General features: G+C 57.2%; 58 protein-coding genes (2 of these 58 running past the window's edge). 24 read left to right on the top strand and 34 right to left on the bottom strand.

Annotated features, from left to right (window positions below; translation table 11 throughout):
* Window positions 1-61: the 3' portion of a selenium-binding protein SBP56-related protein gene (locus Z946_RS0103990; RefSeq protein ID WP_025054446.1), read on the top strand. Its footprint begins 1,340 nt before the window's first position; only the last 61 of its 1,401 coding nucleotides appear in the window; the start codon falls outside the window, past its left edge; it ends in the stop codon at window positions 59-61.
* Between the two features lie 30 nt (window positions 62-91).
* Window positions 92-754: a hypothetical protein gene (locus tag Z946_RS0103995; protein ID WP_037969066.1), complete on the top strand. Its 663-nt coding sequence runs from the start codon at window positions 92-94 to the stop codon at window positions 752-754.
* Window positions 755-762: 8 nt separating this feature from the next.
* Here the strand turns inward: Z946_RS0103995 and Z946_RS21655 are convergent, their stop codons facing one another.
* The 4 genes from Z946_RS21655 to Z946_RS0104015 form a co-directional block, all read right to left on the bottom strand.
* Entirely contained in the window at window positions 763-939 is a 177-nt protein-coding gene (locus Z946_RS21655) for a hypothetical protein (protein ID WP_025054448.1), read from the bottom strand.
* A 215-nt stretch (window positions 940-1,154) separates the two neighbouring features.
* Window positions 1,155-1,805, bottom strand: a complete 651-nt coding sequence (locus tag Z946_RS0104005; protein WP_160170267.1) for a Hint domain-containing protein — start codon at window positions 1,803-1,805, stop codon at window positions 1,155-1,157.
* A 202-nt stretch (window positions 1,806-2,007) separates the two neighbouring features.
* Complete coding sequence (locus Z946_RS0104010) at window positions 2,008-2,655, bottom strand: sulfotransferase family 2 domain-containing protein (protein WP_025054450.1); 648 nt, start codon at window positions 2,653-2,655, stop codon at window positions 2,008-2,010.
* The gene (locus Z946_RS0104015; RefSeq protein ID WP_025054451.1) at window positions 2,652-3,581 is read right to left on the bottom strand and encodes a DMT family transporter; all 930 of its coding nucleotides are present in this window, start codon (window positions 3,579-3,581) and stop codon (window positions 2,652-2,654) included. The genes Z946_RS0104010 and Z946_RS0104015 overlap by 4 nt, the downstream gene beginning before the upstream one ends.
* Before the next feature lie 92 nt (window positions 3,582-3,673).
* On the opposite strand from Z946_RS0104015, the gene Z946_RS0104020 reads away from it, so the two are divergent.
* Window positions 3,674-5,296, top strand: coding sequence for a long-chain-fatty-acid--CoA ligase (locus tag Z946_RS0104020; protein WP_025054452.1), 1,623 nt, complete (start codon window positions 3,674-3,676; stop codon window positions 5,294-5,296).
* Here Z946_RS0104020 and Z946_RS0104025 read toward each other — a convergent pair whose 3' ends face one another.
* A complete protein-coding gene (locus Z946_RS0104025) occupies window positions 5,297-5,761 on the bottom strand; it encodes a GNAT family N-acetyltransferase (protein ID WP_025054453.1) in 465 nt (154 codons plus the stop codon).
* A gap of 84 nt (window positions 5,762-5,845) precedes the next feature.
* On the opposite strand from Z946_RS0104025, the gene Z946_RS0104030 reads away from it, so the two are divergent.
* Window positions 5,846-6,859 (top strand): hypothetical protein, encoded by a 1,014-nt coding sequence (locus Z946_RS0104030; RefSeq protein ID WP_025054454.1) that lies wholly within the window; start codon window positions 5,846-5,848, stop codon window positions 6,857-6,859.
* Between the two features lie 6 nt (window positions 6,860-6,865).
* Window positions 6,866-7,591 carry an SGNH/GDSL hydrolase family protein gene (locus Z946_RS0104035; protein ID WP_025054455.1) on the top strand — a complete coding sequence of 242 codons (726 nt, stop codon included), beginning with the start codon at window positions 6,866-6,868 and terminating at the stop codon, window positions 7,589-7,591.
* On the opposite strand, the gene Z946_RS0104040 is transcribed toward Z946_RS0104035, so the two are convergent.
* The 5 genes from Z946_RS0104040 to Z946_RS0104060 all read right to left on the bottom strand — a co-directional run bounded on the left by Z946_RS0104040 (window position 7,592) and on the right by Z946_RS0104060 (window position 12,706).
* Window positions 7,592-8,995 (bottom strand): SPOR domain-containing protein, encoded by a 1,404-nt coding sequence (locus Z946_RS0104040; protein ID WP_081780773.1) that lies wholly within the window; start codon window positions 8,993-8,995, stop codon window positions 7,592-7,594. It abuts the gene before it with no gap.
* Between the two features lie 90 nt (window positions 8,996-9,085).
* Window positions 9,086-9,727, bottom strand: coding sequence for a uracil phosphoribosyltransferase (upp, locus tag Z946_RS0104045; protein WP_025054457.1), 642 nt, complete (start codon window positions 9,725-9,727; stop codon window positions 9,086-9,088).
* Between the two features lie 85 nt (window positions 9,728-9,812).
* Window positions 9,813-11,003 (bottom strand): phosphopentomutase, encoded by a 1,191-nt coding sequence (locus Z946_RS0104050; RefSeq protein WP_025054458.1) that lies wholly within the window; start codon window positions 11,001-11,003, stop codon window positions 9,813-9,815.
* The gene (locus Z946_RS0104055; RefSeq protein WP_025054459.1) at window positions 11,003-12,307 is read right to left on the bottom strand and encodes a thymidine phosphorylase; all 1,305 of its coding nucleotides are present in this window, start codon (window positions 12,305-12,307) and stop codon (window positions 11,003-11,005) included. Before Z946_RS0104055 ends, Z946_RS0104050 begins: the two co-directional genes overlap by 1 nt.
* Window positions 12,308-12,310: 3 nt before the next feature.
* A complete protein-coding gene (locus Z946_RS0104060; RefSeq protein WP_025054460.1) occupies window positions 12,311-12,706 on the bottom strand; it encodes a cytidine deaminase in 396 nt (131 codons plus the stop codon).
* A gap of 206 nt (window positions 12,707-12,912) precedes the next feature.
* On the opposite strand from Z946_RS0104060, the gene Z946_RS0104065 reads away from it, so the two are divergent.
* Window positions 12,913-15,186, top strand: a complete 2,274-nt coding sequence (locus tag Z946_RS0104065; RefSeq protein WP_025054461.1) for an NADP-dependent malic enzyme — start codon at window positions 12,913-12,915, stop codon at window positions 15,184-15,186.
* 20 nt (window positions 15,187-15,206) lie between these two features.
* On the opposite strand, the gene Z946_RS0104070 is transcribed toward Z946_RS0104065, so the two are convergent.
* On the bottom strand, window positions 15,207-16,022 hold the full coding sequence (locus tag Z946_RS0104070; RefSeq protein WP_081780774.1) for a MipA/OmpV family protein: 816 nt from the start codon (window positions 16,020-16,022) through the stop codon (window positions 15,207-15,209).
* Between the two features lie 229 nt (window positions 16,023-16,251).
* Between Z946_RS0104070 and Z946_RS0104075 the strand changes: the two genes are divergently transcribed.
* Together Z946_RS0104075 and Z946_RS0104080 are read left to right on the top strand one after the other, a co-directional pair.
* Window positions 16,252-18,147, top strand: coding sequence for an AMP-binding protein (locus Z946_RS0104075; protein ID WP_025054463.1), 1,896 nt, complete (start codon window positions 16,252-16,254; stop codon window positions 18,145-18,147).
* Window positions 18,148-18,171: 24 nt separating this feature from the next.
* Entirely contained in the window at window positions 18,172-19,407 is a 1,236-nt protein-coding gene (locus tag Z946_RS0104080) for an adenylate/guanylate cyclase domain-containing protein (protein WP_025054464.1), read from the top strand.
* A gap of 64 nt (window positions 19,408-19,471) precedes the next feature.
* On the opposite strand, the gene Z946_RS0104085 is transcribed toward Z946_RS0104080, so the two are convergent.
* Window positions 19,472-19,669 (bottom strand): CsbD family protein, encoded by a 198-nt coding sequence (locus Z946_RS0104085; protein ID WP_025054465.1) that lies wholly within the window; start codon window positions 19,667-19,669, stop codon window positions 19,472-19,474.
* Between the two features lie 254 nt (window positions 19,670-19,923).
* The gene (locus Z946_RS0104090) at window positions 19,924-20,685 is read right to left on the bottom strand and encodes an NAD kinase (RefSeq protein ID WP_025054466.1); all 762 of its coding nucleotides are present in this window, start codon (window positions 20,683-20,685) and stop codon (window positions 19,924-19,926) included.
* Window positions 20,686-20,846: 161 nt separating this feature from the next.
* On the opposite strand from Z946_RS0104090, the gene glyA reads away from it, so the two are divergent.
* The gene (glyA, locus tag Z946_RS0104095) at window positions 20,847-22,124 is read left to right on the top strand and encodes a serine hydroxymethyltransferase (RefSeq protein WP_025054467.1); all 1,278 of its coding nucleotides are present in this window, start codon (window positions 20,847-20,849) and stop codon (window positions 22,122-22,124) included.
* A gap of 74 nt (window positions 22,125-22,198) precedes the next feature.
* On the opposite strand, the gene Z946_RS0104100 is transcribed toward glyA, so the two are convergent.
* From Z946_RS0104100 to glpD, 9 genes are all read right to left on the bottom strand, one after another.
* Entirely contained in the window at window positions 22,199-23,329 is a 1,131-nt protein-coding gene (locus tag Z946_RS0104100) for an iron-containing alcohol dehydrogenase (protein ID WP_025054468.1), read from the bottom strand.
* Complete coding sequence (gene glpK / locus Z946_RS0104105) at window positions 23,330-24,817, bottom strand: glycerol kinase GlpK (RefSeq protein ID WP_025054469.1); 1,488 nt, start codon at window positions 24,815-24,817, stop codon at window positions 23,330-23,332.
* Between the two features lie 83 nt (window positions 24,818-24,900).
* Window positions 24,901-26,622, bottom strand: a complete 1,722-nt coding sequence (locus Z946_RS0104110) for an ABC transporter substrate-binding protein (protein WP_025054470.1) — start codon at window positions 26,620-26,622, stop codon at window positions 24,901-24,903.
* 70 nt (window positions 26,623-26,692) lie between these two features.
* On the bottom strand, window positions 26,693-26,965 hold the full coding sequence (locus Z946_RS0104115) for a DUF2160 domain-containing protein (protein WP_025054471.1): 273 nt from the start codon (window positions 26,963-26,965) through the stop codon (window positions 26,693-26,695).
* A gap of 15 nt (window positions 26,966-26,980) precedes the next feature.
* Window positions 26,981-27,817: a carbohydrate ABC transporter permease gene (locus Z946_RS0104120; protein ID WP_025054472.1), complete on the bottom strand. Its 837-nt coding sequence runs from the start codon at window positions 27,815-27,817 to the stop codon at window positions 26,981-26,983.
* Window positions 27,817-28,689 (bottom strand): carbohydrate ABC transporter permease, encoded by an 873-nt coding sequence (locus Z946_RS0104125; protein WP_025054473.1) that lies wholly within the window; start codon window positions 28,687-28,689, stop codon window positions 27,817-27,819. Before Z946_RS0104125 ends, Z946_RS0104120 begins: the two co-directional genes overlap by 1 nt.
* A complete protein-coding gene (locus Z946_RS0104130; protein ID WP_025054474.1) occupies window positions 28,686-29,771 on the bottom strand; it encodes an ABC transporter ATP-binding protein in 1,086 nt (361 codons plus the stop codon). The genes Z946_RS0104125 and Z946_RS0104130 overlap by 4 nt, the downstream gene beginning before the upstream one ends.
* A 12-nt stretch (window positions 29,772-29,783) precedes the next feature.
* The gene (locus Z946_RS0104135; protein WP_025054475.1) at window positions 29,784-30,872 is read right to left on the bottom strand and encodes an ABC transporter ATP-binding protein; all 1,089 of its coding nucleotides are present in this window, start codon (window positions 30,870-30,872) and stop codon (window positions 29,784-29,786) included.
* Window positions 30,873-30,893: 21 nt separating this feature from the next.
* Window positions 30,894-32,495 carry a glycerol-3-phosphate dehydrogenase gene (glpD, locus tag Z946_RS0104140; RefSeq protein WP_025054476.1) on the bottom strand — a complete coding sequence of 534 codons (1,602 nt, stop codon included), beginning with the start codon at window positions 32,493-32,495 and terminating at the stop codon, window positions 30,894-30,896.
* A gap of 249 nt (window positions 32,496-32,744) precedes the next feature.
* On the opposite strand from glpD, the gene Z946_RS0104150 reads away from it, so the two are divergent.
* The 3 genes from Z946_RS0104150 to Z946_RS0104160 are packed head-to-tail and all read left to right on the top strand — an operon-like array spanning window position 32,745 to window position 35,191.
* On the top strand, window positions 32,745-33,503 hold the full coding sequence (locus Z946_RS0104150; RefSeq protein WP_025054477.1) for a DeoR/GlpR family DNA-binding transcription regulator: 759 nt from the start codon (window positions 32,745-32,747) through the stop codon (window positions 33,501-33,503).
* An 18-nt stretch (window positions 33,504-33,521) separates the two neighbouring features.
* The gene (locus Z946_RS0104155; RefSeq protein WP_025054478.1) at window positions 33,522-34,397 is read left to right on the top strand and encodes a carbohydrate ABC transporter permease; all 876 of its coding nucleotides are present in this window, start codon (window positions 33,522-33,524) and stop codon (window positions 34,395-34,397) included.
* Window positions 34,394-35,191: a carbohydrate ABC transporter permease gene (locus tag Z946_RS0104160; protein WP_025054479.1), complete on the top strand. Its 798-nt coding sequence runs from the start codon at window positions 34,394-34,396 to the stop codon at window positions 35,189-35,191. The genes Z946_RS0104155 and Z946_RS0104160 overlap by 4 nt, the downstream gene beginning before the upstream one ends.
* 4 nt (window positions 35,192-35,195) lie before the next feature.
* On the opposite strand, the gene Z946_RS0104165 is transcribed toward Z946_RS0104160, so the two are convergent.
* Complete coding sequence (locus Z946_RS0104165) at window positions 35,196-35,972, bottom strand: SDR family NAD(P)-dependent oxidoreductase (RefSeq protein WP_025054480.1); 777 nt, start codon at window positions 35,970-35,972, stop codon at window positions 35,196-35,198.
* Between the two features lie 69 nt (window positions 35,973-36,041).
* On the opposite strand from Z946_RS0104165, the gene Z946_RS0104170 reads away from it, so the two are divergent.
* Complete coding sequence (locus tag Z946_RS0104170; RefSeq protein ID WP_025054481.1) at window positions 36,042-36,440, top strand: (R)-mandelonitrile lyase; 399 nt, start codon at window positions 36,042-36,044, stop codon at window positions 36,438-36,440.
* 22 nt (window positions 36,441-36,462) lie between these two features.
* Here the strand turns inward: Z946_RS0104170 and Z946_RS0104175 are convergent, their stop codons facing one another.
* Together Z946_RS0104175 and Z946_RS0104180 are read right to left on the bottom strand one after the other, a co-directional pair.
* Complete coding sequence (locus Z946_RS0104175; RefSeq protein WP_025054482.1) at window positions 36,463-36,816, bottom strand: VOC family protein; 354 nt, start codon at window positions 36,814-36,816, stop codon at window positions 36,463-36,465.
* A gap of 12 nt (window positions 36,817-36,828) precedes the next feature.
* Entirely contained in the window at window positions 36,829-37,203 is a 375-nt protein-coding gene (locus Z946_RS0104180; RefSeq protein ID WP_025054483.1) for a hypothetical protein, read from the bottom strand.
* 53 nt (window positions 37,204-37,256) lie between these two features.
* Here Z946_RS0104180 and Z946_RS0104185 point away from each other — a divergent pair, with 53 nt between their 5' ends.
* Together Z946_RS0104185 and carB are read left to right on the top strand one after the other, a co-directional pair.
* Window positions 37,257-38,021, top strand: coding sequence for an alpha/beta fold hydrolase (locus Z946_RS0104185; protein ID WP_025054484.1), 765 nt, complete (start codon window positions 37,257-37,259; stop codon window positions 38,019-38,021).
* A gap of 171 nt (window positions 38,022-38,192) precedes the next feature.
* Window positions 38,193-41,525 (top strand): carbamoyl-phosphate synthase large subunit, encoded by a 3,333-nt coding sequence (gene carB, locus Z946_RS0104190; protein WP_025054485.1) that lies wholly within the window; start codon window positions 38,193-38,195, stop codon window positions 41,523-41,525.
* A gap of 108 nt (window positions 41,526-41,633) precedes the next feature.
* On the opposite strand, the gene Z946_RS0104195 is transcribed toward carB, so the two are convergent.
* Window positions 41,634-42,533, bottom strand: a complete 900-nt coding sequence (locus Z946_RS0104195; RefSeq protein ID WP_025054486.1) for a LysR family transcriptional regulator — start codon at window positions 42,531-42,533, stop codon at window positions 41,634-41,636.
* Window positions 42,534-42,664: 131 nt separating this feature from the next.
* On the opposite strand from Z946_RS0104195, the gene Z946_RS21330 reads away from it, so the two are divergent.
* The 4 genes from Z946_RS21330 (at window position 42,665) to Z946_RS0104210 (ending at window position 45,251) form a co-directional block, all read left to right on the top strand.
* A complete protein-coding gene (locus Z946_RS21330) occupies window positions 42,665-42,889 on the top strand; it encodes a DUF1127 domain-containing protein (RefSeq protein WP_081780776.1) in 225 nt (74 codons plus the stop codon).
* Window positions 42,879-43,145, top strand: coding sequence for a DUF1127 domain-containing protein (locus Z946_RS0104200; protein WP_025054487.1), 267 nt, complete (start codon window positions 42,879-42,881; stop codon window positions 43,143-43,145). The genes Z946_RS21330 and Z946_RS0104200 overlap by 11 nt, the downstream gene beginning before the upstream one ends.
* A gap of 112 nt (window positions 43,146-43,257) precedes the next feature.
* Window positions 43,258-43,839: a GNAT family N-acetyltransferase gene (locus Z946_RS0104205; protein WP_025054488.1), complete on the top strand. Its 582-nt coding sequence runs from the start codon at window positions 43,258-43,260 to the stop codon at window positions 43,837-43,839.
* A gap of 287 nt (window positions 43,840-44,126) precedes the next feature.
* Entirely contained in the window at window positions 44,127-45,251 is a 1,125-nt protein-coding gene (locus tag Z946_RS0104210; RefSeq protein WP_025054489.1) for a beta-ketoacyl-ACP synthase III, read from the top strand.
* 5 nt (window positions 45,252-45,256) lie between these two features.
* On the opposite strand, the gene arsH is transcribed toward Z946_RS0104210, so the two are convergent.
* Both arsH and Z946_RS0104220 read right to left on the bottom strand, forming a co-directional pair.
* Window positions 45,257-45,973 (bottom strand): arsenical resistance protein ArsH, encoded by a 717-nt coding sequence (arsH, locus tag Z946_RS0104215; protein ID WP_025054490.1) that lies wholly within the window; start codon window positions 45,971-45,973, stop codon window positions 45,257-45,259.
* Window positions 45,966-46,424 (bottom strand): hypothetical protein, encoded by a 459-nt coding sequence (locus Z946_RS0104220; RefSeq protein ID WP_025054491.1) that lies wholly within the window; start codon window positions 46,422-46,424, stop codon window positions 45,966-45,968. Before Z946_RS0104220 ends, arsH begins: the two co-directional genes overlap by 8 nt.
* 294 nt (window positions 46,425-46,718) lie before the next feature.
* Between Z946_RS0104220 and Z946_RS0104225 the strand changes: the two genes are divergently transcribed.
* On the top strand, window positions 46,719-47,300 hold the full coding sequence (locus tag Z946_RS0104225; protein ID WP_025054492.1) for a thymidine kinase: 582 nt from the start codon (window positions 46,719-46,721) through the stop codon (window positions 47,298-47,300).
* A 34-nt stretch (window positions 47,301-47,334) separates the two neighbouring features.
* Here Z946_RS0104225 and Z946_RS0104230 read toward each other — a convergent pair whose 3' ends face one another.
* From Z946_RS0104230 to Z946_RS0104255, 6 genes are all read right to left on the bottom strand, one after another.
* Window positions 47,335-47,673 carry a tRNA-binding protein gene (locus Z946_RS0104230; protein WP_025054493.1) on the bottom strand — a complete coding sequence of 113 codons (339 nt, stop codon included), beginning with the start codon at window positions 47,671-47,673 and terminating at the stop codon, window positions 47,335-47,337.
* Window positions 47,666-48,481 (bottom strand): pyrroline-5-carboxylate reductase, encoded by an 816-nt coding sequence (proC, locus tag Z946_RS0104235; RefSeq protein ID WP_025054494.1) that lies wholly within the window; start codon window positions 48,479-48,481, stop codon window positions 47,666-47,668. The genes Z946_RS0104230 and proC overlap by 8 nt, the downstream gene beginning before the upstream one ends.
* A gap of 29 nt (window positions 48,482-48,510) precedes the next feature.
* Complete coding sequence (locus Z946_RS0104240) at window positions 48,511-49,011, bottom strand: type III secretion system chaperone family protein (RefSeq protein ID WP_025054495.1); 501 nt, start codon at window positions 49,009-49,011, stop codon at window positions 48,511-48,513.
* Between the two features lie 258 nt (window positions 49,012-49,269).
* Complete coding sequence (locus Z946_RS0104245; RefSeq protein ID WP_025054496.1) at window positions 49,270-49,701, bottom strand: hypothetical protein; 432 nt, start codon at window positions 49,699-49,701, stop codon at window positions 49,270-49,272.
* 93 nt (window positions 49,702-49,794) lie between these two features.
* Window positions 49,795-51,927 carry a coiled-coil domain-containing protein gene (locus Z946_RS0104250; RefSeq protein ID WP_152540552.1) on the bottom strand — a complete coding sequence of 711 codons (2,133 nt, stop codon included), beginning with the start codon at window positions 51,925-51,927 and terminating at the stop codon, window positions 49,795-49,797.
* A gap of 242 nt (window positions 51,928-52,169) precedes the next feature.
* Window positions 52,170-52,409 (bottom strand): accessory factor UbiK family protein, encoded by a 240-nt coding sequence (locus Z946_RS0104255; RefSeq protein WP_025054498.1) that lies wholly within the window; start codon window positions 52,407-52,409, stop codon window positions 52,170-52,172.
* Between the two features lie 93 nt (window positions 52,410-52,502).
* Between Z946_RS0104255 and lgt the strand changes: the two genes are divergently transcribed.
* From lgt to Z946_RS21660, 4 genes are all read left to right on the top strand, one after another.
* Complete coding sequence (gene lgt / locus Z946_RS0104260) at window positions 52,503-53,387, top strand: prolipoprotein diacylglyceryl transferase (RefSeq protein WP_025054499.1); 885 nt, start codon at window positions 52,503-52,505, stop codon at window positions 53,385-53,387.
* Window positions 53,384-54,442 (top strand): class I SAM-dependent methyltransferase, encoded by a 1,059-nt coding sequence (locus tag Z946_RS0104265; protein WP_025054500.1) that lies wholly within the window; start codon window positions 53,384-53,386, stop codon window positions 54,440-54,442. The genes lgt and Z946_RS0104265 overlap by 4 nt, the downstream gene beginning before the upstream one ends.
* Window positions 54,439-55,194, top strand: a complete 756-nt coding sequence (gene pgeF, locus Z946_RS0104270) for a peptidoglycan editing factor PgeF (protein ID WP_025054501.1) — start codon at window positions 54,439-54,441, stop codon at window positions 55,192-55,194. The genes Z946_RS0104265 and pgeF overlap by 4 nt, the downstream gene beginning before the upstream one ends.
* A gap of 289 nt (window positions 55,195-55,483) precedes the next feature.
* Window positions 55,484-55,538 carry the 5' end (the start) of a hypothetical protein gene (locus Z946_RS21660; RefSeq protein WP_169736905.1) on the top strand. It continues 89 nt past the right edge of the window, so the window shows 55 of its 144 coding nt (coding positions 1-55); the start codon lies at window positions 55,484-55,486; the stop codon falls past the right edge of the window.

The raw sequence follows: 55,538 nt of genomic DNA on the forward strand, positions 1-55,538 counted from the left end.
TCAAATCCGGCTTGAGGGCGGCGATTGCTCGACCGACAGCTTCTGCTATCCGAACGTCTAGGTATTTGACGTCTTATAGAAAGCCCGCAGCATGATTGCGGAAACCCTATCAGTGACGGCCCTGTGGTGGGCCGTCATTGTTTCGGGCCTCTACCACGGTCTGAACCCCGGAATGGGCTGGCCCCTGGCTGTGTCGGCGGCGTTGATGGAGCGGAAAACCAAAGCGCTTTTCGTCACGCTTGCCATGCTTGCCTTTGGCCATATGGTTGCGATGACGGCCATCCTGCTGCCATTCTCGCTGATGGTTTCGCTCGCGACTTGGGAACAGGAAATACGCACTGGTGCTGCGCTTGTTGTCATCGCGATGGGCGTCTACCTGTTAATCAACCGTCGCCATCCCCGCTTTCTTGCGCGGGTTCATCCAGGCCGTTTGGCCCTTTGGTCTTTTCTAGCGGCGATGGCCCACGGTGCCGGGCTCATGCTGGTGCCGATCTTTCTGGCTATCTGTGCGCCATCAGAACCCGGATCGGGGCATGATGCTGCGGGGCAATTGATGGCCGGCAATGTCGGTACAGCCTTCGTCGTCGCTGCCGTACATACACTCGCCATGACACTGGCAGGTGCGGCACTGGCCACGCTGATGTATTTTTGGCTGGGTCTGAAATTTCTGTCGCAGACATGGTTCAACCTTGACCTGCTATGGGCCTGTAGCCTGATCCTAGTCGGCGTCGTGGCGTTGCTCACGATCTACTGACCGCAGCCTCACTTTTTATCGCGGGCTGCTTTCTCTTCTTTGGTCAGCTTGTTGTTCCACTGATTGTTGCTCAGTCCCAACTCGGCTTTCGGCGGCTTGGTCTTGCCCACACTCACCTTGCCCCCTTTGTTCAGGAACTCCTGGATCAAAGCATCATCGGTGGTTTCTTTTGGCACATGTTTCATGCGCATAGGGTAGCGCCGATGCTTTCATTACGCAACGCTTGGGTGCACAGACTTTCAAAAGGTTCTGCAGCGCAACGGGCTACTCATAGAAACAAAAAAGGGCCGCGCCGGAACGCGACCCCTTTGCACCATGGGGAATGTAGTATGTGCAACCCTCGCCCAAGGGCTGCTGTTGTCAAATCAGCAGCGCACCGCTGCTTTACCGTAAGTCGGGCTCAGGCCGCCCCCATCCGGTCTTCGACAACAATACACTCCGCAACATATGCCGCTTCCCGCGGGGATAGTACGGCATAAGTGGTCGCATCAGCGTTCAGGAACGCATCCAGCGCCACAGTGTTCCGGGGGCAGTGGATCAATGCGCCGCCTTCGGCATAGACCACCTGCTCATTCTCAAAATACACCGCAATCAGTTCGATCTTCTGGGCAGGTGCCGCCCGCATGATGCCGCGCACACCCTCCAAAGCCTGCGCAGCTACGATCGAAAACGGATCACCAAAAGCATCTGCCGCACCGTCGCTTTCAACGACGACACCCTGATCCGGCAGCAGAACCAACTCGGTCCGGTTGTCCAATGCGCCGACAGGCACATAAACCGGCCAGCTTGCAGCGTCTGAATCGGGTGCATCCACCCAGAAAGTGTGGCGACGGATTTCGACAATAGGCTGCATCCCATTGTCAAATGTCAGAACGCTGTCTCCGACGGCAAGCGCTTCAATCGCACGCCAGCCAAGATTTGATGCGACAACTGTACCGGCCATCAGACCGTGTGTCTGAACGTTCAACCCGCCATCATAGGCGCCTGAGGTTTCAACAGAGCGCTTTGGCATTCCGCTCGCTTTGTTCTTCCAGTTAAACATATCATCCATCCCCATGGTGATGCGCCTGGCAGGGCGCTGTTGCAGTTACTGGAACCACTTGGAGTGATTCTCATGACGGGGAGTGGTCCTGAAAGAGGCGCAAATGGGGCATTGGTGCGGGATTGAGCAACAATTCTGCGGGTTTCGTGAGAATTAGATGGCAAAATAGAGGCAATCCACGACCAGAGCGGAAATCACCTCCAAGGGAATACTACCTAAATTTGTATCCGAATCGCGCGATGTCTTCCGAACAGCAGTCTGCTACGATCTCGCGCATCCCTTCAGAATAGTATGAACGGTAATCGGCTTCGCGGTTCGAACGGTTCTGCCGTGGCAGTGTCAGATCGAAGCCGAGATGTTCGATCAGAGGGCCCGCGTCCTCAGCAAAATGTTCCAGTCGGATATAGCTGGTGCACCGTTCTGCACCGTTTACGTCAGTCATGTAACGTGCGGCGGGCCATTGGCGCTGACCTGCTTGTGTCGCGGGATTTTTCAGAAAGCCCTCGAACGTTTCTGACTGGGCCAGTTTCACGGACGGATGATCAAAGCTTTGATCTTGCAGCCAGTGGTAGTAGCTCACCATCCTGTCCCACGGATTGCGCACCAGCGTGAAGGTAAACATCTGTGCAATTTCTTCGGGGCTGACCAAACCGTCGATGTCGGACAGGCCCGCATGTTTCCACATCCGTCCCGACGTCTTGATATCCTTCAACCGCTTGCGCCGCTTGAGCGCCTTGGGGGTATCGCCCATCATGATGTCGTCTTTCATCGCGCGGTCCTCAAGCGCAAGCGCCAATGATGTGCCGCCTGTCTTGGGGATATGCACAAAGATGTAGGACCGGCCGCGACTGATGATCATTGCTGCGGTTCCGGCACGCGACCGGGCGAGACGACTTCGGTGCTGCGCAACGCTATGATCGCCCCCGCGACTGCAATCAAAACCATTCCGGCCAATGCCAGTGGTGCGACGGTCTGCCCCCACATCACCCACGCCCAGAAGCTGGCAAAAACCAGAAGCGAATATTCGAACACGGCGACATGGCTTGCCTCGCCCAACAGATAGCCGCGAAAGATGAGGGCAATGCCAATCAGCGATCCTATCGCCTGCACCGCAAACCAGAACAGCATAGGCCCGTCCAGCACGCCCCAAGATCGCAGCGCGAAACCTGCATGTCCTTCGGGGGCGTCACCGCGAACCACGAAAATGCCAATCAATCCAAATACGCCCAACATGCCAAAGAACCCTGCGGTCAGGCTTGTGGTGCTTTCCCCTTCGCACCACGCCCGTGTGGCAACAGCCCCGATTGCATAAAGCAGACCAGCGACAATCGGCAAAAACGCAACCGGATCAAGCGCCGCCGGATCAGGCCGGATCACCATCAGGGCACCGACAAATCCCATAACAACAGCGATCCAGCGGAATTTCCCCACTGTCTTGCCCTGAAACAGGATCGAGATCAGCACGACGAAAAGTGGCGAGGTGAACAAGCCTGCGACCACAACCCCGATGGGCAGTACCGACAAGCAGCCAAAATAGATCAACATGGCGCTAGCAGGAAACAAACTGCGCCCGATTACGGCCATGGGGCGATTGGCGCGCAGACTGCCAAATCCAGAGGCGACGATGATGACAAGCAGACCAAGCACCATGATCGAGCGCACGAAGTGGAACTGCCAAAGCGAACCGCGCTCGGATATGTAGGGGACGAAGTTGTCGGTCAGACCAAGTGTAAACATACCTGCCAGAACAGACGCCGCCGCGACGCCGGGTTTCAATGTGCTCATGCAGCCCTCACCTTCACTTTCACCCTTCCAAAGACCGCACCCGCCCGCAATACTCTAACATCAACGCGACATAGTTTTCGAAGGGATGCGACATGGGGTGGATGGCTGACGAAACCGGACTTGAAAAATGTGCCGCCAATTATGTGCCGTTAACTCCGCTGTCACATTTGCGCCGCGCCGCATCCGTTTTTGCGGACAGAACCGCTGTGATCTATGGCGACCACCGCGTGACCTATAGGCAATACCATGATCGTTGTACGCGGCTGGCCAGTGCTCTCGCCGCGATGGGCGTGTCCTCTGGCGATGTGGTGGCGACTGTCTTGCCCAATACCCCGCCACAGGCCGAGGCGCATTTTGGCGTTCCTGCTTGTGGGGCCGTTTTGAACACGATTAACACGCGTCTGGATGTCGGAACGGTCAACTATATTTTCGAACATGGTGGCGCAAAAGCAGTGCTGGTAGATACCGAATTCCTGCCGCTGGTTGAAGAGGCCTGTGCGCACATGCAAGGGACAGCGCCGGTTATCATCGAAGTAGCTGACGACGGGTTTCCACCAACCGGACGTCACAAAACCTATGAAGAAATTCTCGCCAATGCGGCCCCAGAGTTCGACTGGATCATGCCACAGGACGAATGGGAAAGCCTTGCGCTAAACTATACCTCCGGCACCACCGGACGGCCCAAGGGCGTGGTTTATCACCACCGGGGCGCGTACCTTATGACCATGGGCACTGTCGTCTCATGGCGCATGGTGCTGCATCCGGTTTTCATGCAAATTGTGCCGCTGTTTCACTGCAACGGATGGAACCACACGTGGATGATGCCTCTGGTTGGCGGCACGCTTGTTTGCTGCCGCGACATCACTGCAACCAATATCTACAATGCCATTGCTGATGAGGGGGTCACCCATTTTGGCGGCGCTCCTATTGTCCTGAACATGCTTGTGAATGCCCCCGACGAAGAACGCCGTCCCTTTGATCATCTGGTCGAAGTCTTCACCGCAGGTGCGCCCCCTGCCCCTGCGACGCTGTCCAAGATCGAAAAACTGGGTTTCAATATCACACAAGTGTACGGACTGACCGAAACCTATGGTCATGTCACCGAATGCCTTTGGAAGCCCGAAGATTGGGGCGCATTGGACGAAGCCGCACGTGCAGCGATCAAGGCCCGCCAAGGTGTCGCCATGCCGATGATGGATCATATCACCGTAACGGACGAAGATGTCATGCAGACCCCAATGGATGGCAAGACGCAGGGCGAAATTATGATCCGGGGCAACTCGGTCATGAAAGGCTATCTCAAAAACCCTGCCGCCACCGCCGAAGCATTTGCAGGCGGGTATTTCCATTCCGGTGATCTGGCCGTGCAACACCCTGATGGCTATATCCAGATTGCCGATCGCGCCAAAGACATCATCATCTCCGGCGGGGAGAATATTTCAAGCGTCGAGGTCGAAGGCGTGTTGATGGGGCATCCCGACGTGAACCTTGCCGCCGTGGTCGCACAGCCTGATGACAAATGGGGGGAAGTGCCCTGCGCCTTTGTCGAACTCAAACCCGGCACGGCACCGGATGAGGCCAGCCTCATTGCTTTTGCCCGTGAAACGCTGGCGGGTTTCAAAGCGCCAAAGCGGGTGGTGTTTCAGGAACTTCCCAAAACCTCGACCGGCAAAATCCAGAAATTCGAATTGCGCAAGACAGCCGCTGACACGTAACTATCGCAAATCCTTTTGGTATCGCCACTCATCGACGTCCATTGGACCGGCTGACGTTTCGACCGCATATACAAAAGTGCCCTGCCGGACCCAGCCGCATTTTTCGTAGAATGTTGCGGCCCTAAGGTTGCCAACGGCGCAAGCCAGCCACGCAATGCGACCTCTCATCGCCTCTTCGACATGGCGCATTTGTTCAAGGGCAGCGCCTGTGCCGCGAAAGCCTGCGTCAATGTAGAACTGGTAAAGCTCGTCTTCCTTCAGCATGTAGAACCCTGCCAGCTGACCGGAAACCTCTGAAACCACTGTTCTTTCAAGATGTGCACGCGTGCGTTCCAGGAATTCGTCAGCGGTGCGCGTGGCCACAAGTTTTGCGGGCACATGGGCGGCATGCCCACTGTGCCAACCGGAATGCCACAAGGCAGCTATCCCCTCTGCGTCCTGATCTTGCGCTTTTCGAAACTCCATTACATGTCCTCCTTGCGCAAGGCATTGCCCCCCCGCGCTCTGGTGGTAAACTACGGGCAAAACAGCAGGCAGGCCAGAACCGCGATGACCGCGCTCACAAAATACGCCCGGCTTGAGGCCACGGCGCTTTGGCGTCCCACGCCGGATGAGCAGCGCCGCGAGGTTATTGTCTCTATTGGCGACGCCACGATTGTCATCATCGATCTGAAAAGCCAGCCACTCACCCACTGGTCCTTGGCCGCCGTCGAACGCGCGAACCCCGGCGAGCGGCCTGCGATTTTCCACCCTGACGGTGACCCCGGCGAAACGCTTGAACTGTCCGAGGGTGAGGCCGAAATGATCGAGGCCATCGAAACCCTGCGAAAAGCGATTGAGAAATCGCGCCCCCGCCCGGGAAGACTGCGGTGGATGGGGATGATCGCCTCTGTTCTTGTGGTCGCATGGATTGCTTTGTTCTGGCTACCTGGTGCCATGCAGGATCACACGCTTGGCGTTGTGCCAAAGGTAAAGCGCGAAGCCATTGGTGCCGCTTTGCTTAAAAGGATCGAACGCGTGGGCGGTGCGGTCTGTGGTGATCCGGGCAGTCGCGCAGCACTGGCATTGCTGGGAACGCGCCTCCAGTCAGGGCCGCTCGCCGTTTTGCCAGACATGACCAAAGACAGCCTGCATTTGCCCGGTGGCCTGATCCTGCTGAACCGGAACGTCATTGAGGACTATGAAGAGCCTGACATCGCCGCTGGTTACATCGTGACAGAGCAGACCCGCCGCGATGCCTCTGATCCGCTGCGTGACATCCTTCGTGTTGCTGGCCTGCGCGAAAACTTCCGCCTGCTGACCACCGGTGATCTCGCCCCTCAGGCGCTGGATGCCTATGCCGAACATTTGCTAACCAGCCCCGTACCTGAGCCGGACACCGCAGCCCAGATCCAGCGTTTTGAACGTGCGTCCCTGCGCAGCACCCCTTACGCATATGCTCGCGATATCACAGGGGAGACCACGATTGATCTGATTGAAGGTGACCCGATGAACGGAAAGCTGACCGAGCCGCTGATATCAGATGCCAACTGGCTTCGGTTGCAAGCCATCTGCGGCGGTTGATCGGGGATGATTGATACGGCTGTCCGGTTCGTATTATCGCCGCTACTGATTGCGCAGGCGGTACGCGTGCGACGTACCGCACAAAGCCTTCCCGAAGCCGCAGGCCCCCGCACCGGGACAATTGGTGGCGGGCAACCCTTGCGCCTTGCAATCATTGGCGACAGTTCCGCGGCAGGCGTCGGCGTGTCGACCCAATCAGAGGCGCTGAGCGGGCAACTCATTGAGGCACTCTCCGAGACCTTCAGCGTGACGTGGCACCTTGATGCCCTGACCGGAGCCACCACCAAAAGCACGCTTGATCGACTAAAAGACGCTCATCCTGAACCCGTCGATGTCATCGTCGTGGCCCTTGGCGTGAATGATGTGACGCGGCTGGTGCCCGCCTCCCTCTGGGTCAGTCAGCAACAAGCGCTTCTGGGCAGGCTGGAGGAACTCTATCAACCGGCCCAGATCTACCTTTCTGGCATGCCGCCGCTCGGTCATTTTCCGCTTTTGCCGCACCCTCTGCGCTGGACGTTAGGGCGGCACGCCGACCGTCTGCAACGGCGCCTGCTCAAGGTGCTGTTTGCGCGGGCTGACTGTACCTACGTTCCATTCGATCAGCCGCTGGTGCCTGCGTTAATGGCATCTGACGGATTTCATCCGGGACCGGTGGTTTACACACTTTGGGCAAAAGAAATGGCCAGCCGGATTATCTCCGACTGGCCAGAACTATCCGCCGAGAAGCTTTAGTCAGCGTGCGAAGGCGTCGCTGTAACCGGCGCTGCGCAGACGGTTCATGGCCTGCTGCATGGCACGTGGTCCGTTGAAGGGACCAGCCTGCACAGTCATGTATGTTTGACCGCCCTTGCGGTGCTTGCCGATGCGTGCGGGCATTCCCATTCGCGCGACATTCTGTGCTGTCCGCTGTGCGTTTGTCCCGTTCCGGAAGGTCCCGACCTGTACATAACGCTTTCCTGCCAGCGCCTTGGCCGGCTTTGCGACTTGCTGGCGTACCTGCGCTTTGGGCTCGACCTTGGCCGGAGCGGAGCGGGAGGAATAGACGGGCTGACGTTCAACAGGCTTGGCACCTGCATTACGGATGATCTTTTTAACGATCTGGCCATCGCGCCGGACGATGCTGACTTCACCCAATTCGCGGCGCTGCTGGGCAACGGAGGTGTAGGGGTAAATCAGCGGAACGGAAGCGGTCACATCGCGACCCGTGCTTTGGTTAATCAGGCGACGTGGCACGGTCTGGGTCCAGACCAGCAACATCTGACTGCGCCCGCCAAGAGTTTGCTCTGCGCGACGCGGATTCAAACGGTCATCATCCCAAACTTCACGGTAGCCTTTCGGCACATTCACATTCGTCGTATTGATCCGGCGCTTGGCGACATGCTTGGGCACAATACGCGTGTTGCTACTGATCGTATGGCCTGTGTTGTAGTGTGGCCGGATGGCGGTCGTGTGGCCTGCTGTTTGCTGGCCGTAGGCGCGCGCCTGCGGAACAACAGCGGCGGTACGGTTGCCGATGATCGGCTCTGACTGGGGGCCGCAACGGACACCCTCTCCGCGCATGTACTGACGCGAAATGGCGGTAGCGCCACAGCCTGCAGCGGCTTGGGGCGCAGTTGTTACGCGGCGCACTTGCGGTGCGGGCCGGATGACCTGTGGTGCAGGGGCCACAATCCGCGGAGCCGGCTTCGGAGCAGCGCGGCGCGCGGTTTGACGTACGACTTTTGGTTTAGCGACACGGCGCGGTGCAGGTGCTGCGACCTGGGCTGTGCGGCGCGGGGCGGGTCGTGCCGCCGGTGCCGGAGCAGCGGTTGTCGTCGCATCATCGAGAGTGATCTGGACCGGTGCGGGCGCAGGTGCAGCGGGCGCTGCTGCTACGCTGCCTGCATTGGTCGGCTTGAACCCGCAAACGGTTTTACGGTCCCGCGAGACGCGGGGCACCCAAGACACGTTTCCGTCGATGCCCGCCCGGATGAAAACACACCCCTGGCTGTCGACATATTGCTTGCCTTTGTAAGACGTTGGTGGAAATTCCGCCGGCTGCTGTTCGCGGATTTGAGCAGTTGCCACCGTAGACTGGATCGCAACACCAAGGCTGCCTGCCATTGCTACAATCGCTAGTATTCTCGTTAGTTTCATTTCGTGCCCCCACACAACATATAGCCGAAGATGCCCCAGCGCAGACTGCAAGTCCAGCGCAGAGGCTCTTATTGCCGCCTTCAGCGGTCCTTATTTGGTCCCAAACATGCGATCACCGGCATCGCCAAGGCCTGGAATGATATATCCGACATCATTTAACGCCTCGTCAATCGCTGCTGTCACGATCGGTACATCCGGATGGGCCTCTTTCATCCGTGCGATTCCCTCAGGTGCCGCAAGCAGACACAGAAAGCGGATATTTGTTGCCCCTGCTTGCTTGAGCAGGTCAATCGCAGCGACTGACGAGTTGCCGGTCGCCAGCATGGGATCAACAGCAATCACCAAACGGTCATCCAGCCCCTCAGGAACTTTGAAATAATACTGAACAGGCTCAAGCGTTTCTTCATCGCGGTAAAGCCCAACAAAACCTACCCGAGCAGAGGGGATCAGTTCCAGAACACCATCAAGAAGCCCATTACCAGCACGAAGGATCGAAATCAGCGCAAGCTTTTTGCCGTCCAAGGTCGGCGCATCCATCGCCTGCATAGGCGTGTCGATCCGCTTGGTGGTCATGGGCAGACCCCGCGTCACCTCGTATGCCAAAAGCTGCGAAATCTCGCGCAGAAGCTGACGGAATACAGCCGTCGGCGTTTCCTTGTCCCGCATGATGGTCAGCTTGTGCTGCACCAGCGGGTGGTTCACATGAGTTACGTGTTCATCTAGATCGGACATTTGGCAGCATTTCCCTCGGTTTCTTTTCGTTCTTACGCGAAACAGCGTTCTTCGCAAGCGCCCGGCAGGTTCTTTTCAGCCAACCTCACGAAGATGGGTTTGCATCCACCATCAAATGAGCCGCAATCAGCGCGGCGACGTCCTTGAACCCGATCAATCCCAGCTTCTGCGGCGCCGTTCCTGCCACCAATACCGGTACGCGCTCGCGGGTGTGATCGGTTCCGATCCATGTCGGATCGTTGCCGTGGTCCGCTGTAATGAGCATGACGTCATCGTGTCGCAACGCGTTAATCATGGGACCGATCTGCGCGTCAAACCACTCAAGATGTCTGGCATACCCGGAAACATCGCGGCGATGGCCATAAAGGCTGTCGAATTCAACGAAATTGGCGAAGGTCAGCGAGCTGTCTACCGCGGTATCGATCAGATGTCCGAGCCGCTTCATTAATTCGGCGTCACTTCCTTTCACCACCTCGTCAATGCCCTGCATGGAGAAGATATCGCCAATCTTCCCAACGGCATAAACATGCCCCCCTGCTCTCTGGACCCAGTCGGTCAGGACGGGTGCAGGCAAAGGAATGGCGAAATCCTTACGGTGGGAGGTGCGCTCGAACTTGCCTTCGCTCCCTATAAAGGGCCGCGCAATCACACGACCGACTTTCATCTCATGCAGGCGGGGCGCTATGGCCTCGCATAGCGACAAAAGCCGATCCAGACCGAAACTTTCTTCATGTGCGGCGATCTGGAACACGCTGTCCGCGGATGTATAGCAAATCGGCCAGCCCGTCTCTAAATGGCGCTGGCCCAATTCTTCGATGATCTGCGTACCTGACGCATGACAATTGCCCAGTATTCCGTCGGTGCCAGCCGCCTTCGCAACCAATGCGCTAAGCTCTTTCGGGAAAGCGGGGCGGGTGTCGGGGAAATAGTGCCAGTCCCACGGCACAGGGAGGCCCGCCAATTCCCAGTGACCTGACGGTGTATCCTTGCCGCGCGACACTTCAGTTGCAGCGCCCCAGGCACCCGACGTTTCCGATGACGGCACATCATCGCCCACAGCAAGCGCCAGCGCCTGCCCCATACCAAGCTGCATCAGATTTGGGATACGAAGCGGACCGCTGCGCCCTTCTTCGGCAAGACCGTCTGCGCAAGCTTTGATGATATGGCCCAACGTATTGGCACCCGTGTCTGGCACGTCACCATTAAAGAATTGATCAGCTTCAGGCGCACCACCGATACCGACGGAATCCATCACCACCAGAAAAGCACGTGGCATCAGCCTACCCGTTCGAGAATTTGATCCGGCACCTTGGGCCGCGACCCCGACAGCGTAATCGCCTGCAGTGTGTCCCGGACAGCCGCATCTGCCTGATCGGAGCGCACGGCGTGAACAACCGCCAATGTCTGACCCTTTTTGACCTGCGTTCCAAGGCGCACCACATCCGATATGCCGACAGCGGGATTTATCCGGTCCTCTTCATACATCCGGCCACCGCCCAGACCGACAACGGCCCACCCCAGCGCCTGACCGTCGATGCGGGCCACATATCCGTCTTGTACCGCATTGACCTGCCGGATCACCGTCGCCTCGGGCAGGAACCGCCGCCAGTCATCTACAAAATTCACCGGACCACCAAGCGCAGACAACATCCGCGCAAACCGCTCTGCCGCGTAGCCCTTGCGGATCGCGTGCACAACCGCATCAGCGCCTTCCTGCACGTCTTGGGCAAGCCCCGAATTTGCCAGGAGCACCCCGCCCAAAGCGGCTGCAACATCCACAATCGGTCCACGACCATTGCCGGTCAGAAGCCGCATAACCTCGGCAACTTCCAACGCATTGCCGACGCTCGGCACCAATGGCTGGCTCATATCGCTGATGACTGCAGTCGTCCGGCACTTTGAAGCATTTGCCGTCTTGGTCAAAGCTTCGGCAAGCGCCTGCCCTTCCGCCAATGTCTTCATAAAGGCTCCGCTGCCGACCTTCACATCCAGCACCAGACCATCAATGCCCGCGGCGAGTTTCTTGCTCAGGATGGACGCGGTAATCAGATCAAGTGAATCGACCGTCGATGAGTTGTCACGCACGGCATAAAGCCGCTTGTCGGCAGGCGCGATGTCGGAGGTAGCCCCGACGATGGCGCAGCCCACCTGTCGGACGATGCCTTTGAGCTCTGCCTCGGACAAATGCGTGTTGACGCCGGGGATCGCTTCGAGCTTGTCGAGCGTCCCGCCCGTGTGGCCCAATCCGCGCCCCGATATCATCGGAACATAGGCACCACAGGCAGCCAGCGCCGGTGCGAGCAAAAGGCTCACGCAATCGCCAATTCCGCCGGTAGAGTGTTTGTCCAGAACAGGACCGTCGACATCCCAGTGCAGCACGCGGCCTGAATCGCGCATCGCAATCGTCAACGCCACGCGCCCGACATCGCTTAGACCGTTCAGACAAACAGCCATGGCAAACGCTCCGGCTTGAGCGTCAGTTATGGTGCCATCAGCGAGGCCATGCGCCATCCACGCAAGTTCTTCTTTAGTCGGCGTTTGCTTGTGCCGCAGCTTTGCCAGAATGGCCCGCGCGTCCATGGGTTATCCTTCCATAAAGGCGGCATCGAACGCCCCCGGCAGCAGATCGGCAATTGTCATCCGCTGTTCCGCACCGTCCATTGTTGCCATCGTAACAGGGACTTCACCGTTGCCGAATTCCGCCAGCTTTTGCCGGCATCCACCACAGGGCGGTACAGGATGCGCACTGCCCGCGATCACGTAGACTTCTGTAAGTCTGGTATCACCGCCCGCAATCATCGCAGCGATTGCTCCGGCTTCGGCGCAGGTCCCTTCCGGGTATGCCGCGTTTTCGACGTTGCAGCCGACGTAGGTCGTGCCAGACGCCCCGACGATCGCCGCCCCGACCTGAAAACCGGAATATGGCGCATAGGCGCGTGCACGCACAGCCTCCGCCAGTTGTCGTAGATTATCGCTCATGAAGCCCCCTTATTGTCGAAACTATAGGAAAAGGAATAGAAAGATTCGAGGGGCAAATGGGCGCCTGCTTCCCATTGACGATTTTTGCAAATAGCCTGTGACGATAAAACACGCGAGCAACGCCCTGAATAGGGGTCGAAAATTGCACGAGACGTGACTGAATAATTAGTTTAACGCTAAACTATAATTTTAGGGAGCTTCAACAGATGTCCGATACGCCCAATTTGCGTCAGGCCGCACTTGACTATCATGCCTTCCCGAAACCGGGCAAACTCGAGATCCGCGCCACCAAGCCGCTGGCAAACGGACGCGACCTTGCCCGCGCCTATTCGCCCGGTGTGGCCGAAGCCTGCCTAGAGATCAAAAGCGATCCGTCAACGGCCGCGACCTACACCTCGCGCGGCAACCTTGTCGCGGTTGTGACCAACGGCACAGCGGTTCTGGGCCTTGGAAATATAGGCCCACTCGCGTCCAAGCCGGTGATGGAAGGCAAAGCGGTGCTGTTCAAAAAGTTCGCCAATATCGACTGTTTCGATATCGAGGTGGACGAAAGCGACCCGGAAAAACTTGCGGACATCGTCTGCGCACTGGGCCCTACCTTCGGCGCAATCAATCTGGAGGACATCAAAGCACCCGATTGTTTTATCGTTGAACGATTGTGTCGTGAACGGATGAACATCCCCGTTTTTCACGATGACCAACACGGAACGGCCATCGTGGTAGGTGCAGCTGTCACCAATGCGCTGCACGTCACTGGCAAGAAGTTTGAAGACATCAAAATCGTATCAACCGGTGGCGGTGCTGCAGGAATCGCGTGCCTAAATATGCTTCTAAAACTTGGCGTGAAACGGGAGAACGTCTGGCTCTGCGACATAAACGGCCTTGTCTACGAAGGACGAGAGGTCGATATGAACCCGATCAAGTCCGAGTTCGCGCAACGCACCGATCTACGCACGCTTGATGATGTGATCCCTGATGCGGATCTGTTTCTGGGCCTCTCGGGCCCCGGTGTCCTAAGCCCCGAGATGGTCGGGAAGATGGCGAAGGCACCGATCATCTTTGCGCTGGCAAATCCGACACCTGAAATCCTTCCCGATCTGGCCCGCGCTGTTGCACCCGATGCGATCATTGCAACAGGGCGTTCGGATTTTCCCAATCAGGTCAATAATGTACTGTGCTTTCCATTCATCTTTCGCGGTGCTTTGGATGTCGGCGCTACGACCATCAACGACGAGATGCAGATTGCCTGCATTGACGGTATTGCGGCGCTGGCTCGTGCCACAACCTCTGCCGAAGCCGCTGCCGCCTATCAGGGTGAGGCGATGACCTTTGGACCTGAATATCTGATCCCCAAGCCGTTTGATCCGCGCCTGATCGGGGTGGTGTCTTCCGCCGTTGCCAAAGCGGCGATGGAGACAGGTGTGGCAACGCGACCTGTCGATGATCTGAATGCCTACAAACTCAAGCTGGATGGTTCTGTCTTTAAGTCGGCCCTTTTTATGCGGCCTGTATTCGAAGCCGCACGCACCTCACCGCGCAAACTGGTCTTTGCGGAAGGTGAGGACGAACGCGTATTGCGTGCCGCACAGGCGATCATCGAAGAAACCGTTGAGACGCCGATCTTGATTGGCCGTCCGGAGGTAATTGAGCGACGGATTGAACAAGCCGGCCTGAACCTGCGTATCGGCGAAAACGTCGATCTGGTTAATCCGGAAAACGACCCCCGTTACCGCGATTATTGGGAGACCTATCAAGGACTAATGGCGCGACGGGGTGTGTCTCCCGACATCGCGAAGGCCGTGATGCGGACCAATTCAACGGCGATTGCGGCTGTCATGGTGCACCGCGGCGAAGCGGACAGCATGATATGCGGCACCTTCGGTGAATTCCATTGGCACCTCAATTACGTCAATCAGGTCTTGGGCCGGAACGGTCTGCGCCCGCACGGCGCCCTGTCGATGATGATCCTTGAAGACGGTCCATTGTTCATCGCTGATACGCAGGTCAATCTGCACCCCAATCCCGAACAGATTGCCGAAATTGCCCGCGGTGCTGCGCGTCACGTCCGCCGCTTCGGTATCCAGCCCAAGATCGCTTTCTGCTCCCAGTCCCAGTTTGGCAATCAGGGTGAGGGAACAGGGGGACGCTTGCGTGCGGCTATTCGTCTGTTGGACAAAGAAGAAGCGGATTTCACTTACGAAGGCGAGATGAACATCGACACCGCGCTGGATGCGGAATTGCGTGAACGCCTGCTGCCCGGCAACCGGATGGAGGGTGCAGCAAATGTTCTGATTTTCGGACATGCCGACGCGGCTTCGGCGGTGCGTAACATCCTCAAGATGAAAGGCGGCGGGCTGGAAGTCGGGCCAATTCTAATGGGCATGGGCAACCGTGCGCACATCGTGTCGCCATCGATCACGGCGCGCGGATTGCTGAACGTGGGGGCCATCGCCGGCACCCCAGTTGATCATTACGGGTAAGGTTCAGGGCAGCGCTGCGCTTAGAAGCGCAACGTGAAAGCCCTGCTCAAGCCGAAGCTGACGTTGAGCTGATCTTCTGAACCGCCCATGGTGATAGGGCTGTCCGCCGCATCGTTCATCAGCTTTTCATAGCTGAGAACCCAATCCATCGTCCACTTTTCCGTCATGCGGTAGCTTGCGCCAACCTGCAGCCCCGCACCAAGCAGACCACCTTCGGCATCGAACGCACCAAAACCGGATGTACCGGCATCGGCTGCACTGACGCCGTAGTACGTGTTCGCAAAGTTGCTGTTCCCAAGGTTAAGGCGTGGGCCGGCAGTTACTGTCCAACGGTCGGTCGGGCGCATGATCAGGTCTGCGCCCAGTGTACCGGTGACGCCATCGTGGCCACCAAAACCTTGGCGGACTTCGCCAAAGGCAAGCCAGTTTGTCTGACGGTATGTGACACCCAAGCCCAGTTCGACCGCCGCGTCGATATCCGTCAGGCCAGCGAGCTCTGGGTTATCTTCCGCATCGCGCTCTCCTAAAAAGCGAAACGCGCCACCGACGGAGACGCCGTTGTCAGGAACTTCGCCAATAGCGGTGCCAAAGCTGCGTCCGCCAAAGTTCAGCTCGCCGAACTTGAAAATGACCTTACCGCCCGCTTCGCGGTTGCCTGATCCAAGGTAGTCGGGTGTTGCTGTTACCGCAGCACCCAGCGCGAAATTGAAGGACCGCTCCTGCGCCGCCAATGGCAAGGCCGACCCGGCGCAAGCCGCGATGCAAAGGCTGAGAAGGGACATGGAACGCATAACAGAATCTCCGACAGAACAGGTTACTGGGGATGTATCTAGCATGACGCGGCCCCGATAACAGATCAAACGCACGTGAATTCGGAAATTCCGCTTTGGCACCTTAGCGGCCCCAAGGCCTTGCCGACTGTAAATATCGTGACTCCCTGACAGGGGCAGCCCGATAATTTCCTATCAGGGCTGGACCACGGTGTTGCCAGCAGGCTTGCCCCATGCCCCCCTACTGCCTAACAAAAGAACAATAGTGAAAAAAGACCGGGCGAGGAGACAACAGATGACCACTTACCGTGAAACGTACGAACGCTGGCAGCGTGACCCTGAAGCCTACTGGATGGAGCAGTCCAAGGCGATTGATTGGGAGACACCGCCCAGCAAAGCGCTGTTCGAGCATGGTGACGGATTGTTCGAGTGGTATTCTGACGGCATGGTCAACGGCTGCTACAACGCGGTTGACCGTCACGTAGAGAACGGGCGTGGCAATCAGCTAGCCATCATTCACGACAGCCCGATCACCGGCAAAATTGAAAAGATTACCTACAACGAGCTGAAGGATCGCGTCGCCTATCTGGCCGGTGCGCTGCTTGCACGTGGTGTCGGCAAGGGTGACACCGTCATCATTTACATGCCTATGATCCCTCAGGCGATAGAGGCGATGCTGGCCTGTGCGCGCATCGGCGCAATCCACTCGGTTGTTTTTGGCGGCTTTGCTGCAGCAGAACTTGCCGTGCGCATCGACGATTGCAAACCCCGCGCGATTATCGCGGCGTCTTGCGGGCTGGAACCGAACCGCATCGTTGAATACAAACCCTTGCTGGACGGGGCCATCCAGATGGCCAAGCACCTGCCGGATTTCTGTGTGATCCTGCAACGCGAAGAGCATAAGTGCGATATGATCGAAGGCCGCGATCTGGACTGGTACGAAGCGCAGCGCGGCTGTTTGCCAGCGGCCATCTATCCGGTTCCCGGCAACTTTCCGGCCTATATTCTCTATACCTCTGGTACGACAGGTGCACCCAAGGGCGTTGTGCGGGCGACGGGTGGCCATCTGGTCGCGCTGAACTGGACAATGAAAAACATCTACAATGTGGATCCCGGCGAAGTCTTCTGGGCCGCATCGGATGTCGGCTGGGTCGTGGGACACTCCTACATCTGCTATGCGCCGCTGATCCACGGCAACACGACCGTTGTGTTCGAAGGCAAGCCGATTGGCACCCCCGACGCAGGCACTTTCTGGCGGATCATCGAAGAGCATGACGTCAAATCCTTCTTTACCGCGCCTACCGCGATCCGCGCCGTCAAACGTGAAGACCCGAAAGGGGAGTTCATCAAGAAATATGACTTGAGCGGCCTGCGTGCGCTGTACCTTGCAGGTGAACGCGCCGATCCAGACACGATCGAATGGGCACAGGACAAGTTGGGCAAGCCGGTCTATGACCATTGGTGGCAGACTGAAACGGGTTATACGATCGCGGGCAACCCTGCAGGGCTTGAGGCGCTGCCGGTAAAAATCGGTTCACCTACTGTCCCGATGCCGGGCTATGACGTGCATATTCTTGACGAAGCAGGACATCCGCAAAAACCTGGCGAGCTGGGCGCGATTGCGATCAAGCTGCCCCTGCCCCCCGGCACTCTGCCCACCCTTTGGAATGCAACACAGCGCTACATCAAATCCTATCTCACAACCTTTCCCGGCTATTACGAGACGGGTGATGCAGGCATGATAGACGAGGACGGATACCTCTACATCATGGCGCGGACCGATGATGTCATCAATGTCGCCGGTCACCGTCTGTCGACCGGTGCCATGGAAGAAGTACTTGCAGGCCATCCTGACGTTGCAGAATGCGCGGTAATCGGTGCGGGGGATCAGCTCAAGGGCCAAGCGCCAATTGGTTTTGTCTGTTTGTCCAACGGTGTGAACAGGCCCCACGAGGAGATTGCTGCCGAATGTGTCAAACGCATTCGTGACCAGATCGGACCCGTCGCAGCCTTCAAGACTGCGCTGGTGGTGGACCGTTTGCCCAAGACACGCTCCGGCAAAATCCTGCGGGCCACGATGGTCAAGATCGCCGACAGTGCTGAATTCAAATTGCCTGCAACAATCGACGATCCTGAAGTGTTGAACGAAATAAAGGCAGCGCTGCAGAAAATCGGTTATGCTACGGAGTAATCGCGCACCGCAATGAGGCCCGCCATGGCAGCACCGGCATCAGAAGATTTTAAGATGACGGCTGCCTTGGCCGACCTGACGAACTGGCTGATCCAGCAAGGACTGGAAAATACTGCGGTCGAAACATGGCTGAACGAATGCTGCTTTCGGCTGGTCGATGCCGGTATTCCACTTTTGCGGGTAAACATGACCGTTCGTGCCCATCACCCAGAAATCGGGACCGTTGCGTTTCGCTGGCACCGCGAAGACGGCAATGAAAAACTGTCTTACCAACGGGGACAAAGTGCGCCGGACGATTACTTGCGCAGCCCGATCTATTATCTTGTGACCCACCCCATTGCGGAGCTACGTCAAAAGCTTGATGTCGTGGACCCCGAACGGGAATTCCCGATTTACGATGATCTGCGCGCGCAAGGTGCGACGGAATACTTTGCCACGAAACGGTTCTTCCTGCGAACGGATCATTCCGCGGCAAGCAACCCGATGCGGACCGAAGAGGGCATGATAATCTCTTTAAGCACAGATGCGCCCGGTGGATTTACCGATGCGCAGCTTGACGGCATGCGTGCGCTTTTGCCCTCTCTGTGTCTTACGCTGAAATGCGGTGCGAACCGTCTGATGGCCGAAGATATTACTGCGGCCTATCTGGGGCGCGACGCCAGCAGACGTGTGTTGTCTGGCGACATCATGCGGGGCTCTTCCGAGACCCTGTCGGCGGTCATCTGGTATTTCGATCTGCAAGGCTTCACAAAGCTGTCCGAAACCCTGCCCGGTACGGCGATCATCGAATTGCTGAATGACTATTTTGCCGAAGCCGTTGATGTGGTGGAAAAAAATGGCGGCAACGTGCTCAAATTTATGGGTGACGGTATGCTGGCGATCTTTGATCTGAACGCCGTGGACGACGCAGGTCGGGTCGCCGTCGAAGCTGCTGCTGAGTTGCGTGACACCTTCGATGAAATCAATAAACGACGCGAGGCAGATGAAATGCCGACAACGGGCTTTACACTCGCCCTGCACGCGGGTGACGTACACTACGGAAATATCGGTGGCAAAACACGGCTCGATTTTACAGTGATCGGCCCTGCGGTAAATACAACGGCACGCATTCTTGGAATGTGCAGCGCAGTTGATCAGACCATCGTTATTTCATCGGCTGTTGCAGCCCCATTGAGCGATAGCCGTAAGGATCTGGTTTCTTTGGGCCAGTACCGGATGCGCGGTGTCACTGACCGGCAAGAGCTCTTTACCCTCGATTGAACCATGTAGATGCAAAAAAATGGGCGGCTGAAAAGCCACCCATTTCTATACTCAGTTCGGTAGATCAGAATTTTGCTGCAAACTCGTCTACCTGACGCTCGGCTTCATCTTTCGCGATACCGTAACGTTCCTGAATTTTGCCGACCAGCTTTTCACGGTCGCCTTCTGCTTCGGTGATCTCGTCGTCGGTCAGCTCGCCCCACTTGGATTTCACTTCACCGGTCATCTGACCCCATTTACCTTTGACTGTATCCCAATTCATTTTGGCATCCTTTCAATTTGTGTTTGCGGTCTTTGCATTCTCTGCGTCGACCCTTCACTGATAGAACACTCAGATGCCTCAACTGGTTCCTTCGGCCTAAGAAGAAAGGCCTCACGAAAGCCTGCGTGTAAGCGGGAAATTGCCACGCGCCGAAAGGTGTGAGATTCGGACGGAAGCCGCGCCAGATGGAATGGGGGATTGGCAGGGATAGCACGCTATCTGCCCTTATTTGCCGTGGTCTGCCCGCCCGGCCTTCAGGTGAATTGTTCTGAGATCAGCCGCTCTTCCAGTCCATGGCCCGGATCAAACAGAATAGCGTGTTCGATCGAAGGTTCTGACCGGATTTCAACCGTGATAACATCACGGTGCGACTTTCCATCAGCATCCGCCATCACAGGCCGCTTTTCCGGCTCCAGAACGTCGAACTGCACAACCGCCGCCTTGGGCAGTAATGCACCGCGCCAGCGCCTTGGCCGGAACGCCGACATCGCAGTCAACGCAAGCACATCCGCGCCAATTGGCAGAATGGGGCCATGCGCCGAATAGTTATATGCCGTCGATCCCGCCGGAGTGGCCACAAGCGCGCCATCACAAACCAGCTCTTCGAGCCTTAGCCGCCCGTCCACACGAATTTGCAGCTTGGCCGCCTGTGGACCTTCGCGCAGCAAAGCGACCTCGTTGATCGCCAGCGCCTCGGACACCGTGCCATCCATATGTACGGCTTTCATCGCCAGCGGGTTGATGACCGCACGCTCCGCCTGTTCCAGACGCTCGACCAGATCACCTTCAGCGTAGACGTTCATCAAGAACCCGATGGTCCCCCGGTTCATGCCGTAGACAGGTGCCGGCAAGGCCTGGGTGTCATGCAAGGTCTGCAACATGAACCCGTCCCCGCCCAGTGCGACGATCACGTCCGCTTCATCAGCTGGCACATCGCCATAGCGTCCGATCAATGCGGCCCGCGCTGTCTGGGCCACCGCCGCGCGGCTGGCCGCGAAAGATATTTTCAATGACATAGATGTTTCCGATGTGCCGCAAGTTCCCCTCAGACAAACACATTCCACCAATCATCACCAGCGCTGCCGCACATATCTTTAGCTGCGTCGCTTTCACGCCTTCACGCTCAGTGCCGTTTCCGATACGAAACGGCAAAATCTGCCTGAATAGGAATCCTACGATGAATGACTTCTTCACAGCCTCGCTTGCCGACACCGACCCGGATGTGATGTCCGCCATCACTGGTGAGCTGGGCCGCCAGCGTAACGAGATTGAGCTGATCGCCTCCGAAAACATCGTCTCAGCTGCTGTTCTTGAGGCACAGGGTTCGGTCATGACGAACAAATACGCCGAAGGTTATCCGGGACGGCGCTACTATGGCGGATGTGAGTGGGTCGATGTGGCTGAAAACCTCGCCATTGAACGCGCCTGCAAATTGTTCGAATGCGACTTTGCAAACGTACAGCCGAATTCGGGCTCCCAAGCGAACCAAGGTGTGTTTCAGGCGCTGCTGCAGCCCGGCGATACGATCCTCGGTATGTCCCTCGACGCTGGTGGTCACCTGACTCACGGGGCCAAGCCAAACCAGTCAGGCAAATGGTTTAATGCAATCCAGTACGGCGTACGCAAGCAGGACAACCTGCTGGACTACGATCAGGTGCAGGAACTTGCGACCGAGCATCAGCCAAAGATGATTATCGCAGGTGGTTCGGCCATTCCGCGACAGATTGATTTTGCCCGCATGCGCGAGATCGCAGATTCAGTCGGGGCCTATCTGCACGTTGATATGGCGCACTTCGCAGGCCTCGTGGCAGCGGGTGAGCATCCGTCCCCTTTCCCGCATGCCCATGTGGCAACCACCACCACGCACAAAACACTGCGCGGACCACGCGGGGGGATGATCCTCACCAATGACGAGGCGCTGGCGAAAAAGTTCAACTCTGCCATCTTCCCCGGTATTCAGGGTGGCCCGTTGATGCACGTCATCGCAGGTAAGGCAGTGGCCTTTGGCGAAGCACTGCGGCCCGAGTTCAAAACCTACATCCAGCAGGTCATCAAAAACGCCCAGGCATTGTCCGATCAACTGATCAAAGGCGGGTTGGATACGGTTACACACGGTACAGACACCCACGTGGTGCTGGTTGACCTGCGCCCCAAAGGCGTAAAGGGCAACACGACCGATAAGGCTCTGGGCCGCGCGCACATCACCTGCAACAAGAACGGTGTGCCATTTGACCCTGAAAAGCCTACGGTCACGTCCGGTATCCGTCTAGGTTCCCCCGCGGGCACAACGCGCGGCTTCAAAGAAGCCGAGTTCCGCCAGATTGCCGATTGGATCATCGAAGTCGTCGACGGGTTGGCCGCGAATGGCGAAGAAGGCAACGCAGCGGTTGAGGCCAAGGTGAAAGCCGAAGTTGAAGCGCTTTGTGCCAAGTTTCCGATGTATCCAAACCTTTGAATCGGACGGCAGTCCCACACGTTGTGATACAGATAAAAAAGGCTCGGCGTTTCCAACGTCGGGCCTTTCGCTTTTCAAGCCGATGCGGCGAGAATCTCGACAAGTTCTGCGTTTGATAACGTGAAAGGATTACCTTTCATGGAAGACGCTTTGCCAGATTTCTCTGCAATGTTGTGGTATTGGTCTGGCGACAAACCCATCGCCCCCAATCCGCGCAGGCCCATGTCGCGCGACCATTGCGCCAGTCCGCCTATGCCGCCCTCGAACTGCTCTTCGATCCGGTCATTTACCCACGCGACACGCCGCGCGATTTCTGTGCCTGCTTCAGCGTGAGCCAGATGCGAGCGGAGCACCGCAGGCAACAGCGTGCCACAGACCTCGCCATGGGGCGCGCCTGTTTGCCCCCCGATCACACCGGCGAAACCGTGTACGGCCCCCAGCCCCGCGTTAGCCAAAGCCAGACCGCCACAGGTGCTGACCCATGCCAATTTGTCCCAAGCCTCTGCGCTGTCGCTTTCTACCACTTTGCGCAATGCGCCAAGACCTTCGGGGATCGCTGCGGCTGCGAGCGCATCTGTCATGGGGTTCGCCTTGAGGGTAAGATACGGTTCGATCACCTGAGTGACGGCGTCCAACCCGGCGGCAAGCGCTACTGTACGTGGTGCGCCCTGCATCAGATCAGGGTCAATAATTGCGGCATCCGGTATCATACGGGGATCGCGCAGGCTTACTTTGACGCCTTGGTCAGGGACTGCGACCACCGCATTTTTTGTGACTTCCGAACCGGTGCCCGCAGTAGTAGGCAAAGCAATCATCGGGATGGGAGGATGCTCAAGCGCACGCCCCTCTCCGACCCCTTCCAGATAGGCCAATACAGGTCCACTTGACGGTATGAGCGCCGCCAACGCTTTGGCAGAATCCATCACTGACCCGCCACCAAGGCCTATCACGACGTCCGGTGGATGCGACCTGAATTGGGCGACGGCTTCTTCGATCTGCGGAAGACTGGGTTCATTATGGCAGGCAACTGTATCCGGGTTTAAGCCAGCGCCCTCAAACGCGCTGAGCAGCCACTGCGCACGCGCTGCGTTGGAGCCGTGCACGATCAGAATCGTGGCGCCGTAGGTCCGGGCAAGCTCAACCGTCTGGTGGCGCTGCCCGCGACCGAAATGCAGTGCCGACGGACTCAAGTAGGAAAATCTCATTTATACGCTCAGCGTGGCCTGAATGGCCCGCTTCCAGACTGAATATTTCTCGGTACGGGTGTCCTCATCCATCGCTGGTGCGAACTGCCTGTCTTGCGCCCATGTCGCTGCGAAGGTCTCTCGGTCCGGATAGACGCCCGCATGCATCCCGGCGAGCCACGCCACACCGAGTGCAGTGGTCTCCTGCACCTTCGGGCGGTCAACTTCGGCACCGATTATGTCAGACAGGAATTGCATCGCCCAATCGCTCGCAACCATGCCACCATCTACTCTTAGCGTGGGTTGCACGCCGTCAGTTTTCCAATCCGCTGACATCGCTTCCAGCAAGTCGCGTGTCTGGAAACCAACGCTTTCAAGCGCCGCTTTCGCCATCTCTGCGGGACCTGTGGCGCGTGTCAAACCATAGACAGCCCCGCGACAGTCTGGGTTCCAATACGGCGCGCCCAACCCCACAAAGGCGGGCACCAGCACCACGTTCTGCTTGGGGTCAGCCGACTCGGCCAAAGCCTGAGTTTCACTGGCATCTTTGATGATCTGCAAACCGTCACGCAACCATTGCACCACGGCACCAGCAACAAAGATCGAGCCTTCCAACGCGTATGTGGGCTTGCCGTCCAGCTGGTAGGCGATTGTTGTAAGCAGCCGGTTTTTAGAAACCACCGGTGTCTCTCCGGTATTCATGAGCGCAAAACATCCGGTGCCGTAGGTGGATTTGAGCATCCCCGGCTCGAAGCAGGCCTGCCCGACGGTTGCTGCTTGCTGATCACCTGCAACACCGTGGATCGGGATCTCGCCACCCAACAAGCTTTTTTCGGTGACGCCAAAATCAGCCGCGCAGTCTTTGACCTCGGGCAGCATCGACATCGGAATGCCCAGCATTTCGCAAATAGTCGTGCTCCAACGCCCTTTGCGTATATCGTAAAGCATCGTGCGTGCAGCATTGGTGGCATCTGTGGCGTGAACCTTGCCGCCAGTCAGTTTCCAGATCAGGAAACAGTCGACCGTTCCGAAGAGCAAATCACCTTCGGCGGCGCGCGTACCTACGCCATCAACACTCTCGAGAATCCACTTCAGTTTGGTGCCTGAAAAATATGGGTCCAGCAGCAGCCCTGTCCGCTCGATAATTATCTCTTCGTGTCCGGCCTCTCGCAGCTGGCGGCACGTGTCCGCTGTGCGGCGGTCCTGCCAAACGATGGCATTATAAACTGGCTCACCCGTTGTCTTGTCCCAGACAATGACGGTTTCGCGCTGGTTGGTGATACCGATGGCTGCGATGTCTACCGCCTGCAGTTCCGCTTTTTCCAGCGCCCCGCGGCAGGTGCGCAGCGTGGTATCCCAAAGGTCGGCGGGGTCATGCTCTACCCAACCTGACTGTGGAAAGTGCTGCGGAAATTCTTCCTGCGCGCTCGCGATGGGATGTAACCCGGCATCAAACACAATCGTGCGCGACGATGTGGTGCCCTGGTCAATGGCAAGAACATGAGTCATGGGTGCCCCCGCAAATATCGGATTGAAAATCTAGATTTCCGGGGCCCACAAGATGGGCCCCGGATCGGTCTCTCAAATCTGGTTTACTGCCAGGATTTGATCAACTCGTCATAAGCGATGGTCTTGGGCTCTTCGTCCTCGTTCGCCAGTTTCGCTTTTGGCGAACCGGGCTGCGACAACCAGTACTCCGCGTCACGCTCTTCGTTCATGACCGGACCCAGATCCCCCTGTACGCCTGCGCGCTCAAGACGGATTAGAACCTTTTCCTGATCTGCGCAAAGCGAATCCAGCGCTTCCTGAGGTGTCTTTGCACCGGACATTGCGTCGCCGATGTTCTGCCACCACAGCTGAGCCAGCTTGGGATAATCAGGTACGTTTGTACCGGTTGGTGACCACTGAACACGTGCAGGCGAGCGGTAGAATTCCACCAGACCACCCAGTTTCGGCGCGCGCTCTGTAAAGCTCTCGTGCTGGATCGTGGATTCACGAATGAATGTCAGACCAACGTGGCTTTTCTTTACGTCTACCGTTTTGGATGTGACGAACTGCGCATAAAGCCATGCGGCCTGTGCGCGGTCCACCGGTGTGGATTTCATCAGCGTCCATGAACCGGCATCCTGATAGCCGATCTTGGTGCCTTCGGTCCAATATGCACCGTGCGGGGATGGGGCCATGCGCCACTTGGGCGTGCCGTCCTCGTTCATCACAGGCAGATCAGGCTCTACCGACGCGGCGGTAAAGGCGGTGTACCAGAACATCTGCTGTGCAACATTGCCCTGCGCAGGGATTGGACCCGCTTCAGAGAACGTCATACCGGCCGCCGCAGGGGGCGAGTACTTTTGCAGCCATTCAATCGCCTTGGTCACCGCATAGACAGCAGCCGGACCATTGGTTGCGCCACCACGTGCCACACAGGAACCAACGGGCTGTGAATTTTCGTTCACACGGATGCCCCATTCGTCCACAGGCAGACCGTTCGGCTCACCGACGTCGCCCATGCCAGCCATGGACATCCACGCATCAGTATACCGCCAACCCAGTGACGGGTCTTTCTTGCCGTAGTCCATGTTGCCAAAGACTTCGCCTTCGACACCCATCCGCGACAGGTCGCGACCGGTAAAGAACTCGGCGATGTCTTCGTACGCGGTCCAGTTGACCGGCACACCAAGGTCGTAGCCGTACTTCTCTTTGAAGTCCGCTTTGTTCTGTTCGTCGTTGAACCAATCGTAGCGGAACCAATAGAGGTTCGCGAACTGCTGGTCGGGCAACTGATAGACTTTGCCATCAGGACCGGTGGTGAACGACAGACCGATGAAATCTTCCAAGTCGAGGTTCGGGTTGGTCACTGCAGCACCCTCACCCGCCATCCAGTCGGTCAGGTTGCGTGCCTGCTGGTAACGCCAGTGCGTGCCGATCAGGTCGGAATCGTTGATATAGGCGTCATAGATGTTCTCGCCCGACTGCATCTGTGTTTGCAGTTTTTCGACAACATCGCCCTCACCGATCAGGTCATGTGTAACCTTGATACCTGTGATTGCTTCGAATGCGGGTGCCAGAACGTTGGCCTCGTATTCATGCGTGCCGATGGTCTCGGACACCACATTGATTTCCATGCCCTTGTACGGCTCTGCTGCATCCACAAAGAACTGCAGCTCCGCTTCCTGGTCCGCACGTGACAGTGTCGACATCTCGCCGATCTCACTATCAAGGAAAGCCTTTGCGGCCTCCATGTCGGCAAATGCGGGTGCGGCAAACATACATGTCGCCAGCGCAATCGCCGTGGTTCCCTTTAATCGCAAGTTCATTTTTGTTCCTCCCAAATAGAACAGTTATGGATGAACGGCTCTTGCAGGCCGCGCACCCGTTCGGCTTTCCTCAGACCCAGCGAAAGACTGCCAAGGCGTAGAAAAAGCAGACGACCAGCGCACCCCATTGCGGCGCGCTGAGCAACCCAAGCCATGCCAAATTGATAAAGGCAGAGCCCAGCAGCGTGATGAACAAGCGATCACCCCGCGTCGTTTCGATCCCCAGGACTCCGTTACGCGGCACCTCTGGGTATTTGATCGCCAGCATTGTGAAGGTGATCAGCGTGACCGCGATGATCCCGAAGAAAAGGGCCGTCGGCCATGTCCATGCCATCCATTCCATGTCTTTCTCCCCTTCTTAAACGCGGCCCAGGGCAAAGCCCTTGGCGATGTAATTGCGCACGAAATAAATGACCAAAGCCCCCGGCACGATCGTCAGCACGCCAGCCGCCGCCAACACGCCCCAGTCGATACCCGCGGCCCCCACTGTGCGGGTCATGGTCGCGGCGATAGGTTTTGCATCCACACTTGTCAGTGTCCGGCTCAACAGCAATTCCACCCATGAGAACATAAAGAGGAAAAACGCCGTTACCCCGATACCCGACGCCACGAGCGGTGTGAAAATCTGCACAAAGAAACGCGGAAACGAGTAGCCATCGATATAGGCCGTCTCATCGATTTCCTTAGGCACGCCGCGCATGAACCCTTCCAAAATCCACACAGCCAGCGGCACATTGAATAGACAATGCGCCAGCGCCACCGCGATGTGTGTGTCGAACAGACCCACGGATGAATAGAGCTGGAAAAACGGCAGCGCGAAAACCGCAGGCGGGGCCATCCGGTTGGTCAGCAGCCAGAAAAACAGATGCTTGTCGCCCAGAAAGCTGTAGCGGCTGAAGGCATAGGCCGCCGGCAAGGCGACCGCCAGCGAGATGACCATATTCATGACAACGTAGGCCATCGAATTGAGGTATCCGGTGTACCACGACGCGTCCGTGAGGATCGTCAGATAATTGTCGAACGTCAGATTCTGTGGCCACAGGCTAAAGCTGTTGAGGATCTCTGTATTGGTCTTGAGGCTCATGTTCAGCAGCCAATAGATCGGCAGCAGCAGGAACAGCAGGTAAAGCCCCATAACAATTGCACTGCCCTTGATCCTCGGGTTGCGACGGACGTTTGAAGTTGCGTCAGACATCAGTGGCCATCCCTTTTATCGAGGTTCGTCATGACTGTGTAGAACACATATGAAATCAACAGGATGACCAGATAGTACATGATCGAGAAGGCGGCGGCAGGACCAAGGTCAAATTGCCCCAGTGCCATTTTGACCAGATCAATCGACAGGAAGGTGGTAGAGTTGCCCGGCCCCCCGCCTGTAACCACAAACGGCTCGGTATAGATCATGAAGCTGTCCATGAACCGCAGCAGAATCGCGATCATCAAAACGCCCATCATCTTGGGCAATTCAATGAAACGGAACACTTTCCAACGGTTGGCCTGATCGATTTTGGCAGCCTGATAGTAGGCATCCGGGATAGACTGCAATCCGGCATAGGCCAAAAGGGCGACCAGCGACGTCCAGTGCCAGACATCCATCACAATGACGGTGATCCACGCCGCATAGAAGTTCTGCGTATAGTTGTAATCAATCCCGATCGCATCCAGCGTGTAGCCCAACAGGCCAATATCAACGCGGCCGAAAATCTGCCAGATGGTGCCGACCACGTTCCAAGGTATCAGCAACGGGAGCGACATCAGCACCAGACAGAGCGACGCCCAGAAGCCCGACTTGGGCATGTTCAGCGCTACGAAAATACCCAATGGTATTTCAATCGCCAGAATGATGGCTGAGAACGCAAGCTGGCGGCCCAGCGCGTCCCACATCCGCTCGGATGACATCATTTCCTCGAACCACTCAAGCCCCGCCCAGAAAAACTGGTTATTGCCGAAAGTATCCTGCACCGAATAATTCACGACTGTCATCAACGGGATAACAGCAGAAAACGCGACAAGAACGAGCACTGGCAGGATCAGGAACCACGCTTTTTGATTGACGGTTTTGTTCATGATGTCTCTCCCTTGGGGGCCACACGCCAGCTGTCCGCATAGACGTTCACACCTGCCGGATCGAAGGTAACGCGGGTCATGTCAGGTGAAATCTCAGCACCCTCTTGCGCGATCACATTGATCTGGGTCCCTTGGAAGTCCGCCCTAACAATCTTGTGGCGGCCTACGTCCTCAACCCGTTTGATCGTCACGGGCAGACCGGCATCACCACTTGCAAGCGCCGTAAACTCCGGGCGCACTCCGACCTCGACCTTACCGGAGGGTGTGCCAAAATCGCGCCCCAGCGCCACAGGCGTGCCCGCAATTATCGCCGTGCCACCCTCAACTTCGGCTTCGAGTACGTTCATGCCGGGCGAGCCGATGAAGTATCCCACGAACGTATGCTCAGGCCGCTCGAATAACTCCTGCGGCGTGCCCATCTGCACAACGCGCCCGTCAAACATCACCGCGACTTTGTCGGCAAAGGTCAGCGCCTCTGTCTGGTCGTGCGTCACGTAAATCATCGTGTGACCAAAATCGTGATGGAGCGACTTGAGCTGCGTACGCAACTCCCACTTCATATGCGGATCGATCACCGTCAGCGGCTCGTCAAACAAGAGCGCGTTCACGTCTTCGCGGACCATCCCACGCCCGAGCGAGATTTTCTGTTTGGCATCTGCTGTCAGCCCGCGCGCCTTGCGGTTCAGCATGTCTTCCATGCCGATCATCGCTGCAATCTGCTGCACACGCTGCGCAACATATGCTGCGTCTGCCCCGCGATTACGCAGCGGGAAGGCCAGATTATCCCGCACGGTCATTGTGTCGTAGACCACGGGAAACTGGAAAACCTGCGCGATGTTACGTTCGGTCGTTGGGGCGTTTGTCACGTCCTTGCCGTCAAACAGAATGCGCCCTTGGCTGGGATGCAGCAGACCCGAGATGATGTTCAAAAGCGTGGACTTGCCACAACCCGACGCGCCCAGAAGCGCATAGGCCTCGCCGTCGACCCAGTCATGGTTTAGCGCTTTGAGCGCATAATCATCCTCGCTTGCCGGATTAGGCAAATAGGAATGTGCGAGATTGTCCAAAGTGATCTTTGCCATAGCGATTATTCCTCAGGCCGCGGTTGCATAGGATGCAGCCGCGACAGACGTGCCGTCCTGGGCAAAAATGTAGATGTGACGCGGGTCCAGATAGACTTTGAGCGCCTCCCCGATGGTCAGATCCTTGACACCATGCACCAAGCCGACCCAGCTTTCGCCGTGGTGGTCCAAATGCACGAAAGTTTCTGATCCGGTGATCTCGGTCACACCCAACGTGCCGGTAAATTCAAGCGCGGCAGGCGTGTGCTGCGACAGCTCCAGATGGTTGGGCCGGAACCCCGCGAGGTAATCTCCATCCCCGAGCCCTGCGAATGCGTCTGTTGCCGGCGCTGTCTGACTGTTGCCGAACGTCAGGCTGTTGCCCGCCTTGCGGATGTTCAGAAAATTCATCGGTGGATCGGAAAACACCCGCGCCGTGGTTGCATCCACCGGCTGGCGATAGACAGTTGGCGTCGGACCGAACTGCGTCACGCTTCCTTCCCACATCGCAGCTGTGTTGCCGCCCAGCAGCAACGCCTCTTCCGGCTCCGTGGTGGCATAAACAAAGATCGAACCAGCCTCCTCAAAGATTTTCGGGATTTCGGCGCGCAACTCCTCGCGCAGCTTGTAGTCGAGATTGGCCAGCGGCTCGTCCAGCAACACCAATCCTGCGTCCTTGACCAAAGCCCGCGCCAGCGCACAGCGCTGCTGTTGACCGCCTGACAATTCCAGCGGCTTGCGGTCCAGCATGGGCGTCAGTTGCATTAGGTCAGCCGCCTTGCGCACCGCCGCATCAATCTCGGCCTTCGACTTGCCAAGCAGACGCATCGGGCTTGCGATATTGTCATAGACGCTCATCGACGGGTAGTTGATGAATTGCTGGTACACCATCGCCACGCCGCGGTCTTGCACGCGCATACCGGTCACATCCTGACCACCCCAGATCACGCGACCCGTGCTCGGCACATCAAGTCCCGCCATGATCCGCATCAGCGACGTCTTACCCGACAGTGTCGGACCCAGAAGCACGTTCATCGTTCCCGATGACAGCTCCAGATCAGTCGGATGGATATGGGTCTGGCCGCTCACGACTTTGGAGACCCCCTCCAGCACAAGTGACATGTCTCTCTCCCTTTCGCGGTTTTAAACCGCGTTATGTTGTTCTTGTTCGGCTGCGCGGTCAGCGAGCCATTGTTCCAGTGATGCAATCTCTTCGTCTGACATACGCAGCCCCAGTTTTGAGCGCCGCCACACAATATCGTCTGCCTTGCGGGCAAACTCGCGCTCAACCAGCCAGTTGGCCTCACGCGCAGTCAGGTCAGCACCGAAGTTCTGTCCCAGATCCTCGGCTGTTTTCGCTTCGCCCAACACATCAAAACTCTCCGTGCCGTAGGCTTTGATCAACCGTGCCGCCCAGCGCTCGGACAGGAATGAGTACTGCGCACAAAGCTTCTCACGCAGCGCATCAACACCATCGACTGCAAAATCACCCCCGGGCAGGGCCACACCCGCTGTCCAGGGGTCGCGGGCCTCTTCGAAGAATGGCACGATCTTTTCCAGCGCGGATTCTGCCAGCTTGCGGTACGTGGTAATCTTGCCGCCAAAAACGTTCAGGATCGGCGCACCGGCTGACTGGTCAACCTTGAGCACATAATCACGCGTCGCTGCCGTGGCAGAGCTGGCCCCGTCATCGTAAAGCGGGCGCACCCCCGAATAGGTCCAGACGACATCATCGACTGTAACCGGATTCTTAAAATAATTCGACGCGAAATTCAGCAGATAATCACGTTCTTCCGGTGTGCAGACCGGCTTTTCGCTGACATCTGTATGTTCTGCATCGGTCGTGCCGATCAGCGTGAAATCGTTCTCGTAAGGGATCGTAAAGATGATCCGGCCATCTTCCCCCTGAAAGAAGTAGCACTTGTCGTGGTCATATAGCTTGCGGGTCACGATGTGACTGCCCCGCACAAGACGTACACCTTCGCTTGAATTGATGCGCACGGTGTTGCGGATGACGTTCTCGACCCACGGCCCGCCCGCATTGACCAGCATTTTCGCGCGTACCTGACGGGTCTGGCCGTTATCGCGATCCTCTAGTGTCACCTGCCACACGCCGTTGACTTGCTCGGCTGCGATGACCTTGGTGCGCACATTGATACGCGCACCACGCGCCTGTGCATCGCGGGCATTCAGGACAACCAGACGGCTGTCTTCGATCCAGCAGTCCGAATATTCATATGCTTTCTCAAAACGATCCTGCAGCGGATTACCTTCAGGCGTGCCGCGCAACGAGATCGAAGTGGTGCCTTTCAGTATCTGACGACCGCCCAGATTGTCGTACATGAACAATCCCAGCCGGATCAGCCATGCGGGACGGCGGCCTTTCATCCATGGCATCACAACATTCAGAAGTTTTGATGTGGGGGTATCCCCCTCAAACCGCATGTCTGGATGGAAAGGCAGAACGAACCGCATCGGCCAAGAGATATGCGGCATGGCCTTTAGCAGTGTTTCCCGCTCGACCAGCGCCTCACGGACAAGCCGGACTTCCCAATACTCAAGATACCGCAACCCGCCGTGAAAGAGCTTGGTTGAGGCAGAGGATGTGGCAGACGCCAGATCATTCATTTCGGCCAGTTCAACGGTGAAGCCACGGCCCACCGCATCACGTGCGATGCCACAGCCGTTGATCCCGCCACCGATGACGAACAGGTCCAGAATGTCGTGATCTGCACGTTGATCCAAAACAGCCTCCCCCCGACTTTTTGTGCCCGAAACGCCAGCTTCAGGATGCCGCCCAATAGGCAATAGTTCCACCAACCGGTCAAGATCGAATGTTCGTTTATATTCGCTTTCGTTCAAACACCTGATAAATCAACAAAATCCCCACCGAATTTTGCGAATTCACCTTCAATGCTGTTAAAACGAAAGCGTGGCGTCTTGACGAGTCGGCGTTCAGCGTCATTGTTGGACGACACTGAAGGGATGCAACGAATGGTCTCGACCTTTCGACAAAAAGAGATAATCGAGCTGGCCCGCAAAGATGGTAAAGTCACCGTCGACGGTCTGGCCCAGCTTTACGATGTCACCGTACAAACCATCCGGCGCGATCTGTCCGAACTTGCTGATCTGGGGCGGCTTGAACGCGTGCATGGCGGTGCCGTGGTCCCATCGGGCGTTGTGAACCTTGTCTACGATGAACGGCGCCGGATGAACGAGGAAGGCAAAAAAGCCATCGCGCGCGCCTGTGCTGAGAGAATATCAAACGGTGCGTCTGTCTTTATGAATATCGGGACAAGCACCGAAGCCGTTGCGCATGAGCTGCTGGATCACGAAAATCTGCTGGTGGTGACGAACAACCTCAACATCGCAAACACGCTGGCGGCAAACCACAGTTGCGAGATTATCCTGACGGGTGGCGTGTTGCGCCGCGCTGACGGCGGCTTGGTCGGTGGGCTGACCGCGGATATGGTGCGGCAATTCAAGTTCGATTATTCGGTCTTGGGCTGTTCCGCGATTGATGAGGACGGCGATCTGCTTGATTTTGACGGACAAGAAGTTCTGGTCAGCCGCACGGCGATTGGGCGGTCGCGGAACGTCATGGTCGTCGCGGATCACACCAAACTTCAACGCAAGGCACCTTTGACAATCTGCGGGTTGAGCGACGTGAACGTCTGGTTCACTGACGGTGCCTTGCCGGACAAACTGGCACAAGATTGCGCCGACTGGGGCACAGATGTCGTTCTGGTATAGTCTTCCCCGTTCGCGCAGATGAAGTCCGTCACCAATAGGGGCTGGCTCTTTGTCCTGCCGTCCGCACTGATCCTGTCGCTGGTGGGTCTGGTGCCACTCGTTACGGTCATAAACTATTCATTCTTCGAGATATTCATTCTCGACCAACGCTTTTGGGTCGGGACCGAGTGGTATGCCGAGATCATAACCTCCGGCCGCTTCTGGTCCAGTTTCGGGCGCAGCCTTTTGTTCTCTGCGCTTGTACTGTGCATCCAGATCCCGCTCGGTATCGCCATCGCCCTTTGTATTCCCAAACGCCAACTCTGGGTGGGGTTCGCGCTTGCTGGCGTGGCGCTGCCACTTCTTGTTCCATGGAATATGATCCCTGCGCTCTGGCTGAGCCTGATGAACCCTGACAGCGGTATTATCGGCGGGCTGCTTGCTTCTGCCGGTTGGACTGGCGGTTGGAAAACGTCTGCGGTTCAGACATGGATCGTGTTATTGGCGATGGACACCTGGCACTGGACCAGTCTGGTGATCCTGCTGTGTTACTCCGCGCTGACAACAATCCCGCCTGCCTATTACCAAGCCGCCGCCATCGACGGTGCGGGCCCTTGGCAGATCTTCCGCCATATCCAGCTGCCGGCGCTGACGCATGTCCTTTTGATGGCCGTCCTCTTGCGTTTTATGGATTCCTTTATGATCTACGCTGAGGCGTTTCCGATCAACGCAGGCGGCCCTGATGGCGCAACCACATTTCTAGCTGTCGATCTTGGCGAAGACATCAAGGCGTTCAACTATGGCCCGTCCGCCGCCCGCTCTGTCATCTACTTTCTGATCGTTGTTTTGGTCGCATGGACATTTACCAAAGCGCAGACCCGCCTTGACCGCGACGCAAAAGAGGTCGCTTCATGATGCTGCGCCGTGCGTTGAAAACCTTTGCCCTGCTGGCGTTCCTCATCTGGAGCATTCTGCCCCTGACGCAAATGGCCTTGCTCAGTTTCATTTCGACCTTGCCGCAGCCGGGTATTGAAGTGGGAAGCCTGACGTTGAGCAACTATGCAGGCATTCTAGGCAATCCCGCCCTTGCCTCGGCTTTTGCCAATTCAATCGCTTATGTGCTGATCAACATATGCATCACGCTACCAGTCGCAATTCCGGCAGCTTATGCGTTTTCGCGCATGTCTTTTGCGGGGGACCGCCAGCTTTTCTTTGCCTTCATCGCGTTGCGCATAACGCCCCCGGTTGTTCTGACCCTGCCGATCTTTCAGCTGTTCTCGGCACTTGGTATTGTGAATTCGGTCTTTGGCATTGCCTTGGCCCACTGCCTGTTCACGCTTCCTGTATCCATCTGGATTTTGCAGAGCTTCGTATCGGCCGTCCCGCGCGAACTGGATGAAACAGCTTTCCTCGATGGCTATTCCCGCCCGCGCTTTATCTGGACGTTTCTTTTGCCGCAGATCGCCCCGGGCATCGCCGTCACTGCGTTTTTCTGCTTCATGTTTTCATGGGTCGAGGTCGTCTTCGCCCGCATCCTGACCACCACCAACGGCAAGCCGATCAGCATGGCAATCAGCGCCCTATTCGGATTTCAGACCGACATCGGTTTGGTGATGGCCGTCACAACCGCTTCGATGATACCCGGTGCGCTTTTGCTCTTTGCCATGCGGAACCACTTGTCACGGGGGTTCCGCATCGGGAGGCTTTAGCGGATCATTTCTTTTGCATATCTTCGATCATCTTCAACACACGCCCGCGCGGCAAAAGCGGGATAACCCAGTTTACAAGAAAGCTCAGCCCCTTCTCATTCACGGTCGCGCGATCTCCGCGCATCATCGCGTCATAGCCGTGTTTGGCTACAGACTCAGGCGTCTTCCCACCCCCTGCCACCAGCTTTGTGCCATCAAGTTCTGCACGTTTCGCAAAGTTTGTTTTCACATATCCCGGTGCCAACAAAGTTGCCGTCACTCCGGTGCCCTTCAACTCATGCGCCAGCGCCTCTGTGTAAGACCGCACAAATGCCTTCGTCGCAAAATAGACGGCCTGATAAGGACCGGGCATGAAGCCTGCTGTTGATCCTACGTTCAAGATGCGCCCGCTTCCTTTCGCGACCATATCACGCCCTACCAGATGGCATAGCGCCACCAGGGCCTGAACATTCAGGTCCGTCATTGCTTGTTCTTCCTCCAACGACCGGTCCAGATGTTTGCCCTGTCCGCCAAAGCCTGCGTTGTTGATAAGCACATCAATCGTCAGACCAGCCGCCTGCACCTCTCCATAGAGGGTCAGAGCGCCATCCGGCTTGCCCAAATCGGCAGCAAAGACGTGTACTTTAATGCCATGTGCGGTTTCCAGCTCGGATTTGAGCGCATCAAGTGCGTCTTTGCCTCGCGCAGTCACGATCACATCGCCGCCCTTGCCCGCGTGGTATCGCGCAAAGGCTTCTCCGATGCCCGACGACGCACCTGTGATTAATGCAGTATTCCCCATTTCATATCCCTTTTCGTTTGGCTCATGTGATGTAGGTTGTCCCCAGAGAGCAAGCTCAAAGGACACGCCATGATTATTCACCCCGCCGGATCGCGCCCCTCCAGTCGGCCGAACCCCGACTATTTTACCGGCACCGTTCGCATGGACCCCTTGATGTCGGCCCCCGCGCCTGCCCGCCTGAATGCCTTGTCCGTCACGTTCGAGCCGGGAGCGCGCACAGCGTGGCACACCCACCCACTGGGGCAAACGTTGATCGTGACCGCTGGTCTGGGCCTTGCGCAGAAAGAAGGAGATCCGATCCAGACCATCAGACCGGGCGATGTGATCTGGTTTGCGCCCGGAGAAAAGCACTGGCATGGCGCATCTGCGGACTGCGCCATGACGCATATCGCGCTTCAGGAAGAGCTGGATGGCTCGGCTGCTGACTGGCTGGAAAAGGTTTCAGACGCGCAATACAGCGGCACATAAAATCGTCCATCCCCCGACGGGCCTAGGTATGCGACAGGATATTCAGCACCCGCCCCGTCGGGTCAGCGATGAAGAACCGCCTGACGCCCCATGGCTCATGGGTAAGCGGATACACCAGATTGATGCCGAGCGCTTGCACGCGCCGCAGAACTTCATCCAGATCGTCGACTTCGATTGACAGTTGCGGCACCGGGGTCCCCGATCCGCCTTCGCTTGCCAGCGATACCTGAACCGGCGAAGGGGCATCGCCACCCAGCGTCATGATCCAGCCCTGATCCATCAACACATCCAGATCAAACAACGCGGTATAAAACGCACCAAGCCCTTTTGGGTCATCAGTGCTCAAATCCGCAACGATGCGTTTTACCTTTACCATCGTGAAAAAACCTCAAACGTAGTCATGCCACCACAGCCAAAGCACAAAGACTGCGACCACCACCAGCAGGTTGAATACGATAGCACCCGCTATCCCCAGAATGCGGCCTTTGCGACGGTCTGCCACATCGATACCATCCAGATAAGTCACGCAAACATTATAGGCTTGTGAAACACGCGCCCCGTCCATCTGACGCGCAAGCTTGGGATGAGCGCCAAAACGCTCCGCCTCCACCAGCACTTGGGCCTGCTTCTGGACCCGGCGCGGCAAACGCCGGCCCGCTTTCAGGATCATCCGCGACAGCGGTCGTTGTTTGATCCCGAACTTTGCATGAAGCAGAGCCTTTACCGCCTCGACCTTGCGCGTGATATCCTTTGCGTCCAACATACCGTCTTCTAAACCCACTGGTGCAAGGCCCGCAATGCCGCTACCCCTGCTGCATGCTTTCTTATTCCGAACACGGCACGCCTGCCCCCGACCATCCAGCCCTGATTATCGCCCATGGCCTCTACGGGTCGGGCCGTAACTGGGGCGTGATTGCCAAGCGCCTTTCAGACACCCGCCATGTCATCACACCGGACATGCGCAACCACGGCACCAGCCCGCGCGAGACAAGTCAAAGCTATCCGGACATGGCCCGTGATCTCGCCGACCTCGCATCGCACATCGGCGCACCGGTCGATCTGTGTGGCCACTCGATGGGCGGCAAAGCGGCCATGGCAATGGCGCTCACGCAACCTTCCCTAATTCGGAAGCTCATCATCGCCGACATCGCGCCCGTCGCCTACGGCCATAGCCAGCAAGGCATGATCGACGCCATGCGCAGCGTTGACCTGTCTCGCGTCGACCGCCGCTCCGATGCGGCAGAACAACTGGCCGATGCGGGGATCGAGCCTGCGCTACAGAGCTTTTTCACCCAGTCCCTCGACGTCCCCGCAAAAGCATGGCGTCTTAACCTTGATGTACTTGAGGCCGAGATGACCAAAATTATCGGGTGGCCGGAAGACATGACCGGCACATTCGACGGCCCTACCCTGTTTCTATCAGGCGGCGCATCGGACTATGTGCGCACCGAACACCGCCCGCACATCAAGTCACTTTTCCCCAACGCCCGTTTCGCAAAAATACCCGATACCGGCCATTGGTTGCACGCTGAAAATCCCCGCGCCTTCGAGGCAACAGTGCGCGCTTTTCTCGACGCTTGAGCCGCAGACCCTTTCTGCTTGGCTAATACCCTTAGGGGTTGGGTGCTGAACCCGGTCTGGCGTTTGTTCCTGCGCAAGCGCCAGTTAAGCCCTGCTGTCCAGCAATCCCTCTTGCACCCAGACGCCCCATGCCTATAACGCGGCTAATTTGCATTTTATTGGGGGCCTCCGATGCCAAAGCGTACCGACATCCAATCGATCATGATCATTGGCGCGGGTCCCATCGTTATCGGACAAGCCTGCGAGTTTGACTACTCCGGCGCACAGGCCTGCAAAGCACTGAAAGAGGAAGGCTACCGTGTCATCCTCGTCAACTCCAATCCGGCCACGATCATGACCGATCCGGGCCTGGCAGATGCAACCTACATCGAGCCCATTACACCTGAAATTGTCGCCAAGATCATCGAGAAAGAGCGCCCTGACGCGTTGCTCCCGACCATGGGCGGCCAGACCGGTCTGAACACTTCCCTCGCCCTAGAAGAGATGGGTGTGCTTGAGAAATTCGGTGTTGAGATGATCGGTGCCAAGCGCGAAGCCATTGAAATGGCCGAAGATCGCAAGCTTTTCCGCGATGCGATGGACCGGCTGGGCATCGAGAACCCCAAAGCGACCATTTGCACCGCTCCGTTGGATACCAACGGCAAAAAAGACCTTGCCGCTGGCGTGGCGCTGGCATTGCAAGACCTCGAAGAAATCGGCCTGCCCGCCATCATCCGCCCTGCGTTTACCATGGGCGGCACCGGCGGCGGCGTGGCGTACAACCGCGAAGACTACGAATTCTTCTGCCGTTCCGGCATGGACGCCTCTCCGGTTGGCCAGATCCTGATCGACGAATCGCTTTTGGGTTGGAAAGAGTTCGAGATGGAGGTCGTACGCGATACCGCTGACAACGCCATCATCGTCTGCTCTATCGAAAACGTGGACCCGATGGGCGTGCACACAGGTGATTCCATCACCGTGGCCCCGGCGCTGACCCTGACCGACAAAGAATACCAGATCATGCGCAACCACTCGATCGCCGTCCTGCGCGAGATCGGCGTGGAAACCGGCGGTTCCAACGTCCAATGGGCCGTGAACCCCGCTGATGGCCGCATGGTCGTGATTGAGATGAACCCGCGTGTGTCGCGCTCATCCGCGCTGGCCTCAAAAGCGACCGGTTTCCCAATTGCCAAGATCGCCGCCAAACTCGCCGTGGGCTTTACACTCGATGAATTGGACAACGACATCACCGGCGTCACGCCAGCCAGCTTTGAGCCGACAATCGACTATGTTGTCACCAAAATCCCGAAATTCGCCTTTGAAAAGTTCCCCGGCTCAGAACCCTATCTGACAACAGCGATGAAGTCCGTGGGCGAGGCCATGTCCATCGGCCGCACCATCCACGAGAGCCTGCAAAAAGCGCTGGCATCCATGGAACAGGGCCTTACCGGATTTGACGAAATCGATATTCCCGGCGCGCCAGATTCCGCCGCCATTGTCAAAGCGATCAGCAAACAGACCCCCGACCGCCTTCTGACTATCGCGCAAGCCATGCGCCACGGCATGACCAACGATGAAATCCATGGCGTCACCATGTTCGACCCGTGGTTCCTTGACCGCATCCGCGAGATTATCGATGCCGAAGAACGCGTGCGGGCCGAAGGTCTGCCGCTTGATGAGGCCGGGCTGAGAAAACTCAAGATGATGGGCTTCACCGATGCGCGGCTCGCCACTCTTACAGGCCGCGACGAAGACAACATCCGCCGTGCGCGCCACAACCTCGGCGTGACCGCAGTGTTCAAACGGATCGACACTTGCGCTGCCGAGTTCGAAGCGCAAACACCTTACATGTATTCAACTTACGAAGCCCCGATGATGGGTGACGTAGAATGCGAGGCCCGCCCCTCCGACCGCAAAAAAGTCGTCATCTTGGGCGGTGGTCCAAACCGCATCGGTCAGGGCATCGAATTCGACTACTGCTGCTGCCATGCATGCTATGCGCTGACGGACGCGGGCTACGAGACGATCATGGTCAATTGTAACCCAGAGACCGTCTCGACCGACTATGACACTTCTGACCGGCTCTATTTCGAGCCACTCACGTTTGAGCACGTCATGGAAATCATGCGGGTCGAGCAGGAAAACGGTACCCTCCATGGCGTTATCGTACAGTTCGGCGGCCAGACACCGCTTAAACTCGCCAATGCACTGCAAGAAGCAGGTATCCCGATCCTCGGCACCACGCCTGACGCAATTGATCTGGCAGAAGACCGCGAGCGTTTCCAACAGCTTGTCCAGCAACTTGGCCTGAAACAGCCGCATAACGGCATCGCCTCGACAGATGCCGAGGCACTGAAAATCGCCGAAGAAATCGGTTTTCCCCTTGTGATCCGCCCCTCCTACGTCCTTGGTGGCCGCGCCATGGAAATCGTGCGCGACATGGCCAGCCTTGAACGCTACATCTCCTCTGCCGTGGTTGTCTCTGGCGACAGCCCGGTGCTGCTCGACAGCTACCTCTCGGGCGCTGTTGAACTCGACGTTGACGCGCTGTGTGACGGCAAGGACGTGCACGTTGCGGGCATCATGCAACACATCGAAGAGGCGGGCGTTCACTCCGGCGACAGCGCTTGTTCGCTGCCACCCTATTCCCTGCCCCAAGACATCATCGACGAAGTCACCAAGCAAACCAAAGCTTTGGCGCTTGCCCTTAATGTTGTTGGTCTGATGAACATCCAGTTCGCGGTCAAAGACGGCGAGGTTTACCTGATCGAAGTGAACCCCCGCGCCTCGCGCACAGTACCCTTTGTCGCCAAAGCCACCGACTCAGCCATCGCCAGCATCGCCGCTCGCATCATGGCAGGTGAGCCGCTCAGCAACTTCCCGCTGCGGGCACCCTACCCTGAGCAGTCGGCCTACTCCGACACGCTGCCCTTGGGTGATCCGATGACGCTCGCGAATCCAAATATGCCATGGTTCTCGGTAAAAGAGGCTGTGCTCCCGTTTGCGCGTTTCCCTGGCGTCGACACGCTGCTTGGTCCCGAGATGCGTTCAACTGGCGAAGTCATGGGCTGGGATCGCGACTTTCCACGCGCATTCCTCAAGGCACAGATGGGAGCAGGTACCATGCTGCCGCGCACCGGAACGGCCTTTGTGTCGATCAAGGACATGGACAAAACTGATGATATGCTGGCAGCTGCCCACATCCTGATCGAACAATCTTTCACTATTGTTGCAACGCGCGGCACAGCGGCCTGGCTTGTGGATAACGGCATCCCTGCCACCACCACCAACAAGGTATACGAAGGGCGCCCGGACATCACCGACATGATGAAAGACGGCGCTGTTCATCTTGTCCTCAATACCACCGAAGGCGCGCAAGCGGTTGAGGACAGCAAGTCCATCCGCTCCATCGCACTGTTCGACAAGATCCCGTACTACACCACTGCCGCTGGTGCCTATGCAGCCGCATTGGCGATTAAAGCGCAAGCCGAAGACGAGATCGGCGTGAAAGCACTGCAGGGGTAAAGGGCGCGTCAGGCGACTGCCGTCGGGCGCTTCACCCAAATCCTGCGTATATGTCTGTCTGGGTCATGTGAAGGTGAAGTTGTACTGGTAAGGGCAAGTAAAAGCGCGTTAATCTTTAGGCCGGTCACGAAATTCTTTGACGAGGAAGTCGATCAGTGTGCGCGTCTTAGGCGCAAGATTACGCCTTTCTGCAAACATCACGACAATGTCTGTGCTGGGCGGCGCATACTCGGGCAGAACGTGGACAAGCTCCCCTGACTTAAAGCTCTCGCCCGCCATATAGAACGGCAAGCGCGCAATCCCGAGCCCTGCGAGGGCCGCACGAAAGATCACGTCGGTGCTGTTGCCTTCGAAACTGCCCTGCACTTCCAGAACCTGCCCGCCTCCGGCATCGGTGCTGCGCCACCCGTTTCGCCCACTGTCATCCGAGACCCTAAGGCAATTATGTTTTGCCAGATCCGTAAAAGTTTCCGGCATCCCTCGACGTTCCAGATAGGAAGGTGCCGCACATAGAACGCGCCGGCTTGCCATCAGACGACGTACAACGATATCGGGGTTCTTGCGCTGCTCGGCAAAGCAAATGGCCGCGTCAAACCCGTCCGCCTGTAGATCAACAACACGGTCCGTCAGATCAAGCGACACCTCAACCTGCGGGTTCGCATCCATGAATTTGGGCAGCGCCGGAATCAGCTGGGATTTTCCGAAAGCCACGGTAGAGGCGATCATTAATTTACCGCGCGGTGTGCCATCAAGGTTCGAAATGTGGTCTTGGGCCTCATGAAACTTTTCGGCCATCGCTTTGCATTTGCGGTAGAACTCTTCTCCCTCCTGGGTTGGGGAAACACCTGTTCTTGTCCTGTGCAGCAGGCGGTAATGCACATGGTCCTCCAACAAACCGATCTGCTTGCTAACAGCAGACGGGGTTTGCCCGACCGAACGCGCCGCCGCAGAGATGCTTCCCTGATCGACAACCGTCGCAAATATGAGCATCTGCGCTGAAATATCCATTCTTCACCTACAAGCGTTTCCATATGAGCATGGGTGCTATGCCAAATCGGAAATTGCGAGCGCTACCAACCGCGCCTATCTTCTGCAGTGCAGCATACATACTGCATCGCAGCAATAGACGAGGCACTATCATGGCAATATCAATTTCGAGAAACGGATCAGCCGCTGTTCTGGACGCTGGCCGCACGTTTTTTAATCAAAAGCGTGAGCAAATCGCGCGCGGCTTTGCCGGTTACGCAGTTTACCGTAGGACACGAAGCGAGTTGGCATCATTATCCGATCGCAGCCTTGCGGACCTGGGCATCGCACGCAGCAATATCAGAAGAATGGCTTTGGAGGCGGCGTATGGCGTTTAACTCACACATCGCAGAGACAGGCAGCAACGCGTCTGGATCATCCCTCTCCGCCATCTTTGATTTCATCAAAGCTCTTCCGCGCAAGGTCGCCTCGCAGGTTCGTGCTGGTACGCGCGCAATGCAGCAGGCACGCATGATCGGCATTCTGTCCAGTATGACCGATGCACAACTCGCGCAGGTCGGCATCACCAGAGCTGAAATTCCGCAGCATGCGTTGAAAATGCTCTCGGATGGGTTTGGAGAGCCGGAGCAGTAAACGACGTTGAGCAAAGACTGGCAGATCGAAATGCGCCAGTCCGTCTATATCATGCAGGGTTCCCGCTCCTCCCGAGGGTGCCCACTCAACCAAAAATCAGGATATTAGGGCCATGAGCCGTAGAGCCACCATTCCGAATATCGTCGTGCGGCGACTTTATCCTTCAGACCAAGAGGAAATTCTCAGCCATTTCCGGCGGCTTGATGGCCCGTCGCGGCGTGCGCGATTTTGCGGTGCGATCAAAGACGAAGGTGTCATCCGGTATGTCGCCAACATCTTTTCAGATTCGAGCATCTTATGTGGTGCGTTTATCGACGGACATTTGCGAGGCGTGGTTGAATTGCGTGGCGTCAGCCATTTTTGGGCCTCCACCGCCGAAGCAGCGTTCACTGTCGAGGCCGGATGGCAGAATGCGGGCATGGGTGACGCACTGTTTGATCACATCATTGCAATCGCCCGCAATCGTCGAGTGGCGCGGATTCAGATGAGCTGTCTGAAAGAGAACCTACCGATGCAGCACTTGGCTATGAAGCATAACGCGACGCTTGAGTATGACTGTGACATTGTTGAAGCGGTACTGCGCCCGAACCGTCCCAGTCCGTCATCTGTCGCGAAAGAAATCATCGGCGAATTTGAACGCTTCGGCCAGATTGCCCGCCGGTACGCAGCCACCCACTCCTCTGCGGCAAACTGATTGGTCTGCTCCGACACGCCGGGCAGGCTGGTGTTCGAAGCGCTCGGCTTCAGATCCATTTGTGTTGGTTTCGACCCTGATATCGAAGGTCTCACGTCCAACGACGGGCGTTGACAGGCTCTACCACCTTCGTCCACCTCCATCGGGGCAAATGTTTCCGATGGCGAGCCTTCACTAATTTCGCTAAAACTCTTCGAACCGACCGTTTGTACGCGTAGCGGACGCTACGGGCACCGTACTGAAGTGCGCGTCCCGCAGCGGATTGTTGAGATAGCGAAGGAAATTCCATGTATACACCCGCCATCACCGGCACCGGCGTTTTCACACCGGATCAGGTCATCACCAATGCTGAACTGGTCGAATCGTTCAACGCTTACGCAGACCTCTACAATGCCGAAAATGCTGCCGCTATCGAGGCAGGTGACCTGCCCGCCAAAGAGCATTCTTCCGAAGGGTTCATTTATAAGGCCAGCGGGATTGAGCAGCGTTATGTCATTGACAAAGAAGGCATTCTTGACCCGAAGGTGATGCACCCTCTTTTGCGCCAACGCAGCGATGAAGAGCCTGGTCTGATGGCCGAGATGGCGCTGGACGCTGCGAAAAAGGCGCTGAAAGCCGCCGGCAAAACGGCACAAGACGTGGATGCCGTGATCTGCGCGGCCTCAAATCTTGAGCGCGCCTACCCCGCCGTAGCCATCGAAATACAGGATCTCTTGGGTATCAACGGTTTTGCGTTCGATATGAACGTCGCCTGTTCGTCGGCAACCTTTGGCATTCAGGCCGCCGCTGACATGATACGAAGCGGCTCCATCCGCTCTGCACTGGTCGTCAATCCCGAGATTTGTTCCGCGCATCTGGAATGGCGTGACCGCGATTGCCACTTCATTTTCGGCGATGTGGCAACTGCCGTGCTCATGGAACGTGCGGAAGACGCGACAGGCACCTATTTCGAAATCAAATCAACACGCTGCGCGACGGAGTTCTCGAACAACATTCGCAACAACAACGGCTTCCTGCGCCGCTCTCGCCCTGATGGTGTGGCGGACAGACGCGACATGCAGTTCATGCAGAACGGTCGCAAAGTGTTCAAGGAGGTGTTGCCGATGGTATCGGAGCATATCGCGAACCATATGGCAGATAACGATGTTGAGGCTGATGATTTGAAACGCGTCTGGTTGCATCAGGCCAACAAGTCCATGAACGACTTTATCGGCAAAAAGGTCCTTGGCCGCACGCCGGAACCGGGTGAACAGCCGAACATCCTTCAGGATTACGCGAACACCTCTTCCGCAGGGTCGATTATCGCCTTTTCCAAGTATTCAAGTGATCTGAAAGACGGCGATACCGGACTGATCTGTTCGTTCGGGGCGGGATATTCTGTCGGGTCGGTGATCGTGCAAAAGCATGGCTAGCGACGCTAGCTGCTTTTGGAGGACACTCTCTTGTGAACCTCATCCGCACTTTCGACACGCTCCGAGTAGCGGTCGACCATATAGTCAGCGCGCCCACGAACAAGCCACGTAAATTTCACCAGCTCTTCCATCACATCGACGACGCGTGCGTAGAAGGGACCGTCCGGCAAACGGCCATCGCCACTAAATTCAAGCCAAGCCTTGGGAATACTGGACTGATTCGGGATTGTCACCATCCTCATCCAGCGCCCCAGTATGCGCATCTGGTTCACCGCATTGAACGATTGCGAACCGCCGCTGACCTGCATAACGGCCAGTGTCTTGCCCTGGGTGGGCCGGATGCCACCCTGGAGCGACAGCGGCAGCCAGTCGATCTGGCATTTCATGATACCGGTCATCGCCCCGTGCCGCTCGGGGCTGGACCAAACCATACCTTCGGACCAGACCGCAAGCTCGCGCAGTTCGACAACTTTGGGGTGGTCAGGCTCTACGCTATCAGGCAACGGCAGTCCGGCGGGATCAAACATCCGGGTCTCACAGCCCAAATGTTCAAGAATGCGCGCGGCCTCTTCTGCAGCTTTGCGGGAATAGCTTTCAGCCCTTAGTGAGCCGTAAAGAAGAAGTATCCGCGGCTTGTGTCCCGGATCATCCGCAGCCTTGAGCGCATCCACATCAATTTGCGGCAACGCATCCGCGCGCAAAGCGGGCAGGCTGTCAGTCACTTTCTTCTTCAAGGTTCAGCTTCATATCGACAAGAACCTGTTGCAGCATCGTTGTCTCTTTCAGCAGGCGCTTGGCCTCGTTCACGCTGATCCGACCGTCTTCCATCGATTCCTGGTATTCTGCCATCAACATGGCGAATCGCTGGGCCAACGCAATCACATCCGCGTTCACCCCACCCTTGCGGCCAGTGCTGTTGCGCCGGTCCTCAAAATTAAGGGTAATTCCGCGCAGTTCTGCCAAGGCCGCGGTCACGTGCGGATAAGAAGCTGCCTGCTCTAACTGGGCAACCGCATCAATCGGCATAAAGCGGTCTGAGTGTTCATCATTGTCTGAATAATAACGACCAAGCGTCGCTTTTGATTTGCCTGTCACTGTGCAGGCAGGTTCAATCCCGACGTCTTTGACCAACGCCTCAGTATGCTTTTTCAGGTAGCTGCCAATCACGGCCATTATTTCGTCCTCAATCCAACCGGTCAGCCCCCTACATGGCCGGGGCCGGGGAATGACCTCAGACTTTTCCCATTAATTGCCCGTGCAGTAAATGTCATTCCGTAAGTATCCTGACATGTTGACAGGATTTAACGAGTTCACAGCGCACCAGCTGTGCATGTTAGCGCGTGCGCCCACCTGGATGTCCGGCCCGCACAGCAGGACGACCTCGTGTGGCGCACGCTGCTTTGTTTGCGATTCTTATCGCGTCTTGACCTTGATCCCCCCCTTCAAAGCGACGTAACAGACATCCCCATGGCAAAACTCTATTTTCACTATTCCACAATGAACGCAGGCAAATCGACAGTTTTGCTGCAAGCAGCGCACAACTATGTGGAACGCGGCATGGTGCCGTATCTTCTGACGGCACAATTCGACGGTCGTGCCGGTGAAGGGCGGATCGCATCCCGCATCGGTATTGGCGAACAGGCGGATACATATGCGCCGGGTGAGGATTTGTTTGCAAAGCTTCAGGCGCGATTTGCCGCAGGGCCCTGTGCCTGCGTTTTTGTGGATGAAGCACAATTTCTGGAATCAGAGCAGGTCTGGCAGCTGGCGCGGGCGGTAGATGATCTGGATGTACCCGTCATGTGCTTTGGTTTGCGCGTGGATTTTCGCGGCCAGCTTTTTCCCGGTTCCGCCACCCTGTTGGCGCTGGCAGATGAAATGCGCGAAGTGCGTACCATCTGCCACTGCGGGAAAAAGGCGACAATGGTTGTCCGAAAAGGGCCCGATGGTAACGTTGTCAAAGACGGCGCTCAGGTCCAGATCGGGGGTAATGAAACGTATGTTTCACTTTGCAGACGCCATTGGCGCGCAGAAGTCGGCGATAGCTGAAGCCGGCATCTCTCCGAAAGAACGCAAAGTCGTTTTAGTGCATCCGCCCGCCGTCAGGCACCGGTCGGTCCGGCGACAAAAGCACGATCTCTCCGCTGGCGTCCGGCAGACCAAGCACCAGCACCTCTGACATAAAAGGTCCGATTTGGCGTGGTGGAAAGTTCACCACAGCCATCACTTGTCGGCCCACCAGCGCCTCCGGTTCGTAGTGCGCGGTGATCTGAGCGGATGTTTTACGCTCTCCGATGTCGCCGCCAAAATCGATCCAAAGCTTGATCGCAGGTTTGCGCGCTTCGGGAAACGGTTCTGCGCGGATCACTGTCCCGACGCGCACATCCACCTTCATAAAGTCATCAAATTCAATCTCAGCCACGGGCAAGCTCCCTTGAGCGGTCAGCAGCAGCAGCGACGGCACGGGGCATCAACGCGGGAAAGCCCTGCGCCTCGTCCATCAGCACCTCAAGAGCCGCCTGTGTGGTGCCATTGGGCGACGTCACATTCACACGCAACTCTGAGGGTGTTTCCTTTGCCTGCATGGCCAGCGCACCGGCCCCTGCCACGGTCGCCTTGGCCAGTTGCATCGCAAGCGCTGCGGGCAAGCCCTGTGCCTCTCCCGCTGCAGCAAGCGCTTCGATCATATGAAACACGTAAGCCGGACCGGAACCGCTGACACCTGTGACCGCATCGATCTGCGCTTCTGCCTCCAGTCTTACAACTTCGCCCACCGCACTCAGGAGCAGTTCTGCCTCCTCAAGTGCTGTTTTACCGGCCACGGAGTTAGCGACAATCGCCGTAATACCCTGCGAAATTGCGGCTGGTGTATTCGGCATCGCCCGCACAACTGGTGTCTTTGCACCCAAAGTCTGTTCAAAGTAGTCGATGGTTGTTCCGGCGGCGACGCTGATAAATAACGTTTTGCCATTCCCCATCGCCTGCAAGGTCGGCAAGGCATCGGCCATCATCTGTGGTTTGACTGCAACCAGCACAATCGCAGGCTCCGACGGAAGGTCCTCGTTCAGATGCACGCCCTGCGCTTGCAACCAGTCGGACGGGTACGGGTCAACAACCCAAACAGAGGTCGGAGGCAAACCACGCGCCAGCCAACCTGCCAGCATCGCCGATCCCATCTTGCCACAACCCAGCAGGACAAGGCCCTGTGCAGCGATCCGTGTGTCTTTCATGGTAGTCCCCCTTGCTTCGGAGGACAGTGTTACGCCCGCCCGTAAGCCTCTGCAATGGCGACCTGAAGCGCTTCTTGCGGGGTTTTATCCCCCCAGACCTGAAGCTGCAGCGCAGGATAGTAGCGCTCTGCTGACATGACAGCGGCACCGATCATGGTGTCGATCTGCTCTGCACTGGCATCGTGGCCACCTGCGCAAACAAGCCCGTAGCGATAGACCATCAGTTTCTGCTCGGCCCAATAGGTAAAGGCACCGGCCCAGCATTGATCGTTCACAAGGTTCAGCAACTCATACAGCCCCGCCATCTTGGCCTCTGGCGGATCAAGCTCGAATGTGCAAATCAGTCGCAGTGTTTCGTCGTAAGCGGACCATGCAAGCGTGATCGAATAGGTCCGCCACTGGCCTTCGACTGCCATGGCAATCTGTTCGTCAGATATGCGGTCGAAGTCCCACTCGTGATAGGCTGCCAAAGTCTCGACGATATCAATGGGATGAATATCTTCTTCAAGGTATTGCTCGGTCAGGGCCATTTTCGACACCTCTTTTTTGATGTCCAAGCCCGGGCAAACGCCGCACCAGACTTGGATGCCTGTACAACAGTCCGTGGAAGTTCCACCGACTGCTACAAGATATGGTGGAGGCAAAGTAGGTGTTCTGGCAACCCCCTTTTCTGGGGATAACCACAATTCGTGGGGGATAACTACGATATGTTGTGTATTGTGTGCAGCTACGGCCCAGACTTGCCCATTGATCTTTGGAAAGGGCAAGAGCCGCGGCTTAGGGTGTGGTCAATCCGGTTTCTGGAACTTGAACATGACAGAGCGCAGCTTGTCGCGGTCGGATTCCGCCATCCCGAAGGACAAAGTGCCCCATGCCTCTGGGCGGCTGAGCACGGTTTCCTCGTTCAATGACTTCCCGCGCGGCACTTCTGTCAGCTTCAGACGGGGAAACGCATCGATCAGCTGATCTACCGGCGGTGCCACATCATTCGGGATCGTCAGGACAAGAACATTGGGCGCACCGGTGGGCATATAACTAAGACTGACTTTCTCTAGAACTAAATCAGCAGGCGTCTCGCCAGCCCCTTCATCGCGCAGCTTGCGGTCTTTTGAAACCGGCGTCACCACGATGCCGAGCTGCGCTTTGACCGCTTCGGCACTTTGTGGCGGATCATTCACCATCGCCTGCACAAGGCCGATATATGTTGTTTTGTCGGTCATTTTCTCTCCTTGCTGCGCCTGTGCAATCGGGGGCAACCAGCACAGAATCCAGATTAGCCACGCATATCGTCTCATCTCAGATTCCGCGCGCCGTCAAAGCTTCTGAAACCACCAAAGACTGTCATAATACTCGCCATAATATTCGTTGTAATCGGCGCAGGGTTGGCCGTCAGCGCAATCGATTGAAGGCACCTCGCCTGCGGCATAGACCCGCGCAATCGCAGCCTCGGCGGCATCTGCATCACCATCAATCAGGTATTGGTCATAGATGCGGTTGTAATCGGCATGATTGGCCGATCTACCGGAAATAGTGATGTCGCTGCCGCCATTCTCAAGGATTTCACGTTGAACCCGGATGTTTTCCAGTGTTGCCGCACCCTCCCCCGCTAGCATGCTGTCCAGATAGGCTTGCTTGCTGCTCATGTCAGGGTCTTCGTCCTCGTTTTCGGCATGGCCGACTTCATGAGATAACGAACGCACGATTTGCGTCGGGTCGGACAGGTAATTGGCGTCAATCGTGATCGTCGAAGAGGCATGCGAACAGCCGCTGCCGCCGCCTGCGTCGCCAACCACGACCTGCCAGCCTGCCGCTTCGAGATCTTCAAGCGACTGGGTCAATTCAGGCGACCGACCTGCCAGTTCCAGCGCATCAATGGTCATGCCCGTGGTCATGCCTGGCGCATCCTGCGCAAGCATTGCTGCGTTGAATTCAGAAATCGCGTCAATCCCGTTGGCAATCTCGGCCTCGGCCGCAACCCAGTCTTCGGCAGCGGCCAGCGCATCAATCGGAGGAATGGTTTTGCGCACTGCTGTGATCTCGGCGCTCAGCGCAGAGGTTGCATCATTTTCCGCCGCACGCACCTGCCGGTCAAAGCTGCTGCGCCTGCTGGTATAGGCGGTCTTTTTGGCTTCAATCGCGGCAAAGAACTCTACCAGTTTCGCCTCAAGCGCCGCGATCTTGAGCAGGGCGGTCTCATAATCTTCGGCGGTTGCGGCCAGTTCCATCTCGGTCTGTATCGTGGCAAGCGCCGATTGGATAGGCTGCAAATAGGTCCATTCGGGGCGTGACGTGCTGGCCTCAAGCAATTCGTCCTGCATCGCAGCCAGCCGCGCCTCGTATAGATCACGGTCGGAAAGAACGGCCTCGATTGCTTCGATCGCGGTCTTAAAGGGGGGAAGGTTCAGCAGTGCGGTTTCATAATTCTGTTCCGCCTCTGCCGCGACAATCGCATCCTGCAACTCGATCATGGCCTGCATCGCCTCTGCCGTCCGCGCCACTTCGGATGTATTGAGGACCGCCGCACGCGCCTCAAGCGGGCGGTAGTCAGCCTCAAAACTGTCGCGCTGTTCGGACAGGGTGGTGAATTGCGCGTGCAGGGTTTCGACCAACCCGGTGAGGTTTTGCAACAAGGTGAGCGCCGCCGGATAGTCATGGGCTGTGGCCGCAGCCTCCATCTCGGTCTGGACGCCAAGGATTTCGGCCTGCGCCTCGACAAGGGCGGTAAAGTCCGTGGAAGACAAATCGTCAAGTTTGGATTGAATCGCCTCAAGGCCCGTCTGGTATTCGGCCATCTGCTGCTGCAGTTCGTCCAGCCGTTGCTCAAGCGGCTCCAGCAACAGGATGGCATCTGCAAGCAGGCTCTCGGCCTCGACAAAATTGCGGGCATCGGCAGCTGCATCAATGGTGCCGTTGCGGCTTTCGACGCTGGCAAGCCCTGATACAATTTCTTCGGCGGGAGGCTGTGCAAAGCGCAAGACATCGCAGCGCGTGTCATAGCTTTCGCGGGTCGGCAAATAGCGGGCTTGCGCCGCAAATTGCAGCAGGTAATCGGCATAGACCGGCTCAAGGCTGACCAGCGCCTGATCCAGCGCAGTGGTCGCATCGGCCCAACGCTCATCGGTGACGGCAAGCGGGATCGGATCAAATTCACCAGCCATGGTCACGGCATCTGGATGATCAAAGGCCTGAAGTTCGGCCAACTGCCCCTGCGCCGTAGTGAGTTCCCCCGCCCGGCCCAGCCAGATGTCGCGGTTGCGTTCAACCTCCGCGCGCAGTTCTGCGATCGCATCACGTAACTGGTTGATCTTGCCCAACACACGGTCGAGCGCCTCCTGCTCGGTGGCATCAATCACACCATCCTGCATATAAAGCTGACGCATCTGGCCTTCCTGGCCTTCCATCGTCGTTACCTGCGCTTCGCCTTCTTCAATTCTGACAAGCTTCACATTCCGGGCCATGACAAACCTCAAGAGAGCGCAGAAGCACTATAAGCGCACCGCGCAAGACTACAGATTTTCAGGTAACAGGTGAGGATGAAATGAAAGGCAGAAAAAATTCCGCCCCACCGTTCCTAAAATGACTAACTTAAAAATGACTTATACGGATCATACCACAAAACATGCATTCCAGCAACGTGGCGGTACAACCCTGAGTTCGTTCAAGAAAGTAGGAACGGCGGCAGTATTGGTTACTTTGCTTCTAGCTTTTCGAGTCGCGCTTTCAACGCTTCATTCTCTTCACGCGCTTTTTGCGCCATGGCGCGTACGGCGTCGAACTCTTCGCGGGTGACAAAGTCGCGGTCTGCCAACCAGCGGTCCATCAGACCTTTCATGGCGTTTTCGGCTTCGTCCTTGGCCCCTTGCGCCACACCCATGGCATTGGTCATCATCTGCGACATATCGTCAAAAAACTTGTTGCGGGTCTGCATTTCGGTCTCCGATCTTTGGTTGTCCTTTATATGGGGGCTGACACGCGTTCAGGCAAGGTTGACTTCCAGCGTTAACCGGTCTCAATCGGCGCTATGAACGCGCTCATCCCCTTTCCGAATATATCACCCGAAGTTTTCTCCGTATCGCTTTTCGGGATAGACTTCGCGCTGCGCTGGTATGCGTTGGCTTATATCGTCGGCATTCTACTGGGGTGGCGGCTGGTGTTGCGTGCTGCCGCGACGCCGCGCCTGTGGCCGGACAACAAGCCCGTAATGACAAAGGGCCAGATCGAGGATCTTCTGTTCTGGATCATCCTCGGCGTTATTCTTGGTGGGCGCCTAGGGTATGTGCTGTTCTATCAGGCCGGATACTATCTGACGAACCCGCTTCGCATTCTGCAACTTTGGGAAGGCGGCATGTCTTTCCACGGTGGGGCCATCGGTGTCATCCTCGCTGCCTTCTTCTACACCAAGCGGTATAATATCCCGACAATCTCTGCCGGTGATCTGGTGGCGCTTGGCCTTGCACCGGGATTGCTGTTGGGCCGTATTGCCAATTTCATCAACGCAGAGCTTTGGGGGCGTCCGACCGACCTGCTTTGGGGTGTAGCCTTCCCTACGCAGGCCGCGCAGTATTGTCCCGATGTTGTGGGGGTCTGCGCCCGCCATCCATCCCAGCTCTACGAGGCGATGCTTGAAGGTTTGGTTTTGGGTGGCCTCCTGATCTGGATGGCTTGGCGGCGCGGCGCGTTCAAAAGAGAAGGCCTGATGATGGGCACCTTTCTGGCAGGCTACGGTGCCGCGCGGTTCTTTGTTGAGTTCTTCCGTCAGCCCGATGCGCAGTTCATCTCTGACGGCAACCCGCTCGGACTTGCGCTGCACTCAGGTGGATACGGGCTGACAATGGGGCAGCTTTTGTGCATCCCGATGATCCTGGTTGGTGTATTCTTCATCCTGAGGGCCCGCCGCACAGCATGACACTCCTGAGCCAGATTGCCAGCCGGATTGCCGCACATGGGCCGATGCGGATCGACGAATACATGACCACCTGCCTGCTGCACCCGACGCTTGGCTATTATACCACGCGGGATCCGCTGGGACGTGACGGGGACTTTGTAACATCCCCCGAGATCAGTCAGATGTTCGGTGAGTTGATCGGCCTTTCCCTGGCGCAGACATGGCTGCAAAACGGTGCTCCGCCATCCTTCATACTGGCAGAGCTTGGCCCCGGCCGTGGCACCCTTATGGCGGACGCCTTGCGTGCATGCCGCGGCGTGCCCAGGTTCATAGAAGCGGCGAACGTTATTCTGATCGAAGCCTCGGACGTGTTGCGCGGCGCGCAGGCTGACGCACTGCGGGGCTACAACGTGAAGTGGTTTGACCGGATCGAGGACATGCCCCCGCAACCGCTTTACCTCATTGCGAACGAGTTTTTCGATGCGCTGCCAATCCGCCAGTTCCAGCGATCAGGTGCGCAGTGGCAAGAGCGACAGGTCGGGCTTGATGAGGGTACGCTTGTCTTCGGTCTTGCACCCCCTGCTCCCCAACCGACCTTGGCCGATCGTTTGAACAAGACGCCCGACGGCACCCTTGTGGAAATATGCGCAGCAGCCAGCCCGATAGCAGAAAGCATTGGTCAGCACATCGAACAATACGGTGGTGCGGCATTGATCATCGACTACGGCAATGCGCCGCTCAGCGGAAATACACTTCAGGCGGTGAAGTCCCACGAGACGGTCAGCCCGCTGGAAACACCGGGCCAGGCAGACCTTACCGCTCACGTTGATTTCGCAGCATTGGCCGAGGCCGCGCCCTGCGCCAGCAGCAGCCTGATACCACAAGGCGTGTTTCTGGAGCGGCTGGGGATCACCGCCCGCGCGCAGTCACTTGCGCAGGCTTTGGCCGGTGACGCATTACAATCGCATATCGCCGCGCATCGGCGGTTGACGCACCCCGAGGAAATGGGAAATCTGTTCAAGGTGCTGGCGCTTTTCAAGCGTGACAGTACGCCACCGCCCGGAGTTGAGACATGACACTGGAAATCCTGACCGCTGACAGTCTGGCCCAGACACGCCACGGCTTTTTCACCCGCAGGGGCGGAGCGTCTTCGGGTGTGTTCAGCGGATTGAACTGCGGGCACGGTAGCTCTGACCAGTCAGAGATTGTGGCAATCAACCGCTCCCGCGTAGCGGAAGCCATCGGCGTTGCGCCCGATCATCTTGCCGGTGTGCATCAGGTTCATTCTGCGCAGGCTATAACGCTGCATGGTCCCCAGACAGACAAACCAAAAGCCGATGCTTTGGTCACGGCAACACCGGGGCTCGCGCTTTCGGTACTTACCGCCGATTGCCAGCCTGTGCTGTTCGCAGATGTGGATGCGGGTGTCATCGGTGCCGCGCACGCAGGCTGGCGCGGCGCACTGGACGGTGTGCTTGATGCCACGGTTGAGGCAATGGAAGCACTTGGTGCGGACCGAAGTAACATCCTCGCCGTCATCGGCCCTTGTATCAGCCAACGCGCATATGAGGTCGGGCCGGAGTTCATGGACGATTTTCTGGCGCAAGACCCAGACTTTGACCGCTTCTTTGCCCAAGGAGAAGGTGACCGTCTGCTCTTTGACCTGCCGGGCTTTGGGCTAAGCCGTCTGCGGGCCGCTGGTGTGGGCAGCAGTGAATGGACGCGCCACTGCACCTATAGCGATGCAGACCGATTCTATTCATACCGCCGCACGACACATGCGAAAGAAGCGGATTACGGTCGCCTGATTTCAGTCATCACGTTGTGAACAGGGCGTAGAGGGGGCAATCTCCGCCCCCGTTCTGCCCAAATCCCTGTTCCATATGGGGAAACAATCCGCTGGTTTTGATCAGATTACCCTCGCTGGGCCTGCAAATACCCCATAAAACAGGGTGTTTTGGCGAATTAAGGCACCTGCGTCACAATTCTTTTCGCCGGACCCTGAATTTTTCTGAAAAATCTAACGGCCTGACAAAAACCAGCCAGATTGGACCGTCATATTCATCCTCAAGCAAAGGGCGACAACGTCCACACAAACCAGACCGAGGAACTGAGCCATGAAAATCAAGACACGCTTCATCAAAGGCATTGTAGAAACCGCAGCCAAAGAAG

Origin of the sequence: Sulfitobacter noctilucicola, assembly GCF_000622385.1 — a bacterium.
Classification (GTDB): Bacteria; Pseudomonadota; Alphaproteobacteria; order Rhodobacterales; family Rhodobacteraceae; genus Sulfitobacter; species Sulfitobacter noctilucicola.

What these genes read in the sequence shown, in the direction of transcription:
- Z946_RS0103995 (WP_037969066.1), top strand. Translation starts at nt 92, where the DNA reads ATGATTGCGGAAACCCTATCAGTGACGGCCCTGTGGTGGGCCGTCATT.
- Z946_RS21655 (WP_025054448.1), bottom strand. Translation starts at nt 939, where the DNA reads ATGAAACATGTGCCAAAAGAAACCACCGATGATGCTTTGATCCAGGAG.
- Z946_RS0104005 (WP_160170267.1), bottom strand. Translation starts at nt 1,805, where the DNA reads ATGGATGATATGTTTAACTGGAAGAACAAAGCGAGCGGAATGCCAAAG.
- Z946_RS0104010 (WP_025054450.1), bottom strand. Translation starts at nt 2,655, where the DNA reads ATGATCATCAGTCGCGGCCGGTCCTACATCTTTGTGCATATCCCCAAG.
- Z946_RS0104015 (WP_025054451.1), bottom strand. Translation starts at nt 3,581, where the DNA reads ATGAGCACATTGAAACCCGGCGTCGCGGCGGCGTCTGTTCTGGCAGGT.
- Z946_RS0104020 (WP_025054452.1), top strand. Translation starts at nt 3,674, where the DNA reads ATGGGGTGGATGGCTGACGAAACCGGACTTGAAAAATGTGCCGCCAAT.
- Z946_RS0104025 (WP_025054453.1), bottom strand. Translation starts at nt 5,761, where the DNA reads ATGGAGTTTCGAAAAGCGCAAGATCAGGACGCAGAGGGGATAGCTGCC.
- Z946_RS0104030 (WP_025054454.1), top strand. Translation starts at nt 5,846, where the DNA reads ATGACCGCGCTCACAAAATACGCCCGGCTTGAGGCCACGGCGCTTTGG.
- Z946_RS0104035 (WP_025054455.1), top strand. Translation starts at nt 6,866, where the DNA reads ATGATTGATACGGCTGTCCGGTTCGTATTATCGCCGCTACTGATTGCG.
- Z946_RS0104040 (WP_081780773.1), bottom strand. Translation starts at nt 8,995, where the DNA reads ATGAAACTAACGAGAATACTAGCGATTGTAGCAATGGCAGGCAGCCTT.
- upp (WP_025054457.1), bottom strand. Translation starts at nt 9,727, where the DNA reads ATGTCCGATCTAGATGAACACGTAACTCATGTGAACCACCCGCTGGTG.
- Z946_RS0104050 (WP_025054458.1), bottom strand. Translation starts at nt 11,003, where the DNA reads ATGCCACGTGCTTTTCTGGTGGTGATGGATTCCGTCGGTATCGGTGGT.
- Z946_RS0104055 (WP_025054459.1), bottom strand. Translation starts at nt 12,307, where the DNA reads ATGGACGCGCGGGCCATTCTGGCAAAGCTGCGGCACAAGCAAACGCCG.
- Z946_RS0104060 (WP_025054460.1), bottom strand. Translation starts at nt 12,706, where the DNA reads ATGAGCGATAATCTACGACAACTGGCGGAGGCTGTGCGTGCACGCGCC.
- Z946_RS0104065 (WP_025054461.1), top strand. Translation starts at nt 12,913, where the DNA reads ATGTCCGATACGCCCAATTTGCGTCAGGCCGCACTTGACTATCATGCC.
- Z946_RS0104070 (WP_081780774.1), bottom strand. Translation starts at nt 16,022, where the DNA reads ATGCTAGATACATCCCCAGTAACCTGTTCTGTCGGAGATTCTGTTATG.
- Z946_RS0104075 (WP_025054463.1), top strand. Translation starts at nt 16,252, where the DNA reads ATGACCACTTACCGTGAAACGTACGAACGCTGGCAGCGTGACCCTGAA.
- Z946_RS0104080 (WP_025054464.1), top strand. Translation starts at nt 18,172, where the DNA reads ATGGCAGCACCGGCATCAGAAGATTTTAAGATGACGGCTGCCTTGGCC.
- Z946_RS0104085 (WP_025054465.1), bottom strand. Translation starts at nt 19,669, where the DNA reads ATGAATTGGGATACAGTCAAAGGTAAATGGGGTCAGATGACCGGTGAA.
- Z946_RS0104090 (WP_025054466.1), bottom strand. Translation starts at nt 20,685, where the DNA reads ATGTCATTGAAAATATCTTTCGCGGCCAGCCGCGCGGCGGTGGCCCAG.
- glyA (WP_025054467.1), top strand. Translation starts at nt 20,847, where the DNA reads ATGAATGACTTCTTCACAGCCTCGCTTGCCGACACCGACCCGGATGTG.
- Z946_RS0104100 (WP_025054468.1), bottom strand. Translation starts at nt 23,329, where the DNA reads ATGAGATTTTCCTACTTGAGTCCGTCGGCACTGCATTTCGGTCGCGGG.
- glpK (WP_025054469.1), bottom strand. Translation starts at nt 24,817, where the DNA reads ATGACTCATGTTCTTGCCATTGACCAGGGCACCACATCGTCGCGCACG.
- Z946_RS0104110 (WP_025054470.1), bottom strand. Translation starts at nt 26,622, where the DNA reads ATGAACTTGCGATTAAAGGGAACCACGGCGATTGCGCTGGCGACATGT.
- Z946_RS0104115 (WP_025054471.1), bottom strand. Translation starts at nt 26,965, where the DNA reads ATGGAATGGATGGCATGGACATGGCCGACGGCCCTTTTCTTCGGGATC.
- Z946_RS0104120 (WP_025054472.1), bottom strand. Translation starts at nt 27,817, where the DNA reads ATGTCTGACGCAACTTCAAACGTCCGTCGCAACCCGAGGATCAAGGGC.
- Z946_RS0104125 (WP_025054473.1), bottom strand. Translation starts at nt 28,689, where the DNA reads ATGAACAAAACCGTCAATCAAAAAGCGTGGTTCCTGATCCTGCCAGTG.
- Z946_RS0104130 (WP_025054474.1), bottom strand. Translation starts at nt 29,771, where the DNA reads ATGGCAAAGATCACTTTGGACAATCTCGCACATTCCTATTTGCCTAAT.
- Z946_RS0104135 (WP_025054475.1), bottom strand. Translation starts at nt 30,872, where the DNA reads ATGTCACTTGTGCTGGAGGGGGTCTCCAAAGTCGTGAGCGGCCAGACC.
- Z946_RS0104150 (WP_025054477.1), top strand. Translation starts at nt 32,745, where the DNA reads ATGGTCTCGACCTTTCGACAAAAAGAGATAATCGAGCTGGCCCGCAAA.
- Z946_RS0104155 (WP_025054478.1), top strand. Translation starts at nt 33,522, where the DNA reads ATGAAGTCCGTCACCAATAGGGGCTGGCTCTTTGTCCTGCCGTCCGCA.
- Z946_RS0104160 (WP_025054479.1), top strand. Translation starts at nt 34,394, where the DNA reads ATGATGCTGCGCCGTGCGTTGAAAACCTTTGCCCTGCTGGCGTTCCTC.
- Z946_RS0104165 (WP_025054480.1), bottom strand. Translation starts at nt 35,972, where the DNA reads ATGGGGAATACTGCATTAATCACAGGTGCGTCGTCGGGCATCGGAGAA.
- Z946_RS0104170 (WP_025054481.1), top strand. Translation starts at nt 36,042, where the DNA reads ATGATTATTCACCCCGCCGGATCGCGCCCCTCCAGTCGGCCGAACCCC.
- Z946_RS0104175 (WP_025054482.1), bottom strand. Translation starts at nt 36,816, where the DNA reads ATGGTAAAGGTAAAACGCATCGTTGCGGATTTGAGCACTGATGACCCA.
- Z946_RS0104180 (WP_025054483.1), bottom strand. Translation starts at nt 37,203, where the DNA reads ATGTTGGACGCAAAGGATATCACGCGCAAGGTCGAGGCGGTAAAGGCT.
- Z946_RS0104185 (WP_025054484.1), top strand. Translation starts at nt 37,257, where the DNA reads ATGCTTTCTTATTCCGAACACGGCACGCCTGCCCCCGACCATCCAGCC.
- carB (WP_025054485.1), top strand. Translation starts at nt 38,193, where the DNA reads ATGCCAAAGCGTACCGACATCCAATCGATCATGATCATTGGCGCGGGT.
- Z946_RS0104195 (WP_025054486.1), bottom strand. Translation starts at nt 42,533, where the DNA reads ATGGATATTTCAGCGCAGATGCTCATATTTGCGACGGTTGTCGATCAG.
- Z946_RS21330 (WP_081780776.1), top strand. Translation starts at nt 42,665, where the DNA reads ATGGCAATATCAATTTCGAGAAACGGATCAGCCGCTGTTCTGGACGCT.
- Z946_RS0104200 (WP_025054487.1), top strand. Translation starts at nt 42,879, where the DNA reads ATGGCGTTTAACTCACACATCGCAGAGACAGGCAGCAACGCGTCTGGA.
- Z946_RS0104205 (WP_025054488.1), top strand. Translation starts at nt 43,258, where the DNA reads ATGAGCCGTAGAGCCACCATTCCGAATATCGTCGTGCGGCGACTTTAT.
- Z946_RS0104210 (WP_025054489.1), top strand. Translation starts at nt 44,127, where the DNA reads ATGTATACACCCGCCATCACCGGCACCGGCGTTTTCACACCGGATCAG.
- Z946_RS0104220 (WP_025054491.1), bottom strand. Translation starts at nt 46,424, where the DNA reads ATGGCCGTGATTGGCAGCTACCTGAAAAAGCATACTGAGGCGTTGGTC.
- Z946_RS0104225 (WP_025054492.1), top strand. Translation starts at nt 46,719, where the DNA reads ATGGCAAAACTCTATTTTCACTATTCCACAATGAACGCAGGCAAATCG.
- proC (WP_025054494.1), bottom strand. Translation starts at nt 48,481, where the DNA reads ATGAAAGACACACGGATCGCTGCACAGGGCCTTGTCCTGCTGGGTTGT.
- Z946_RS0104240 (WP_025054495.1), bottom strand. Translation starts at nt 49,011, where the DNA reads ATGGCCCTGACCGAGCAATACCTTGAAGAAGATATTCATCCCATTGAT.
- Z946_RS0104245 (WP_025054496.1), bottom strand. Translation starts at nt 49,701, where the DNA reads ATGACCGACAAAACAACATATATCGGCCTTGTGCAGGCGATGGTGAAT.
- Z946_RS0104255 (WP_025054498.1), bottom strand. Translation starts at nt 52,409, where the DNA reads ATGCAGACCCGCAACAAGTTTTTTGACGATATGTCGCAGATGATGACC.
- lgt (WP_025054499.1), top strand. Translation starts at nt 52,503, where the DNA reads ATGAACGCGCTCATCCCCTTTCCGAATATATCACCCGAAGTTTTCTCC.
- Z946_RS0104265 (WP_025054500.1), top strand. Translation starts at nt 53,384, where the DNA reads ATGACACTCCTGAGCCAGATTGCCAGCCGGATTGCCGCACATGGGCCG.
- pgeF (WP_025054501.1), top strand. Translation starts at nt 54,439, where the DNA reads ATGACACTGGAAATCCTGACCGCTGACAGTCTGGCCCAGACACGCCAC.